A 56355-nucleotide genomic window follows, 5' to 3' on the forward strand; every position below is an offset into this window, starting at 1 on the left:
CCATCATCAGCTTGAAAGATTTGCCGCTCCCCGCTGCAATATAAGAGCCTAATGCAGCCCCACCAATCAGTAACAACTCAAATGGCTGGTAGAGGGCCCCAAGATGCCCACCCAGCGCCACATAGCTGCCGAATACTGAGAAAAAGACAATAAGATAGCCAAGCAGTATGAACACGGTACGCCTTTAAATTAGTGTATCCCTCTTATGATCGCCTTAATCCTCGCTAGGGAAAGCGCCTTTAAGACGGGTTTTTTATGGGCATTTCATCCATTCAGCACAGTAAACATTTCAAAAACCTGTACTTAGCCACGCAAAAAGCGCCTTCTCATGGCAATGAGAAAGCGCTTAGGTTCTGTCGCTTAGAGTGATGCTGTTTGTTTGGTGGCGCTTTTAGTCGCCGTTGTTTTACGAGCACGTTTCGCTTGTGTCTTGCCAGCGCGTGGTGGCGGTCTGCAAATCGCACACACAAAGCCTGCCGACGGGTCATGCGCATGCGCCACAAACTGTCCGGCACATTGCTCGCACGACGACAACTGCACCATGCCGCTTTCAAAAAAACGCAGCAGCATCCATGCTCGTGTAAAGCTCAGCACAGGTTCTTCGTCGGGATCTATGCCATCACGGCCTGCATTGGCCTGCTCAAGATAGATGCGATAGCTTTCTACTAAAGCCTGCGCCTTACGGGCAGGTGTTACCTCATCCATATAGCGGTAAACACTGTAAAACATACTGGAATGTATGTTCGGCAACCAGGTCATGAACCAGTCTACAGAGAACGGCAACATACCTTTGGGTGGAGAGCAACCCCGAACTTCCCGGTACAGCCTCGCCAAACGGTCGTAACTTAAGGAGGTTTCTGCCTGCAACACCTGCAGCCTAGCCCCCAACTTAATCATTTCTGTTGCTAGGCTGATGTCTTCAGCTTCTTTAGCAACACTACGCGTAGCCATACACCACTACCTGAAAAACGTTAGGCGCTAACCATTGTGCGCTGGGACAGCAAAATTGTGGAGTGCGCCTGCTGCAACACGCCACCCAATACATCTTGAGTCAGGGTAGACAACAACTCGTAGTCATTCAGTCTGAATGCACACAGCAATGTGTTGGAAGCAGACAGCTTGACCAGTTGAGCAGGAGACAAGCGCAGCACGGTTTCAGCCACATCAGCATCAAAACCCAATCTGTACATGCCCGCAGCAAAATTTTCACGCAAGAGGCGCTGTGCCAGCATGAGATAAGACAGATTTACTTCCTGAATATCGCTTAACAACGTGTTTTCCGTGACGGACATGGCGCCTTCCTTGCAAAAACCACAAATGACACATTTCTAACACAAAAATAACACATGTAGAAACGTAACAAAAATTCATAAACCGAAACAAAAACAATCAAAGCATACAGAAAATTGTATTTTTTCGGAATTTATACACAAAAGAATAATAATTGAGCTTTGTATTATGCGATTTACGTATAAGTCTTAACGAATATTAACAGAAGCCAAACAAAACTCCTACTTACGAGCCCCTGTAAAGCATGACAAAGATCAAACAATGTCAGTAAATTTACATTTTGATGTAATAAAAGCAACATAACATTACATGCAATCACTATAGAAACCATTGTTTTCGCATAATTTTGTTACATCTATTCATGTACTCCATGCATGAAGACACATCTCATATGCGTTTTTAGGCTGCCCTGCTCTATTTGTTGATCGCCCTCACCCGCCCTATACGCTCTCATGGCACAAAAACCAGAGCAGCCGTATGATAAAGACCCTTTTATCAAGAAGCGGCACCCTCTTGACCATGACTTATATACTGGCCCTTGATCAAGGCACCTCTAGCTCTCGTAGCCTTCTGTTTGATAGAGAGGGCCGTTGCATTGCCCAAGCTCAACAAGAGTTTGCCCAGCACTTTCCCCAATCAGGGTGGGTAGAGCACGATCCACACGACATTTGGGCATCACAGCTGGCCACCGCCACACAAGTCCTAAAAGAAAGTGGTATTGCGGCCTCACAACTGTCTGCCATAGGCATTGCCAACCAACGCGAAACCACCCTAGTGTGGGATAAACAAACCGGCGAACCTATACACCCTGCCATCGTGTGGCAAGACAGACGTACCCAGCCCTTATGCCAACAATTAATTGATGCCGGTCACGAAACCTTTGTCACCGCCAAAACTGGGTTGCGGTTAGACCCTTACTTCTCGGCAACCAAACTGCGCTGGATACTGGAGCACATACCAGGTGCATTACAACGCGCTCAGAAGGGAGAGCTGGCTTTTGGCACGGTAGATAGTTGGTTAATGTGGAAGCTGACTAGCGGCCAACAACACCTCTGTGATGTAAGCAATGCCTCTCGCACCCTGCTGTTTAATATCCATACCCAAGAATGGGACAGTGAGTTACTCACGCTGTTTGGCATTCCCCACGCCGTATTACCCACCGTACGCGCCTCGTGCGACGACTTTGGGCATACCACCCCTTCCTTATTTGGCGCAGCTATTCCTATACGTGGCGTAGCCGGTGACCAGCAGGCCGCTCTATTTGGCCAAGCTTGCTTTGACGAAGGAATGGTAAAAAACACCTACGGCACAGGTTGCTTTATGTTGATGCATACCGGCCACCACGCATTGAGCTCAGAGCACGGCTTGCTGTGTACCAGCGCCGCACAACCCACAGCCAAGTCCCCTCAATACGCCTTAGAAGGTAGCGTTTTTATAGGGGGAGCCGTCGTGCAATGGCTACGTGATGGGCTTAAAGCCATTTCTGCCAGCCACGAAGTGGAGGCCTTAGCGGCAACCGTATCAGATTCCGATGGTGTCATTCTTGTACCTGCCTTCACTGGCTTAGGTGCTCCCTACTGGGACCCCGATGCCCGTGGCAGTATCACAGGTTTAACACGTAATACATCGATGGCGCATATAGCCTATGCCGCACTAGAAAGCATTGCATTTCAAAGCACTGCCCTCTTACAAGCGATGCTTCACGATGCCCAAAAAAATGCTATTGTGCTAAAAGAATTGCGCGTAGATGGTGGCGCTTGCAGCAACAATATGTTGATGCAATTACAGGCTGACTTGCTAGGCATTGACGTGGTACGCCCCGCCATGATTGAAACCACAGCACTGGGTGCAGCCTACCTAGCAGGACTGGGCTGTGGCTTGTTTAGCTCACACGCAGAGCTAAGTCAGCACTGGCGTATAGACAGACGCTTCTCCCCCCGCACAACGGCAGATGAACGGGCTCAACGCTTTGAACACTGGGAACGCGCGGTACGACGTACACGCACCCTCTAACACATAGACAACTTATGCTTCAGAAAATCCTTGTAGCCATCGCCCTATTTCTACTGATCTTACTTGCACTAAGTTTTGGCGAAAGCATACTGGCCTCATTTTTTAGCTGGATCAGTTGGCTAACTGGTTCCTTAGTACAGAACATCAATGACCTGTATGTACTGACCGCCAACTATGTCAGCGCCCAACCCTTTAAAGTAGTACTGGCCGTCATCTTGACCGTACCAGCCTATTACTGGTTAAGCCGTCGCGACAAAGAAAAAGGCGAACAGCAGCCCTCACAACGCAAAACAGCTATTTTACTGGCCTTCTTTTTGGGCTGGCTAGGGGTACACCGTTTCTATCTCGGTAAATACGGTAGTGGGATACTGTATATATTGCTGTGTGCGATCTACCCACCGCTAGCGGTACTGCTGGGCTGGATGGATGCTATTCGCTACTTCAGCATGACGGATCAAGGCTTTGCATTACGCTACTCGCGACGTGTGTCGTAGGCTAGAGAGAGCAAGCCTACTGATCAACCATTAGTGACTGCAGCCTAAGGCTAGGCTCTCAACGGATGCAATGAGTTCAAAGCCCACATACTCATGACTGGGCTGCATGAGCCTAAGGCTGCGAAAGTGTTTTTTTATTTGAGACACCAAATAAAAAAACACTTCCATCCGCCTTTTGCTCGTCGCTTGCAGAGGTTTTTAGGCAGATGATTTCTGTAGGTGTGCATACTTCTGCACAGAAAGGGCTGTAAACCTTCCAATAGCTACATACTCAGGGGGGCGGAGAGAAAATTTTTTTGATTTGGTGTCTCAAATCACAAAAAATTCTTCTGCAGCTCCCCAGCGCGTGCGATGGATACAGCCGTTATCGTGAACCAGTATGACGAGTAAAAGCCCACTCATCGTTAACCCACATCACGAATAAAACCGTATGACGCTTAAGAAAGGGCGGTAAACCTAGAAATTGCGATACTTCGGAGGAGGCGGAGGAAAACTTTTTTGATTTGGTGTCTCAAATCACAAAAAGTTGTTCCGCAGTCCCTCAAGCATGTGCGATGAATACAACCTACAAACGTTAGCCAGCCGCAACCTCCCCGGCACTAGCCTTCTCTTTCTCCCGCAGCGTTTCATGAGCCGCCTGCAACGCCTGCTCTACCGTTTCAAACAGCAATTGCTGACGTACCTTACGCAGTAGCCCCGCCCTCGCCACCTGCCTACGTAAATGCGGATTAAGCTCTGACATCACCACCCTGCAATCAGCCTGCTGCAGATCAAGAATTGTTTTCTCTAGTACCTGCAACGCCGTGCCATCCATAAATGGCACGTAACGCATACGCAGCACCAACACCTTAGGTATTGGTTTTAAGTTTTCGATGCGTCGCTCAAATACATCCACGCCGGCATAGAAAAACGGCCCCTCTACCGACAACACTTTGATTTCTTCATCGCTGTCGTACAAAGAAAGAAACTCGGGCGCTACCAAACCATTCAAGCGTTTTTTCTCGATTTTCTCTACCGAAACGCTATCCGACATGCGCTTCAAGAAGTGCAGCATAGCCAATACCACACCAATATTTACCGCTACCACCAAGTTGGCAAATACCGTAATCAGCAGTGTCACCACCAAAATAAACACATCAGCCCAAGGCGCTTCGCGCACTATTGCGTACACTGTTTTAGGTTGGCTCATGTTCCACGCGACCATAAACAGAATCGCTGCCAAACTGGCTAAGGGGATATAAACCGCCAAAGGTGCCAATACTAGTAGCACTAAGACCAGCACCAGCACGTGCACAATACCCGCAATAGGACTAGTACCCCCGTTACGGATATTGGTGGCGGTACGCGCAATGGCGCCGGTTGCGGCAATACCGCCAAACAACGGCGCTAACACGTTTGCTATGCCTTGCCCCACCAGTTCTTGGTTAGAGTTATGTCGCGTATGGCTCATGTTGTCAGCCACGACAGCAGACAGCAGCGACTCAATCGCCCCCAGCATGGCAATCGCAAAGGCTGGCCCTACTAAATCCAACACTCTATTAAGAGTGATTTCGGGTAGTTGAAAACCGGGTAGTCCTCGCGGTATTTCACCAAATGCCGACCCGATGGTCGCCACCGATTCAAATTGAAAAATAGCTTGTATTAGGCTGGCTACAATCAGCGCTACCAATGGCCCTGGCACCCGCTCCATGCGTTTGATGCGCGGCGTGATAATAACCAAAAATAACGATAACAATGCCAACAGCGTTGTGGTGAGGCTTAGTGACGGCAGGCTTTGTAGTAAAAACCAAAGCTGCTCATGAAACATGGCGTTAGAGTCTGGCGTGGGCAAGCCAAAAAAGTCTTTCCATTGCCCTACCCAAATAATGATCCCTATACCCGCCGTAAACCCAACGATCACCGGGGCGGGGATAAATTTAATAACCGCCCCCATGCGCGTAAAGCCAAGTATCAACAGCATCACACCGGCCATTAAGGTGGCGATCTGCAAACCATCAATACCGTGTTGAGCCACCACCCCCGACAAGATCACGATAAATGCACCGGTGGGCCCCGCAATCTGTACACGGCTGCCGCCAAACAACGACACGGCTAAACCCGCAATGATAGCGGTATAAATGCCTTGCTCCGGCTTCACACCTGAAGCGATAGCAAATGCCATGGCTAATGGCAGTGCCACGATCCCCACAATGATCCCCGCCACGATGTTGGGCAACCAATGTTTACGTTCCAGCAAACCGGCCCGTTTGGCTTCTAAAATGGCAATCATGTATGAACCTCAGAACTAAGAATCAACGTGAGCATATGCATCGCTCTATCATAATATGCCATGCTCCAATACACAAAAAGCCGCTGTACCACAGGACCATCCTGCGATACAGCGGCTTTTTTATGCGGCTATGTTTACTTCTTTAAGATACGCAAGCTATTCATAATCACCAATAAACTTGCCCCTACGTCTGCTAACACAGCCATCCACATGGCGGCGCTACCAAACAAAGCCAAACACAAGAACACGGCTTTGATTAACAAGGCGGCACTAATGTTTTGCACCAACACCACATGCAGTTCTTGAGACAGCTTCCAGCTTGCTGGTAACTTCGCCAAGTCATCATTCAAGATGGCGATGTCCGCGGTTTCGATGGCGATATCAGAACCCATGGCCCCCATCGCAAAACCCACATCGGCCTTGGCCAACGCAGGGGCATCATTAATACCATCCCCCACCATGGCTGTAGGTGCGTGTTGCTGTAATTGCTGCAACCACTCCAGTTTTTGCTCGGGCAGCATTTCTGCTTTGTAGTCAGTGATCCCCAACGACTTAGCAACCGAACCTACTGCATAGGGGTTATCGCCCGAGGCAAGGTACACATTCACACCCAATTGGCGCAAGTCACTCAGTGCGGCTTTAGCCCCTTCTTTCACCGGGTCGCTGATCGCAAACGCTGCGACGATTTGTTTACCGTCAAACAAGAATACAAAACTTGCACCTTCAGACTGCCAACGCTGCTCCCACGTTTGTAACGCATCCGAGCTTTCGCTTGCACCCAACGCTTCAGCCCAGGCACGGCTACCCAAACTATAGGTAGTATCCACCAATGCCGCCTTCACTCCTTTACCCGGTATAGCCTCAAAACCTACCATGGCTACACGTTGATCCGACAACTTTGCTTCGGCCAACGCTTGCGATGCAGGGTGATCAGACAAACTCGCCAACGCATGCGCAACTGCCAAGGTGGTGCTGGGTTCGGCGTCTTCTCGAATAAAGTGGTCACGTAAGGCTGGTTTACCTTCGGTTAGCGTACCGGTTTTATCCACCATCAAGTTACGCACTTGACGCAGTTTTTCCAGATATGCGCCACCTTTCACCAACAGACCTTGTCGCGCGGCATGCGTTAACGCACTGACCACCGCTACAGGCGTAGAGATCACCAAGGCACACGGGCACGCAATCACCAACAGAACCAATGCACGGTATAACCAATCTGCCCATACTCCACCCATAAACAATGGCGGGATCACGGCAATAGCAAGCGCAAACAGCACCACTATAGGGGTGTAAATACGCGAGAATTTATCTACAAAACGCTGTACTGGCGCTTTGTTCTGCTGAGCATCCTGCACCGCATAGGTAATACGTGCGAGCAGACTTTGATCATAGGCAGAAGACACGCGATATTGCAGTTCACCCATACCATTTACCGTACCAGCAAACACACTATCGCCAGTACTTTTACTAACGGGCAAGCTTTCCCCTGTAATAGAGGCTTGATTCACCGCTGACTGACCGCTTTCTACTATACCGTCTAGCCCCAAGCGCCCACCTGGCACGACACGAACCAGCGTGTTCATGGCTACCTCTGCGGGGTGCGCAGACACCCAGCCTTTATCGTCATCCCATACTTCTACGGTTTCTGGCGCCAAGGCTAATAAGCTATCTACCGCTTGACGCGCTTTATCCAGCGACCGTGCCTCAATGAGTTCGGCCAAACTAAACAGCGACATTACCATCGCCGCCTCAGGCCATTCACCCAACAGCACTGCACCGGTAACAGCGATACTCATCAACGCATTAATGTTGAGATCTAGGTAGCGAATAGCGATCCAGCCCTTGCGATACACGCTTAGCCCTGACAGCAAGATCGCGCCAATGGACATTATCACTACCAACCAGAAAGGTGCGGATAACCACGCAGCAATTTCTGCTGCCAAGGCTAAGCCCACACCGGCGCTGATACGCCCCCATGCCGCCAACCACGTTTTTTTGGTGGATGCAGGTTTAGCCGATAAGGCTGCACCTTTGTTTTCCAGCAGCTCTGGGCTCATACCCAAGCGCGACACGATTTGAATCAACGCATCACGAAAACCAGTTTGATGCACAACGCTTAGTTGGCGCTGCATAAGGTTAAATTCCAACCCCACTACCTCACCACGCGGTGTTAGCGCTTTACGCAACAACGCCTCTTCGTTAGGGCAGTCCATTTGCTCAATACGCAAGATAGTCTGTTGCTGATTTTCACCAGCCCCTGCGAAGCGCTGTACAGCAGAAGCTGTTAAATCAGCAGGAGTGCAGCACGATGCGGGTTGCGCAGATGCGGTATCCTTATGATCATGGGTGTGCCCATCATCATGGCTATGGTCATGATCGTGGTTATGATCATGACTATGTTCATGCGTAGCGTTTGTCATACACAAAACCTCTTTATCACAGTGTTTTAGGTAGTACACACCTTGTAGTGGCTTTAAGGTCAAGCCCCCACGCATCGTTAGGATGAAAACTTCATGAAAATTGGTGAATTAGCACAATTGGCGCGTTGCGGCACCGAAACCATACGGTATTACGAACGTATAGGTTTACTGCCGCCACCTGTGCGCGGTGACAATAATTACAGACGCTATACAGAGCAGCATGTGGAGCAACTGCGCTTCATACGCAATTGCCGCAGCTTAGATATGACGCACGAAGAAATACGTGCTCTGTTGGATTACAGCTCGGCTGAACCCACCCCCGACTGCAGCCCCATCAATGACCTAATACAAGAACACTTGCAGCACGTCACTATACGTATACAAGAACTGCAATCATTGGAAAAACAGTTGCGCGATCTGTACCTGCAATGCCAGCACCCTGGGCATGTTAGTGATTGCGGTATTTTAGAAAATCTCAGCAAATTGCCACTAGAAGAGCGCAGCTCGCAAAGCCATTTAGGCTAATCGCCACAACGGCTTTGCATAGGCTGTGTAGACGTTATTTGCCAAATGCCTTATCGCTTACCCACATCCCTACCAGCATGGCTGGCACAAACCACCATGCAGTAGAGATCAACGCGCTGAACGACACCAAAGCAGGCCCAGGGCAATAACCTGCTAATCCCCAACCTATACCAAACAACGCCGCACCGCTAAGCAAGCGTGTATCCACTTTCTTGTTAGTAGGTAGCTCAAACGAGACAGCCCCCATGGGAGGCTGCGAGCTTCGTTTTGCCACCCTAAACGGCCACCATGCCACGGCAATAGCTCCCACCATCACGAATGCCAGTGAAGGGTCCCACTGCCCAAAGAAATCCAAGAAATTTTGTACTTTGGTAGGTTGCCCCATGCCGGACAGCATCAGCCCTAAACCAAACAACAAACCGGCTAATAACGCACTGACTGCCGCCATGATTACAGCCCTCCTACTACATGACGCAACACATAAACGGTTGCACCACCTGTCACAATAAAAAGTACGGTAGCCACTAGCGAGCGAGTAGACAGCCGCGCTAAGCCACACACACCATGGCCACTGGTACAGCCCGAACCTAAACGTGTACCTATACCCACCAGCAGACCGGCTATAACGATGCCCACAATGGACTGCTCAGATGGCTGAGGTACAGCACCACCCACCAAGGTATACAACCATGGAGAAATCACCACCCCTGCTACAAACCACCAGCGCCACGACATACGCGGTGCTTTACACAACCCTGCTAAAATCCCACTAACCCCTAAAATCCGTCCATTTACTAATAACAACAGACTAACGGCTAATCCTATTAGCAGCCCGCCTGCCAATGATGTCCAAGGGGTAAACGCATCCCAGTTAATTGTCATCACTCTTCCTTACTTGCACTGCCATGAAAGCAGTATCCACACGACTACGCCATACAACACTATATATAATTATATATTATATTTTTATATTTCAAAATCCGAACCATGTACAGTGGGCAGTAAGACTATAAGGGTTTGCTGCGCAAAGCGCTGACACGTGCCCTATACTGAGCCCACTTATTGCTTTTAAAACAGGACTTTCATGTATTTAGCCCTTAAACACTCTCATGTCACGGCTGCCGTACTCAGCATCTGTTTTTTTATGATTCGCGCATGGTGGTCGGTCACAGGCTCAGCCCTACTACAAAAGAAATTTGTACGCATTGCACCGCATGTCATTGATACTGTGCTTCTGGCCTGTGGGTTGGGCATGGCGGGTATGTTAGGAGCTGCCGCTGCTGCCCCATGGCTGTACACCAAAATCGTTTTGTTAGTGGCTTATATTATTGTGGGAACCTATGCCATTAAACGTGGCCGTACACCGCAAACCCGTGCCATTGCAGCGGTGATTGCGGTGCTAATCTTCATGTATATCGTTGGCGTAGCGCTATATCGCAGCCCAGCGTCATGGTTTATCTAAACGCGTACTTAGCGTTTTTTACCCAAGACCAAGGCACCACCCAATACAAATACTGTTCCTAAAATTTGCATCACGGTAATGGGCTCGTCTAAGAACCAGCTGGCCAAAAACAGCACGGAGACGGGCCCAACCAACCCCATCTGGGCACTCATGGGTGCACCAATACGCTCTACTGCCCACATGGTCATAAAGGTAGGTAGCACGGTGTGAAATACCGCATGCAATACCGATAGCCCATACACAGGCGCAGGCTGCACCAATACACTCCACCCCTGGGCTGCAATCAGATGAATCAGGGTGTACACCGCTGAAATACTCATGGCATAAGCCACCAAGCGCGTAGAGCCTATATTTTTGATTAGCTCACCAGATGCAATCAAATAAATAGAGTAAGACAGGGCCGATCCGAGTACAAACAACGAGCCCAACAGCACGTCATCCCCTGAAAAGGATAAGTCCTGCACAAACACTAGCCCTACCCCCAAGTACGACAAAGCCAATGCTAACCATTGCTTGGGCAGTATTTTTTTACGCAAAAACACCGCTGACAGTAATAAAACAAAGGTGGGGGACAAGAATAGGATGAGTCGTTCCAAGCTTGCTGAAATGCGCTCTAAGCCCATGAAATCCAGCAAACTTGCCAAGTAATAGCCCAGAAAACCCAAAATCAGCAGCTCAAACATTTGCTTTAACGTTAGGGGTTTAAGCTGCCCCGCTTTGACTTTGCGCATTTGCCAATAGGCAATCATCAAAAATACTGGCAACGCCAATAGCATCCTAAAGCCCAACACGGTCAATGCGTTAACGCCATACTGATACGTCAGCTTTGCCACAATGGCTTTGGCCGAAAACAAAATTGAACCCAAGCCTGCCAGTAACAGCCCGGTATACAGTGAGTTAGAGCGCAACGCGGCGCGAGCTTCAGTATGCATGAGGGGTTTGATGCTAAAGATGTAAAAAAGATTGCCTAGGCAGAAAAGTACACCATACAATGCATTCTTCACGCAATTTTTTGCTGGCTTTGCTACCTATACGCGACACCATGACAAAATCCTCTTTCTACAAAGAAGGAACGGATGTTCTGAAAACACAGGCCAATCTGGGGCTGCTCACCAAACATGTATTGGGTTCCATACATGCGGTGATTGCGTTGCGCATTGCGCACTTGGGACTCACTGCCATGCAATGGCGCCCTCTGGTTACCCTGCGCTATCACGAGCACATTAATACACCTGCAGGTCTTGCCAAAAAAATGGGTATGGACACAGGAGCGATGACGCGCACCCTAGACAGACTAGAAGCTAAAGGCCTGTTGTCGCGCCAACGCTGCGAACAAGATAGACGCGTGGTATTGCTGAGCCTTACCCCTGAAGGTCACGAGGTATCCGGCAAAATTTTGCCTGAAATTGCTGAAGCCCTGAATGTGCACTTAGCAGGGTTTAGCAACACTGAAATTTATCAATTGCTCTCTTTTCTGGATCGCTTACGCGAGAACGGTGAGGCGGCTTTGCTTTCCTATTCCTCCGAATCCTAAACCGCTACAATTTTTTTCCACAGATAACTGCCTAAGCAGTAAGCGCTTAGTCAGCATGTTTAAGCTAAATGTAAGAATGAAGCGAATTTATCCTCTGTTACTTGCTGCCCTTCTAAGTGGTTGCGCCGCGATAGATACGCAGCCCTTACCTCTCTCCCAAGTGGAAGGTGCTGCCCTTGGTCTACAATCCAGCCAGATAAGCTGGCCTGAAGATCAATGGTGGTTACGCTATCACGACCCGCAGCTCAATCAGGTAATAGAACAAGCGCTACAACAAAGCCCTAGCTTACAAATCGTCGAGGCTCGCTTACGCAAAGCCCAAGCCTTGGTGGGCAACGCCCGCGCGGTGCAGTTACCACAAGTGGATGCGAACTACAGCCTCACGCGCCAACGCTACTCTGAGCGCTACTCCACCCCTGCCCCCTACGCAGGCTCCATGTATACCGATAATTCACTACGGTTAAACGTAGGCTTTGATTTGGATATTTGGGGTAAAAATCGTGCGTTGTATGCCAGCGCGCTCTCACAGCAAGACGCTGCCTCGGCAGACATTCAGGTAGCACGTAATGCCTTAATTAGCGCCGTCACGCAAAGCTACTTCAATTTACAGAATGCCTTGGCGCAAGCCAGCATGCTGAAGACATTGGAGCAGCAGTATCAAGAAATCCTCACCATTACCGAGCAACGCATTAACGCTGGCTTGGATACCGAGGTAGAACTGCAGCAGGCTAGATCATCGCTGGCTAGCACCCGCGCCCAACAATTACAGGCTGAAGGCAATGCCCAACTCTTGCGTAACCAAATCGCAAGCCTAATGGGTTTTGGCCCTAGCGCTGGTGAGCAATTAACCGCTGTCAGTTTGGCCTTACCCGCCCAACTGCTGCCCACCCAGATTCCTATGGAACTCTTAGGCAGACGCCCTGACATTTTGGTTGCCAAGCTCGCAATTGAAGCCAGCCAGTCCAAGATTGATGCCGCCAAGGCGGACTTCTTTCCCAATATCAATCTAAACGCCTTTGCTGGATTTTTATCGTTAGGTGCCGACAACTTATTGCACGGTGACAGCGGCGTGTATGGCGTGGGCCCGGCGATCAGCCTACCCATTTTCCATGGCGGTGCGTTAAATGCCCAATTGCATGCACGCCAAGCGGAAACCGACGAAGCCATCGCCACCTATAACCAACGCGTCATCGATAGCGTGCGGGAAGTGGCTGACGCGATTAGCGCCATCCACACCCTACAAGCTAGACAGCAGCAACAGCAACAGGCCTACGATGCCATCGCGTTGGCCAGAGACATTGCTGTGGAACGCTATAAGTCTGGCTTAGGTGACTATGTGCAAGTACTGCTTGCCCAAAACACGGTTACTCAACAAGCGCTACTGACCACCGATCTTCGTGTGCAAGCCTTTAATCTGGATGCCCAACTAGCGACAGCGCTAGGTGGTGGTTTTCAAGCAGAGTAATTCCGCCCTATTCTCCACATACAAACAATCATGACTACACAATCTTCGCAACGTAAACGCTTGCTAACCGGCATCACCACGGTTTTTGTCCTGATAGGAATTGCTTATGCCGTGTGGGCACTCTTTCTGGCTGGTAATACCGAAACCACTGAAGACGCCTACGTACATGGCAACATGGTGCAAATATCCGCTAGACAGCCCGGAACAGTACAAGCCATTTTGGCCGACGATACGGATATGGTGGAACAAGGCGCTGCACTGATAGAGCTAGACCCTACTGACGTAAACATCGCCATGCAGCAAGCCGAAGCACAGTTGGCGCAAAGCGTACGTAAAACACGCACAGTATTTGCACAAAACGATGCCTTAGCTGCCGACGTACAAGTACAAGAGGCCGAAGCTCGCCAAGCAAAAGTCACGCTTGAAAAAGCGGAAAACGACTTAAAACGTCGCCAAAGCTTGCGCAAAATTGGTGGAGTAAGCGGGGAAGAAATCCTGCACGCTGAAGCTACCGTTAAAACAGCACGTAGCGCCTTAAACAAAGCAGAAGCAGCAGTACAAGCAGCCAAAGCCCGTTTAAACACCAACCTCGCGTTAACAGCGGGCACCACGGTAGAAAACCATCCTGACGTACAGTTAGCCGCCGACAACTTCCGCAACGCGTGGTTAGCCACTACCCGTACTCGTGTAGATGCTCCGGCTAGTGGCATGGTGGCACAACGCTCTGTACAAGTAGGCCAACATATAGCGGCTGGCACCACCTTAATGTCAGTCGTTCCGTTGGATCAGTTGTGGGTGGAAGCCAACTTCAAAGAGAACCAACTCAAAGACATGCGCGCTGGTCAGAAAGTGGTCTTGAACGCTGACTTCTACGGTTCTTCTGTGCAATATCACGGTGTGGTTGAAAACCTAGCCGCGGGTACGGGTAGCGCCTTCTCCTTACTACCTGCGCAAAATGCTAGCGGCAACTGGATTAAGGTTGTGCAACGCTTGCCAGTACGTATCCGCCTAGACCCTAAAGAGCTACAAGAACACCCGCTGCGCATTGGTTTATCCATGCACGTCACTGTTGACCTAGACAGCGAACCGCAAACCCTCAGTGCCGGTGCCCCCCACTTGAGCACCGATATTTACCAACAGGCTAACCAAGCCGTTGAGCAGCGCATCGCTGAGATCATTCAGGCCAATCTTGCATCATGAGTGACGCCACACTAGAGCAAAAACCGGCAGAAGGCCCCATCATCTACCCGCCACTGCAAGGCCGTGCGCGGGTAATGGGTACCATCGCCTTGTCTGCAGCCGTGTTCATGAACGTGCTGGACTCCTCTATCGCCAACGTGTCTATTCCGACCATCGCGGGCGATTTGGGGGTGAGTAGCACGCAAGGCACATGGGTCATTACCTCCTTCGCGGTGGCGAATGCTATTACCGTGCCACTGACCGGGTGGCTTACCCAGCGCTTTGGCCAAGTGCGCTTGTTCACCTTATCTGTGCTGCTGTTTGTACTAACCTCGTGGCTGTGCGGTTTTGCCTGGTCATTAGAATCGCTAGTATTGTTCAGGGTATTACAAGGCGCCGTCGCTGGCCCTATGATCCCGTTATCTCAAGCCTTGATGCTGGGGAGCTACCCCCGCGATAAGGCGGGTTTTGCCCTTGCCATGTGGTCGATGACCATTTTGGTGGGGCCTATTGCTGGCCCACTGCTTGGGGGCTGGATTTCCGATAACTACACATGGCCGTGGATTTTCTATATCAACGTTCCCATTGGCTTGTTAGCCGGCTGGGCGGCATGGCAAATCTACAATGAGCGCGAATCCAGACGCCGTGAACTGCCTATCGACACCATAGGCCTAGCCCTGCTAATTGTTTGGGTAGGTGCGCTACAGATCTTACTGGACAAAGGTAAAGAGCTAGATTGGTTTGCTAGCCCCTTTATTGTGATTTTAGCGGTGGTTACGGTTGTCGCCTTTGTGTACTTCCTGATTTGGGAGCTCACGGCCAAACACCCTATTGTGGATTTAACGCTGTTTAAAGAACGTAACTTCACAGCAGGCGTACTGTCGGTATCCATTGCCTACGGTGTATTTTTTGGTTCCGTCGTGCTGATGCCGCTATGGCTGCAAAGCACCATGGGCTATACCGCCACCTGGGCGGGGATCGCATTAGCACCAGTAGGGATTTTAGCCATCGTGCTTTCCCCTATTGTTGGCAAACTACTGGGTAAACACGATCCTAGGGTATTAGCCACCTTCGCTTTTCTGGTGTTCTCGCTGACCAGCTACATACGTTCACGCTTCAATACCGATGTGGATATCTTGTCCATCATGCTGCCCACCTTTATTCAAGGGGCTGCCATGGCGACATTCTTTATTCCACTCACCACCATTACCTTGTCAGGCTTAGCCCCAGAACGCGTACCAGGGGCTGCGGGCTTGTCTAACTTTGCGCGTTTATTGGCAGGTGCTTTTGGTACGTCTATTACCACCACCGCGTGGGATGACCGTGCCAGCATGCATCATGCCCACCTTACCGAAATAGCTAGACCAGGTGAACCTGCATTTGATTATGTGATGCAAACCGTGCGTAATCAGGGCTTTACACAGCAACAAGGGGCCGAAATGGTGAACCGCATTATTGAGCAACAAGCGCATACCATGTCGGTCACGGATATATTCTTAGCATCGTCCGTGATCTTCCTCTTACTCTTGGGCTTGGTCTGGATTGCGAAACCCATCAAACCTAGTGCCGATAGTCCCAAACCTCCAGCGGATGCACATTAAAAAACACTTGCATAATATCTGAAACAGATGCTATAGTTACTTTCTATTCCCTGATAGCTCAGTCGGTAGAGCGACGGACTGTTAATCCGCAGGTCGCAGGTTCGAGCCCTGCTCGGGGAGCCAAATTTAAAAAGCCCAACTATTTTTTAGTTGGGCTTTTTTCTTTTTAGCGTCCTACTACTCGCGCGGAAGTACGGTGAAAAATTCTACCGCGCCACGTTTGGGCAATAAACACCCCTAACAAAGCAATACCGCCACCCAGCAGGTGATAGGTTTTAAGCTGCTCATCCAGCAGCACAATCGCTAGCCCTGCGGTCATGACTGGCAATAAGTTCATAAACACACTGCAACGATTTGGCCCCAAATGCTCTATACCTTTAATCCAAAAGAAAGGCAGCACCACAGAGGCTAAGATACCGGCATACAAAATAAGCGGCACTGTGGAAGCATCTAATACGGCTTGCCCGGTAGGTACCCACAAAAACAGAGGAAGCATAAACACCAAGGCCGAGATAGCTTGCATATACGTAGACTGCCATGCCGGCACCGCTATTTTCCACTTACGTAATAACACGCTATAAAACGCATAGCTTAATGCGGCGGTTAGCATCAACACATCACCCAAACGGTAATTACCTTTAATCAGTTCCAACGGCGCACCACCACTAATTAAATACGCCGTTCCCCACAGCGCTATACCACCACCTAACACCATCCCTATCGTGGGATACTCCCTTAACACCAGCGAACTGACCAACATGGTTAACAACGGCGTTAAGGCCGTAATAATGGCCATATTGGTGGCAGTAGACGTGTCGGCCGCCCAGTACGACAAACACTGGTAAAACGCCATACTGAGAAAGCCCAGAAACATCAACTTAGGCCAATACTGCTTAATCACAGCACGATTTTTCCACGCGGGGGCCGCGATAAACACACTCATAATGCTGATCGCTAGCGCCAACCTATAGAAGGTAATCGCCAATGGCGAAATGGCCCCCGACGCCATTTTCGACACCACCACATTGCCCGCCCAAATCGCAATGGCTAAAAAGGGAAACAACAAAAATCGCATGCTCGTTCTCTGCACAGAAAAAAATCTTATAGTGCTGCAAGCCGCAAAGACTGTATTAAGATAATGAGGCATCCGTTATCGCAAAAAAGACATTGTGAGCGTAGACCCTTTAGTACACCTTCCCTCCGAAACGGCTGCTAGACCCATCACAGGTTTAGCCGTGGAATACCCGCACGCCCACGTTATTGCTGCGCATGCGCATACGCGGTCGCAATTTCTTTATGCTACTAAGGGCGTGATGGTGGTGGAAACCAGCGATGGCCGTTGGGTAGTACCACCTACGCGTGGCGTATGGTTACTGGCCGACGTAAAGCACTCTGTGCGCATGAGTGGTGCCGTTAGTATGCGCACCCTGTTTATAGACCCAGATGCCGCCCCTAATCTGCCGGATAAGGACTGCGTACTCAATGTCTCACCCCTACTTCGTGAGCTGATGCTAGAGGCGTCTCAGATCCCTCTTGATTACGATATAGACAGCCGTGATGGCCGCCTAATGCGCCTGATACTCGATGAGCTGCAAACCCTGCCCATTTTGCCCTTTTATCTACCGTGGCCTAATGACAAACGCCTAAAACGTGTCTGCGAGCATGTCGCCCAACAACCAGACTCCACCACCACCGCTGAACAATGGGCAGAGAAACTAGCCATGAGCACCAAAACCTTTCATCGCCACTTTAGGCATCACACTGGCATTACTTTTGGACAATGGCGTCAGTTAGCACGCCTACTGCTTTCACTGGAAAGCTTGGCAAAAGGCACACCTATTGTGCAAGTGGCGTTAGAGCACGGCTACAACAGCCAAAGCGCTTACACCGCCATGTTTAAACGGCACTTTGGAATAACCCCGTCGGCCTTCTACCAATAATGTTCGCGTACTGCGCCATGCAAAAAGCCCAGTTACGTTCACACGCACCGGGCTTTGCTACACCTGCATAGACCTACCTATGGCCTACGGTAAACTGGGTTTTCGTCCGTACGCGTCACGCAGCAAACGCTCAAAGGCTTCGTACATCATTTGCAGACGTTGGAACGTACCTGCATCACGGGTAATGGGGTCTGCACTGTTGGCGATTTCCACCAACAATAGCGACACCGTTTCTACGGGTGTATCTGCACACAACTCGCCGCGCGCCACCGCCTGATGCATGCCCGAAAACACCGAAGCCTGTAACTCTTTGGTGTAGCGCGTGACCGCCTCACGCGCCAACGGGGTAATTTGATCGCGTTCAGAACGCATACGCGCAATCAAACTCCACGGATGCGCCGTATTACCAGAAGGATTGAATATCAAATAGCGCGAACGATTAAATTGCATACTTTGCTGTATTTTTTCGCTTAAATCGTTCTCTGACAGCCAAATTTGATCAAAATGCCCTATCGTACGTTGGCAGTACTCTACCGTCACTTCCTCTATAAGTTGGTGTTTATGGCGATAGTGATAATGCACATTACCACGCGTGCAACCAAGCTCTTCGGCAATCTGCTGAAACCTAAAACCCGCACTTCCGTGCGCGATCAGCATACGCGTAGCCTCTTGTTTGATGCGCTCTTTCATGGAAAGCATTTCGTTCAAGTCTTTTTTCATGCCTATAAATTAACCAATCCCTATCAACATACATTACGCTGCAGTTAAACCACCGTCAGCCACCAATACCGACCCGATACTAAAGGACGAATCCGCTGACGCCAAAAACAAAATCGCCTTGGCAATTTCTTCGGGTTGTCCCAAACGCATCACCGGTTGCCTTGCAGAAAGCTGTTGCAACAAGGCTTGTGGATCATCTGCTTTGGCGAGCATATCAGTAAAGTACGGCGATTGTACTGTGCCTGGCGCCACACAATTAATCCGAATATTCTCTGCCGCATGATCCAATGCCATGGCACGCGTTAGCGCAATCACAGCACCTTTGGACGCACAATACGCCGCCCTATCTCGCAAGCCTACTAGCCCTGCCACCGAAGCGGTATTCACAATAACCCCGCCCCCTTGTTCACGCATTAGCGGGATAGCGTATTTACACCCGAAGAACACACCATCCACATTCACCCGCATGATCCGTGCCCAGTCTTCCTCTGAGGTGTGCTCTACGGTGCTTGCCAGCCCAAAACCTGCATTGTTCACCAACACATCCACACGCCCGAACTGCTCATGCGTGCTGTGCAGTAGCTGCTGCACAGAACTGGAGTCCGCCACGTCTACGGGCATCGCCACTGCATAGGATCCCGCACGAACAGGCAATGCTTGAGCCACTTGTTGTGCGGCGGCTTCGTCCTTATCGGCCACCACCACACTCGCCCCTTCAGCGGCGAAAAGCTGTGCAGTGGCAGCACCTATACCTGATGCCGCCCCAGTGATGACAGCGACTTTATGCTGCAATTTCATCGCCTACTCCTAGCGTACTTTCATCACAGAAAACTCACGCTGCACCACGCTGGCAATACTTTGCGCCACCACCCATGAGGACTTGGGATTAGAAGGCGAAGGAGTATTACTCAGCACCAAACGCATACTGCCAAACTGGCTAGTAATCTGTATCACGTGCTGATTTTGGGTAAGCGTAGGATCAACCACCACTTTGACTTTGGTTTTCTGCATTCCCACGCCTGCCAACGCCAAGGTTGCCGCAACGTTTAGGTTTTTGGGATAACGTTGCGCTGCCTCAGCCGCATTCCCCTCAAACAACAGCAAGTCTTCCGTAACCGTTTCCGCCGCTATGTTCAATTCGGCTAACTCTGGCAACCATGCCGCCACGGGCTTACGCGACTCATACACCACCTGTAAGTCGGGCGCATGGCGTACAGATTGAAATAACCAACCCGCCAATAGCACCAGAAGGCAGCAGTATTTGTGACCCGTGTAGCTCGGCTACATGAATTAGCTCGTCCACCAAGTCGGCATCGGTTAAGGCACCTATAGAGGTAATCACCACCGAAATACCTAAGGTCAAACACGTAGGTATATACGCGCTCACGGCCGCCTGCGCCGCCGCTTCGATGATCAACTGCGGCTTAAACGCCAGCAACTCATCTAGCGACGCACACTCAATGACGCCTTCAGGTAAATCCACCTGAAGCGGATCTGGTCGTCTAAGTACCAGCAACTTCGTTTGGTGTACGTTAAACAAAGGCTGCAATGTTTTAAAAACATCTTGGCCTATCGCACCGAAGCCGATAAACGCAACGCTATTTATCATGTGTAAACCTCGAGAACCAACTCAATAAAGTATCGTTATAACTATGTGACAAGGTGATAGGAAAAAAATGTCCGCCCCGTACCCACTGGGTTAAGACAGAACCTGCAAGTAGAGTCTTCAGCTCTTGTTGTAATGCATGCGGTACCACGGCATCGTCTTCGGCACTTAAAATCAAACTCGGTACAGACAAGGCCGCTGCTTGATCTCTGCCATCAAACTGCAATAGCGCTGCAATGCGTTCCTGCACGGTTTGAATATGCTGTGATTCCCACTTTTTCCCTGCTGCTACTAAGGCGTCGTGTTCCCATATCCATTCTGCGGGATACGATAAATACACGCCTTGCTGCTCGTAACACTGCGGGTCTAGACGCAATAGCTGCGCCCGTAGCGCAAACAACTGCTGCATATACGCATTAGGCCCAGCCCATGTCGCCCCCAATACCAGTGAGCGCACTTTTTCTGGCTGATCAAAGGCCAACTGCTGTGCAATGCAACCGCCGGTAGAGTGGCCCACTACATGCGCCCGCTCTACCCCGCAATGTTGTAATAACTGATGAAAATCGTCGGCTAACTGAGCAATGCTCACGGCAGCCGTACCACGCTCAGACTGACCAATACCCCGTTGATCCATGCGGATCACCTGATAGCCTTGGGCTGTCAGCGTAGCGCTGACGCCTTTCCAAAATGCCGCACTGCCACCTAAACCACTCATGAGCAGAACTGCTGTGCCTTCCCCCTCACGCTCAAACGCTAAGGTTGCACCATCCACATTCGACATAAAGTAAGACGTCATGGCTACCGTTCCTATTACTGCTGACGTGCTTCTTCGATCTGACGCAAGAACTCTTCACCACCGGGCGAGCCTTGCATAATGCGTGGCCAGCCAGCACGTGCTTTTTCTTTAAACGCCGCCAGGTCAGGGCGCGTAATCGTAATACCCTTCGCTTCCATCGTGGTAAATGCATCGGCCATTTTTTGGTCCTGATACTGCAGCGCTACTTCCATAGCAGACTGTGCCGACTCTTTAATGGCTTGCTGCACCTCTTCTGGGTAACCCGCATACTTCGCTTTGGACATAATGAACAAGCTAGGCAACTGGTGCACTTCTGTTACGGCGTAGTGCTTAATGGTTTCGGAAAAACCATCGCCCACAGTTTGATCAGGGCTTAACTCAGCAGCATCCACCACGCCGTTTTGCAATGCCAAGAACAGTTCAGCATAGGCTGTAGGTGTAGGCTGTGAACCCAACGATTTATAAGCTTCTACATAGCCGGGTGACTGAATCACACGTACTTTTAGGTGACCCATATCCTCTACTGTGTTGACAGGCTTCATCGACGCCATGCTACGCGCGTAAATAGCTCCCCAGCCCAGCCCCACCATGCCGTATTTATCCAGCTCTTGCAGCAAGTTATCCCCTACAGGTCCTTGCATAATGGTGTTGGCTTCTTCGTAGTTATTAAACAAGTACGGCAAGGACAAAATACGGTATTCACGCACGGTATTTTCTAATGATGGCTGCCCCATAATGGAGGCATCCACCACACCGGTACGCAACCCCTGTACCAGCTTTAGCTCTCCGCCCAAGGTGCCAGACGGGAAAATCTTTACCGTGACCTCACCATTGGTTTTCTCATTCATCAACTTGGCAAAGTGCTCGGCTGCCACCTGATAAGAGCTGTTTTCACTTAATGCATGGCCAATATTAATTTCTATAGGCTTTGCACTAACACCCAAAGCGGCCGCCAGCAGGGATACCCCAGCTACAAACTTAACGATTTTCTTCATGCTACAGTCTCCAAACTTTATTGTTAGTTGAACCATGCTTTTAATAACAAAGGTCCGTAAGTAATCAGCAGTAGATTAATAAACAAGACGCCAAGAAATACTGACAGTGGCCGCATCAATTTTTCCATTGATACCTTGGCAATTCCACAAACCAAGAACAAGTTCACGCCAACCGGTGGAGTCACCATCCCTACCGCCAAGTTCACGATCACAATCAAACCAAAATGCACTGGATCAATACCTAGGCTGACAGCAACAGGAGCCAACACAGGAGCCAGAATCAAAATGGCAGCAAAGGTTTCCATAAACAGGCCAATCACCAATAACGCAATGTTCACAATCAGCAAGAACACATAGGGGTTATCAGAAATAGCCAAAATGGATGACGCAATGTACTGAGGTACTTGATAAAGCGATAATGCATACGCAAACACCGCTGCAAACCCCACAATCAACATCACAATGGCGGATGTAATAGCGGATTCCCACAAAATGGCTGGCAACTCTTTTAGGCTAATTTCTTTGTAGATAAAGGTACCCACTACAAAGGCGTAAGCCACCGCCATCACAGCCGCTTCAGTCGCCGTAAACGCACCACCGTAGATTCCACCCAAAATAAGCACAGGCAGCATCAACGATAAAAACGCTGCACGTAAGGCCCGCATTACGCCGGTAAACCACTCACCAAACGACACACGCTGCGTATCACCGTATCCCTTAAGGGATGACCAAATAATGATGGTCAGCATCAGGGAAAAACCAATCATCAGCCCAGGAATAATCCCAGCGAAAAACATGTCCGCAACAGAGGTGCCCGTCAACATGGCGTACACAATCATGGGCACTGACGGTGGCAAAATCACCCCCAGCTCACCCGATGCTGCCACGACTGATGCCGAAAAAGGGCGTGGGTAACGATTGCGTTCCATTTCAGGAATCATCACACCACCAATAGCTGCGGTAGTAGCCGACGACGAACCGCTAATCGTGGAAAAGAACATCGTGGTGAGCACCGTTGCAGCCCCCAAACCTCCTTTCACCCAACCAATAAGCGCCATACCCAAATGAATCAAACGCTTTGCAATGCCACCGCTTTGCATCAAACGGCCTGCCAACACAAAGTAAGGAATGGCCATCAATGCAAATGAGTCCATCGCCTCGAAAATAGTTTGCGGCAACACAATCAGCGGCAAGCCTTTTTCCAATACAGCCGGAATGGGGGCAATACCCAAACTCAACGACACGGGGACGCTAAGCAAAAACAACGCCAACAGCAGAATAATTCCAAACCCCATCATGATCGTCCCCTACTCCACATTTTCGCCATTGGTAAACCGTATATCTTCACCACGACTAATGGTCTCGATAATGAGGGCTACGGTATTGAGAATCATGAGACTAAAACCCAAGGGCATTGCGGCGTACACCCACGTTTTGGACATAGACAGCACCGGGCTAGACTCAATCGCACCAAACTCTAAAAACTCCATGCCTAACTGCACCATCAGTACAAAAAAGGCTAAACACACCACTAACGAGACATAGCGCATAAACACACCAATCTTTCTGGGCAGGCTAAACACCACCACATCCAGTGAAATAAGCTGTGCTTTTCTACACGCTATAGATGCCCCCAGAAAAATGACCCAAATCATCAAGTAGCGAGCCACTTCTTCCGTCCAGGGTGCCGCGATATTCAAACTAAAGGTGCCCAGTAGAAAACGCACCGCCACCTGCCACAATGTGCACAGTGTCATGCCTAATAAGCATGCTGCTAACACCCATCGGATAGCGCCGTTCAAACCATCCACCAATTTCACTAGGCCCATCATGTGCGTTCCTCCATCCCTCTGAGTTGTAACTGCACTGCCGCAACGGCTTGATCTCGCCAGGCGCGCTTCGCATCCAGTTGCTCTAACTCCAACGATGCCCGCATGGCGTGATGCAATGTTTGAATCAATGGCGTATCTACCGGAGGACGTAGCCCTTTGGCTTGTGCCATCTCATTAAAAATATGCCCGTAACGCTCTAAGTACCCTTGAATCCCTGTGGGCGCATTTAAATCTATGCCTTCCAAAGGACCTACCACTGACCAACGCAACCCTAACCCTTGGCTAATGATCAAGTCGGCATCAGCGGGGCGAATCACTCCGTTTGCAATCAACTCGAACATTTCCATTAACAGCGCGCCTTGCAAACGGTTCAACACAAACCCCGGAACCTCTTGCTGCAGCACTACAGGTCTTTGTCCTAACTGCTCCATAAACGTGCAGGCTGTTTTGACCACCTCAGGGCTGGTCCACTCTGCCCCAACCACTTCCACAATAGGCATTAAATGCGGAGGGGTCATGGGGTGTACAACCAAACAACGCTCACGCTGCGCCAAATCACGTGTAAATAAACTCGCCCCATACGTAGAGGTAGAACTTGCAAAAATAGCTGTGCTTTTGGCGTGCGCGGCTACATCCGCAAACAACTTCTGCTTCAACTCTAGGTTTTCTGATGCTGCCTCTTGTATATAGTCAGCATCGTGCACCGCTTCTGCCAAACTATTGCTGATGGTGATTCGCGCTACCACATCGTCAACACTATCGCCTTCAGTCAGCAATGCGATAGAGTTTTGTACGCTCTCTCTGATGTTGGCGCTGATGCGTGCCGCACTCTCTACATCATGATCGTACAAACTGGTTTGCAACCCTGAACGCGCAAACACCACCGCCCATGAGCTACCAATAATTCCACCACCTATAACAGCTACTTTCTTCATGCTACTCACCACTAGCCTATAGGCGAAAACGAAACAGGCTTCAAAATACGCGTCTGCTGCGTATCAATTAAATCAATCACTTTGCTTAAATAGGCTTGCCATCTCTCGTCGGCCAACATTTGGCTGCGCGCTCTATCACGCTCATCCAAGCTGTCATACGACCACAATGCCACCACATGATTAAGCTCACCGATTTCAGAGATGAAATACCCCAAAAACTTGCCTAAATACTGTTTTTGCAAAGCCAAGCCATGCTCTTCATACGTACGCACAAACTGTGGCACCAAACCAGGTTTAATACGGTAATCACGTTCTTCTATATACACTTTTCTCCCCTTCTACGACTTAGTCCAACCAAATACTGTGTTGGCCTCTATTTCTTCAATGTTCTCTGGGCGAGGAAACGGTGCAGGTGGGGTATCACCAGCTTGACGCTCTCTACCTATTTGTTTAAAAAAATCATCTAAACCACCCGGCATTAGCATCCAAAAGAACGACAGCGGGCCAGTACCTGTATTCACAAACTTATGCGTACTGTGCGGAGCCAAATACAGCGAGGCCCCCGGTGCTAACACATGCTCTACACCATCTAGCACCACCACACCTTCGCCTTCATAAATGTAGATAACTTCCTCGTGCGTATCGTGCATGTGTTCACGCACATAACTGCCCGGATCAATGGTTTGCGTACCCGCAGAGAAAGCCGCCTTCGCCTCTAATGCCTTGCTGTTAAACAGACAACGAACAAAACCATTGGCTGGCACAGGCTGCCAGTAACTCTCACTACCCGTGGGTTGCACTAGACACGATCCAGATTCAAAAACCTGCTTTCCCATTAACCCCTCCAATTAACTTACATGTTTGTCAGTTTTGTTAGGAGTAAGTATCTGGATTTTTGTTTGTACAGTGAATTAGGGAAAGCACTAGATTTAAAACAATGCAGACAAAAACTAACAAACATGTAAGTTAGCAAGAAAAACACACTGCATTCCTAATAGCCACACCCTACTGCCATCATCGCTTTATGCTGAATTTCACAATAAGCTGCTCTAGGGGCTTGTATTTCGTTTTAGGTCTATGCTATAGTTCTTTCTTTACCGATTCCCCGATAGCTCAGTCGGTAGAGCGACGGACTGTTAATCCGCAGGTCGCAGGTTCGAGCCCTGCTCGGGGAGCCAAATTCAAAAAAGCGCTTATGTTCACTCATAAGCGCTTTTTGCTTTTCTAGCCCCACAGAAAAAAACGCCACCCTTAGGTGACGTTTTTGCGTGTCCGCTGCTTGCTTAAGGATTCGCGTTATAACTGCTGTAGCCCATCATCTCGGACAGCTCTTTGGCATACCCATCCACAATCTCTTTTAACTCGTCTACCGAGGGCTGCACGCCCAGATCTACGCGCTCTAAATACGGCACATTCAAACAAGCCACCACCGTTTGATTCGGCCCAAACACCGGGTAGGCAATATTCACAATACCCTTCACTTGCTGGCTAGGCGTTTCCGCATAACCACTGACACGCACCTGTTTTAATACCTTATCCAACTGCGATTTGGTCAACGTACTTTCGCCATCCACCGGGCCATGCTGTGCCAAAATGCGCTCGCGCTCAGCCTCTTCACGATAGGCCAGCAACACGTGCCCTGATGCGGTATCACGCAACCCCACCAACGCCCCAACCTTCAAACCAAAAGACCAGCGCTCAGGGCTATCAATTTGCGCAATCACCACCACCTTGGCATCTTGCAACACCGTTAAGTGGCACGACTGCCTTGCTCGGTTTACTAGCTTTCGCATTAAGGGCGTGGCAATACTGACCAACGACCGCAAAGGCCTATGTTGATGCGCCAACTTAAACATGCGTAATGTCAGACTGTATCGGCCATTTTCATCCACCTGCACCCAGTCGCACCGCTCTAGTGTCATCACCATTCGGAAAATCTCATTCATGCTGCGATCCAGCTTTTTAGAGATTTCGTTCAAGGTGTAGCCCTCGTAGGAATCGGATAACACCTCGAGAATGTTTAAGCCCTTCTCAAGCGCAGGAGCTGCATAGCGCGGTGTTGTTGTTGTATCGGCTGTTTTTTTCGCAGTAACCATTCAGGACGCTTTGCTTCGTGTTCGTACACAATCATAAAAATGGGCAACGCCAACATACTGCCGACGTGCCCACCACTTTATGCTGATCACGTTAGTAATAACGAGATTGCAGGTACGTATGTTACCAAAGCCAAAGCGACTAACAAGGCCAATAACAACGCTACCGACTCTTTAAGGAACTCGTTCATGGTCACGCGCGTGATATTGCAGACCAATAGCATCACTGTTCCTACAGGGGGAGTCAGTGTGCCAATGGACAAATTTAAAATCATGATCAAACCAAAATGTATGGGGTCTATACCCATTTGCATCATGACTGGTTTTAGCAACGGTACCAGCACGATGATCAACGCTGTACCTTCAATAAACATACCCAGCAGCAACAGCAAAATATTCACTGCCGCTAAAAACACATATTTATTATCGGTTAAGCTGCTAATCCAACTCGCCATTGCAACACCAGCATGCTCTAACGAAAAGATCCATGCCAAGGCCGAGCTGGCCATAATGACCAACATAATCGAGGCCGTCGATTTAGCTGTCGTGGTAAGCGCGTGACCCACATGGCCTAGCGTCATTTTTTTATAGATCACAAAACCTATAAACGCCACGATCACCACACCCGCAGCACCCGCTTCTGTAGGCGTAAAAATATTGGCACGTATACCGCCTACCACCCCAACCAATACCAATAATGCTGGCCATGCATTAAAAGTGGCTTGCCCTAGCTCGCGCGGTTTAGGCCACTCTTTAAGCATAGGCTTATAACCACGCTTCACCGAGACCAACCACACCGCCACCATCAACAACAACGCACACAGCAAGCCTGGCAAAATACCCGCCATGAACATACGACCAATGGAAACGTCGGCCACCATGCCGTAAATAATCAGCGCAATACCTGGCGGAATAATAGGCGTTACCAATGAGCCCGATGCCGTCACCGCCGCCGCAAAGGCACGGCTATAGCCCTGACGCTCCATTTCAGGCACCATCATCTTGGACAGCATGGCAGCATCGGCCAAGTTAGAGGCACTTACCCCACCCATTAAGGTGCTCATGGTGATGTTTGCCATCGCCATGCCACCCCTAAATTTCCCCACCAGCAAATTGGCCAAATGCAAAATGCGCTCGGCTACACCTGTGTGAGACAACAATGTGCCCAACAAAATAAAAAACGGAATCGCCAACAACGTACTGTTTTGCGCGGGGGCCACCAAACGCTGAACAGCCACCCCAAAAGGCAGACTATTAAAGAACAAGAAGTAAACGACAATCGCCGTAAACATGGCCAGATAGATGCGCATGTTCAGCAACATCAATCCAAACATTATGGGTAATATCCACATCCAGCTCATGCTTCGTCTCCACTATCGTTTGCCACAGGCTCCGGCAAGAAAAGGCGCCTACACATCAGCACGGCTGTAGCGGCAAAACCAATCGTTACGGGCACATAAATCCAAAACAACGAAATCCCTAAAATACGTGTCATACGTGCTTGTACAGCACCGGCCAAATTCCAGCTCCACCATGCGGCAATCACTAGCACCGCAACGGACAACACCCCTATCACTACAGACACAATCTGACGTAACCGCGGACGCATAGCATCCGTCAAAAAGCTAATAGTGAGGTTTTCATGATCGCGCTCAGCAAAAAAAACGCCCATGAAAATAATCCACACCATTAACAAGCCCGACATTTCCTCAACCCAATGCCACGGCGTGTGCATCACGTAGCGCATAAACACACCGCCCACCGTAATGCATACCAGCACCCCTAACAGCAGGCCCAGCAGGGCATTCCCCCACTTGTTTGCTACTTGTCTCATCATCATTCACCCTCGGCCATAACGCTCATCACCCTTGCGCTTACCGTGGCACAGACACCCACCGCAACGCACAACAGTGATGAGCAGCAACACACTACAACCCGTCTTATTTCAGCTGGTCTTGCAGGGTTTGGTACAAGTTAGGCGACCACTCTGGAAACTGCTCATACACCTTCAGAGCTTTGGCTTTAAAGACCTCACGGTCAGGCTCAATAACCTCTACCCCTTCGGCACGCATCAGCTCTAACACCTTGGCATCACTTTCTTTGGCCAGTTGCTGACTGTACAAACCTGCCTCGCGTCCTGTTTCGTGAATCAACGCTAACTGCTCTTCAGGCAACGTGCTGAAGAAGGCTTCGCCACCCACCCACACCGCTGCGGTGGTTAAGTAATTCACCAGTGACAAATACTTGGCAGGTTCATGCAGCTTTTGCCCGTACAGCACACTAAGTGGGTTTTCTGCACCATCAATCACCCCTTGCGTCAGCGCTGGGTACACATCCGCCAATGGCATAGGAGTAGGCGTGGCTCCCATGGCTTCAAAGGTTTTGATTTGGATGACGTTATTGGGCACACGAATTTTCATCCCCGCCAAATCTTCAGGTGTGCGAATAGGTTTTTTCGCGATGATGTGACGATCACCATAGTTATAGTTAGTAATCACCAAGTGCACACCTTGTTCACGCAAGGATTTGTTTTTCTCAGCAAACCACGGACTATCGTAGAGCTCAAAAAGCTTTTCTGTGTTTTCCGTCAAAAAGGGGCCATACAGCGCAGCCAAGTCTGGCTCATAATCGGCCATGAAACCCACATCACTAATCGTCACCACGTTCATCCCCATCAGCGCCTGATCCATCACATCGCTTTTAGAGCCCAACTGTGAACTAGGGTATAGCTCTAGCAGAATTTCACCGTTACTGCGTTCCTTCAGCAAATCAGCCCAATAATTCATTACCAAATCGGCCGGCTCACCAGGGTGATTTTCATAGGCTACTTTGATGGTAGTGGGAGCCGCCAAAACCGCCATAGGCGCTGCTAATGCAAAGGTTGATAACGCTGCTACGGCATAAGATTTTAGTGTTTTCATTGTTGTCTCCAGAATAACTAATGATGGTTGCCACATGCTGCTTGAAACATCACCGCACACCTGTTCTTGTTGTCGCCGAACGATGTAACGGTGCGCGGCCATGTAGTCGTGTTTAACCCCTAAACTCGTACTGATCTATAGAGGCCCGTTTCATTTCAATGGAATAGCCCGGCATGGAAGGTGCTACGTAGGCGGCATTTTTAATGCGGCAAGGGTCTACAAAGTGTTCATGCAAATGATCCACAAACTCGATCACACACCCATCTTTAGTACCTGCAATACACACGTAGTCGATCATGGACAAGTGCTGCACGTACTCGCACAACCCTACCCCGCCAGCATGAGGACATACTTTCAAGTTGTACTTAGCAGCCATCAGCATTACAGCTAACACCTCATTAACACCGCCCAAACGGCAGGCATCAATTTGCACCACATCAATCGCGCCTTCCATAATCAACTGCTTGAACATAATGCGGTTCTGGCACATTTCACCGGTAGCCACCTGCATTTTGCCTTTCATGGCTTCGCGGATTTTTCGGTGGCCTGCAATATCATCTGGGCTAGTAGGCTCTTCAATAAACCACGGTTTAGCAAAGGCCAACTGATCCAACCACTCAATGGCTTGGTTCACTTCCCAGACCTGATTGGCATCAATCATGAGGTTGCGTTCACCCAGCACTTCACGCGCAATACGTAGACGACGTTTATCGTCTTCCAAATCGCGGCCTACTTTTAATTTCACGTAATCAAAACCAGCGTCTACTGCCTCTTGCGCTAAACGGCGCAGTTTCTCGTCGTCATAGCCCAACCATCCCGCTGAGGTCGTATAGCAGGGGTAGCCGTTTTGCTCTAAATCGGCGATACGCTCAGCCTTACCCTGACCACGGCTACGCAAAAGTGCTAGCGCTTCTTCTGGTGTGATGCAGTCAGTGATGTAGCGGAAGTCTATAAGTTTGACGATTTCTTCGGGGCTCATATCGGCCACTAAGCGCCACACCGGTTTGCCTTCGGATTTCGCCCATAGATCCCACATGGCATTAACCACGGCACCAGTCGCCAAATGAATCGCTCCCTTATCTGGACCAATCCAACGCAATTGGCTGTCGCTGGTGATATGACGCCAAAAACGCCCCATATCTGCTGCCACCCATGCCAAATCCAGCCCCACTACCAAGTGCTCCATCGCCCGGATTGCGGCACAACAAATATCGTTACCGCGGCCAATAGTAAAGGTCAGCCCATGCCCCTCTAGCCCTGCCGTATCGGTATGTAGCACCACATAAGCCGCCGAGTAATCGGGGTCCAAGTTCATGGCATCCGAGCCATCCAGATTGTCCGACGTAGGGAAGCGAATGTCCCGCACTTCCATTGAGGTAATTTTTGTCATTACTTACTTCATCCTGAGGATTAATACGAACCACCACTTAGAGCCTCTAAGCACACCGTAAATTTCATTTACCTCTAAACAAAGATTTATAAATGAAAGTTACTTTTTTATATGAAAGCATACGGTTAAAAAAAATTCCAGCGATTGTCAGCGCTGAAATTCAAATACAAGGGCAAACCCCTACTTCAAGCTGTAGTGGCGATGCACGCCACCACATGCGGCTAGCTCGCCACAGTTCTGCATTTTTTCTTCGTCTTTTTAACCTTCGTCCACAGTAGAGGCCTTCTATTTCGGCCTTATGCCCCCTCGTCAAACCCTCTTGCATCACCTATCATATTATTTATTGATATAAGTTTATTTCTTTTAGAAATTTAGATATTTGCATATGTGGGCAGTTAGCTTAGGTCTCATCATTGGTCTTTCTTTGGGTTTAACAGGCGCGGGCGGCGGTATCTTAGCGGTACCCGCCCTCATGTTCGGTCTGGGATTAACGCTCCCCCAAGCCGCACCTATAGCCTTAATTGCCGTAGGCGCTGCAGCATTGGTAGGTGTATTACAAGCCTTGCGCGACGGCAAAGTACGCTATAAGGCGGCGGCTGTCATGGCTGTGGCAGGTGGTATTACCTCCCCTCTTGGGCTTTGGGCCACCCACTTTGCTGACCCTTATTGGCTAAACATCTGCTTTGCTGTTGTGCTCTTTCTGGTGGCTTTGCGCATGTGGCATCAGACTAGAAAACAGCAATCCTTACCCATGAATGACACGAGTCCACTACCTGCCAAGGTATGCGTGCTCTCGCCCACAAGTGGCAAATTTATCTGGACTCTCGCCACCGCCATCACACTGGCAGGCATAGGTGCAGTAGCAGGTTTTTTTACCGGTCTATTAGGCATAGGGGGCGGATTTATTATTGTGCCGGCCTTGGCTTATTTCAGTAATGCAAAAATGGACAACATCGTACCCACTTCCCTAATGGTGATTGCGCTAGTCTCGGCTACGACAGTGGTCTCGGCCTTTTCACACGGGCTGGCCATTACAGCCCCACAGTGGCTCTTTATCTCCTGCACCATGTTGGGCATGGTTGGCGGGCGCTTAATAGCACCACGTATTCCCGCCCCCCTATGGCAGCGACTTTTTGCTGTGGTGTGCACAATTGTGGCTGTCGTGCTTCTTGCACGCTAAGCAGGCTTTTGTATTTGGCCTTAAGCCCCCTACAATAGCCTCACCATAATAAAATCCTCAGGCTACTTTAGGCATGACCGCGTCAGCCGCTTTTCCCATGAACGAACCCCTAGACTCCTCAGACGATCGTACATCCCGCTCAGAACTGGCTTATCAAAAAATTCTGGACGGTATACGTGAAGGTGCACTAAAACCAGGACACCGTATTACCGAGGTAGAAATTGCCACGTGGCTAAAGATGAGCCGCACCCCTGTTCGAGAGGCTTTACGTCGCTTAGAGACCGCTGGTTTACTTACTAGCGCACCATACAGTGGCATGCAGATTACCCGCCTAGGGTACCAAGAGGTCATGGAGCTTTACGATATGCGTGTAGTGCTAGAAAGCACAGCTGCCGGTTTAGCCGCTAAGCACGCCAGTGACGCCGAGATCTATTCACTAAACGAAATCATGAAGCGCTACGAAGCAGCCAGCACTCCCGTAGAGCAAGCGCGTCATAACCGTGTGTTTCATCACGCGTTGGCCTACGCTGCCCATAATCGCTATCTATTGAAATCCTTGAATTCCATTCGCGATTCTATGATTTTGTTGGGCAAAACTACCTTTGAAGTGGCTGGGCGCGCTCAACAAGTGATTCAAGAGCACCGAAACATTATCAACGCCATCATTGCTCGTGACAGCCAAGCTGCCAGCGATGCTGCTGCCTTGCACATACGCGAAGCTCAAAAAGCACGCATCGCCCTGCTAGGTGAGGAAATAGACGGCGACTAAACGCCTAGATATTGCTCTACCAGCAACCTGTTATCTTGCAGCGCCTGACTACTGCCAGACCACACCACATGCCCTTTTTCCAGCACTACGTGTTGGTTCGCTAACTGCAATAAGGGCTTCAGGTTTTTATCCACAATAATCATGGCTAAGCCGGTCGCGCGCAGCTCGCCTAAAACCCGCCAAATTTCGGCGCGCACTAAGGGCGCCAAGCCTTCGGTGGCCTCATCCAAAATCAACAACCGAGGGTTGGTCATTAAGGCTCGGCCTATGGCTAGCATTTGCTGCTCGCCACCTGACAATTGATTTCCCATATTGCTGCGACGTTCATGCAACCTAGGAAAAAAAGCATAAATACGCTGTAAATCAAATGCAGGGCTGACACCATGCCGGTTTGCTGCTGTGGCCAACAGGTTTTCTTCCACATTTAAGGTAGGAAATATCTGCCTGCCTTCTGGCACGTAACCTATGCCCAAGCGCGCCACTTCAAATGCAGCCAGTTTCTGAGTCGCTTTACCCGAAAAACCAATGCTGCCACGACGCACCGGCAACAACCCCATGATGCATTTCAGCAAGGTGCTTTTACCCATGCCATTACGCCCTAGAAGGGTTAAGACCTCTCCCTCGTTTAGCGTCAGGTTCACGCCATGTAAGGCCTGACTTCTGCCGTAACTGGCGTGTACATCTTGTACCGTTAGCAAGGTAGACATAGCTTACTCCTCATCCCCCAAGTAGGCTCGGTTCACCGCGTCGTTTTGACGTATAGCCTGTGGGGTATCGCACGCAATAATGCGCCCATATACCAGCACCGAAATTCTATCGGCCAACTGAAATACGGCCTCCATATCGTGCTCTACCATCAGAATGCTGTATTGGTTTTTTAGCTCTTGCAGCAAAGCGATCATTTGCTGCGACTCCGAACGACTCATACCCGCCAACGGCTCATCTAACAGCAGCAACGTGGGCTTCATGGCTAAGGCCATGGCTAATTCCAACTGCCTGTGTTCGCCATGCGCCAACGCCATGACGTCATCGTGCGCTCGGTGCGCAAGACCTACCTGCTGCAATGCAGCGATAGCTTCATCACTCACAGCCTGATTGCTACGCACCGGTTTCCATACCTGCCATGCCGAACCCGTACGCGCCAGAATCATCATCATGACGTTTTCCAGCACGCTAAAGCCTTTCAGCAATTGCGTGATTTGGTACGACCTCGCAATGCCCCGCAACGACCGCTGATGGGCAGGTAAAGCGCTGATGTTTTTACCCTGAAAATAGATAGCTCCTGCGTCGGGAGCTAGCTCGCCCACCAACAAGCCCATCAACGTGGTTTTACCCGCGCCGTTAGGGCCTATTAAGGCGTGGCACTCACCAGGTAACACGTCCAACGACACATCATCCGTCGCCACTAAGCCACCAAAGCGTTTTTGTAATCCCTGCACCGACAAGAGCGCGCTCATGATTGGGCCTCCTTGCTAGAGCGACCTATCAACGCTCCCCACAGCCCTTTTCTGGAAAACAACGCAATTAAGAAGATAAACAAACCAATGATGGCCATCCAATGCTGCGTCATACCCGACAAGGCTTCTTCTAGCAGTAAGAATACAGCGGTGCCCAACAACGGCCCCATGACTGTGCCCATGCCACCCAACACAATCATCAACACATAGTCACCAGAAGCCTGCCATGACAAATAGGAGGGTGACGCAAACAAGGTTAGGTTAGCGAGCAACACACCCGCTATCGCGCAAATAACAGCAGAGGCCACATAGGCTGATAACTGATAGCGCAAGCGCGGGAACCCCGCTGCCACCATACGTTGTTCGTTGGCTTTAAAGCCTCGTAGCACATAGCCAAAACGACTATGCACCACCCGCCATATCACGCCCATCACCAACAGCAATACCGCCACCGATACGTAATACAACGTCACTTTATTGTTTAAGTCGGGGAGAAAAGCAAACTGGCTACGCTGTGGGATCAATAACCCATCATCACCACCATATTGCTTTAGGCTGACAAACAAAAAGTAGAACATTTGCCCAAACGCCAAGGTGATCATGATGAACCCTATGCCTCGCGTACGTAAGGACACCAACCCTGTTAGCAATGACACCGCTATGGTGATCACGATTGCTATACCTACCTGCATCCAGCCATCATAAAACCCATGGAAACTGCTAATGCCCACCACATAAGCACCCAGCCCCACGAACATGGCGTGGCCCATACTGACTAAGCCACCAAAGCCTAAAATCAAGTTCAGCCCACTGGCGACTATCGCAAAAATCACGATACGCGTGGCTAAGGTGAGATAAAAACTTTGCCCCAACCACTGCGACAACACCGGTATGGCTAACAGCAAGCCTATCAATACAATAGCGGCTATAGTCCGCACCGAACACCAACGTATGGGCTCAGGGAAGCACAGCGGGAGAGCAGTAGTACGGTGGCAGTTTTTGCCTTGCGATGAAGACGTCATACCTGAAACCCTCAGCGCTTAACCGGAAACAGACCATGCGGCTTAAACGCCAGCACAATAGCCATAAACAAATAAATCAACATAGACGCCAACGCTGGTCCCGCTGCATCTGCCACACTACGCTCTAAAAACCCACGCAGTATCTGTGCCATATACGCACGACCAAGGGTGTCGACAATACCAATCAACAGGGCCGCATAAAAAGCCCCGCGTATAGAACCTATGCCGCCAATCACAATCACGACCAAGGCCAAAATCAATACGTTATCGCCCATACCGGACTGCACCGACACAATGGGCCCCACCAACCAACCTGCTAATGCCGCAAGGCCCGCCCCCACACTAAATAACAGTGTATTAAGCAACCTAGCATTGACCCCCAAGGCCGACACGATATCCACATGCGTAGAGCTTGCACGCACCAGCATACCCACACGGGTGCGGTGTATAAGCCAATAGATCAGCACGGCGACTGCCAACCCCATCGCAATGATCAGCAATCTATACAAGGGATAAAACATACCAAAGATGCTGACTGCACCGTTGGCCCAGTCAGGCACGCTGGCAAACAAGGGCTGCGCGCCCCAGATCATGCGCGCTGTTTCATTGAAAAATAAGATTAACCCTAGCGTTGCCAACACTTGATCCAAGTGGTCACGCGCATACAGGCGCCGTAAGGCGACGAACTCCAAGGCCATCGCCAACAACATGGTGCCACCTACGCCCGCTACCCCCGCCAACACGAAGGAGTCAGTGTGCGTAAAGGTAACGGCCGAAAAGTAGGCCCCCATCATGTAGAAAGACCCGTGGCTGAGGTTCACGAAATTCATGATCCCCAATACCAGCGTTAGCCCAGCGGCAAACAGAAACAGCAACATGCCCAACTGAACCCCGTTGAGCAGTTGCGAGAAAAAGAGATTCCAAAACATCACTGCATCGGGCACGCCTGGTAATAACTATCCTTGGCATCCGTCAAGGTTTTGGTCACCGTCTTCAAGGTAGTTTCCCCACCATCTTGGTTCACCACCTCAAACACGTAAAAGTCTTGTATGGGGTAGTTATTGGTGTTGAATCTGAAGTTGCCACGTACCGACTCAAACTCAGCGGCTTTAATCGCGGCTTGCAACGCGGCAGTATCGTCTACATTACCTTCTACTTTTTTCAACGCAGAATCCAGCAATCTGGCGGCATCGTAAGACTGCGCAGCATACTCAGAGGGAATACGGCCGTATTTCTGCGTGAAATCTTGCACAAACTGTTGGTTGGCGCTGTTGTCTAGGTCTGGCCCCCAGTCTGACGCACTCAATACCCCTACTGCAGAGCCTTTAAGAGCCGGCAAGGTAGTACCGTCCACCGTCGATACACTCATCAACGGAATGCGGCCCATCAATCCAGACTGCTGATACGCACGCACAAAGCTCACGCCCAAGCCACCGGGGTAAAACACATACACGGCATCGGGCTGCTCAGCCATAATGCGCGAAATTTCTGTGGAAAAATCCAACTGATTCAGCGGTGTGTAGATTTCATCTTGCAGTTCTGTTTCGTAGGCTACTTTAAAGCCTCGCACAAAATCTTTACCCGCCTGATAGTTTGGTGCCAGCGTAATCACACGCTCGTAGCCTTGATTCTTGGCATACACACCCATCGTTTCCGCAAACTGATCGTTTTGTTTGCTCATGACAAACACATGGGGATCGCACTGCTCACCCGCCAGTGGCGCAGGGCCAGCACTCGCACTCATGACAATGACATTAGCATCCGCAAACTTCTTGGCCACCGCCATCATGATGTTGGTGAAGGAAAAGCCTGTGACGATAGCCACTTTTTCTTTTTCAATCAGCTCGTCAGCTATTTGACTAGCCACCTCAGGCTTTAGCTGTGTATCACGCTTGATGACCTCTACCGGCACACCGCCCAAGGTGCCGCCGTTTTGCTCTACGACCATCATGAACGCATCAAGCTTATCTTGACCCAATGCCGCTTGCGGGCCGGACAACTCACTCATAAAACCGATTTTGGCAGCCTCTTCAGCTTGCACGCCTGAGCAGGCCATCATCAAACCGATCATCAGTGAAACTGTTCTCATTTTCATCATCATTCCTTTTTAGGCATACCCCAGCATTATAAGCAGTCTTTAGAGACAAGAATGATACGCATTAAGAATTTTTTTACACTTCACAACACCTGCACTACTGACTAGTAGTCATTACCATTCTCAATTAAGAACTACAGGAGTTACCTATGCTTAAAAACGATCTCTCTCATTGGCCGCTTATTACTACCGTCGCCTCGGGCCCCGCTACCATAGAGGAATACGACGGTTTTTTTGAACAATGGGCGCAATGGCTGCAACAAGACCAACCTTTTGCTACCTTGCGTATTTTCATGGATGGTGACTCCCTCACTCATCCTGCGGGTTCAGCCCAGCAATCTAAACTATGGCTACAGCAATGGGGAGCCAACATCCGTGAAAAAGTAACGGGCATGGCTACCGTGGTACCCGCAGACCTTTACCCTAAAGTCAGCAAAATGAATGCTGAAAAACTATTTGGCGTACCAGCACAAACCTTTGACACTATCCCTGCCGCCCTGCAGTGGTTAGAAGAGCAGATTTTCAAGCAGCCTTTGCCAAACTCTGACACACTAGAACATACCATCACTGCCCTGCAAACTGCTGTACGTTCATGACCCCCTCCCCCTCTACACCATTACGCCCTAGGCGTCGCGCCCCTAAAGAACGACGTCTAGAGCTAATGAATGCTGCACAACAGCTGTTCTTAGAAAAAGGCATACAGCACACTAGCGTGGATGACATCGTCATGGCAGCAGGCGTCGCCAAAGGGACCTTCTACGTACACTTTGGCTCTAAAGACATCTTGATGATGGCGCTGCAACAGCGCTTTATTGATGACTTTTGTGTGCGTACTCACCAGGCGTTCCACCAGCCCTATGCCAGTTGGCACCAACGTCTACAGCATTGGTTTGAGGCTGCTCTATCTAGCCTGACGCAACAAGAATTACTGCATGACATGCTGTTTCACGACATACACCCTGCCAGTCGTTCCCTGATGCAGCAGAACCCTGTCATCACACAATTAATTCAGTTCATACAAGAAGGCCTAACGGCTGGTGTATGGCACTGCGAACACCCACACGAAATGGCCATCATGATGTTTCAAAGCATGCACGGTTTGGCCGACACCATGATCTCTAACCACACCCCACAACAGCTTCCTGCATTGGCCTCATTGCTTGCCAATACCTTTGCAGCAGCCCTCTCGCATTAACGCTGTGATTCCCCCATGAGTACTACTGCCTCACCTTCGTTTAACTTTAAACCGCTGTTAGTCGCCAACATGATTTGTAGCATGACCATGATGGCCTTTATTTCGGTGCTAGGCCCCATTGCCCGAGTGCTAGGATTAGCGCCATGGCAAGCCGGTGCTATTGCCACCGCAGGCGGAATTTTCATGATGCTGTCGTCTAGACTGTGGGGACAACGCAGTGACCACATAGGTAGGCGCTCTGTACTACTGCAAGGCGTAGGTGGGTTTTTGCTGAGCAATATTGCCATGTGCATACTGCTCATTGTGGCACTGCAATTCTCGCTGTATGGCATTTTGGTGTTTGCAGGTATGCTGCTCGCCCGTAGTGCAACCGGCCTGTTTTACGCAGCCATTCCCACTTCTGGGCAAGCCTTAGTCGCCGATAATGTCCCACCCGAACAGCGCACTGCCACCATGGCCGCTTTGGGTGCTGCCAACGCGGCAGGTTTGGTGCTTGGACCTGCGCTGGCGGCCAGCCTGTCTAGCCACAGCCTCGCCACTCCGCTTTACCTGATCACGCTCTTACCCTTGGTCGCCCTCTTCATGTTGTGGCGCTACCTGCCTACCCAAGCTCCAAAGGCGCACACCGCCACGGCCGCCGTAGCCTTACACGATCCACGATTACGCAAGCCCATGGCGGTAGCCTTCGTTGCCATGATGTGTGTCGCCATCGCCCAAATCACCATTGGTTTCTTTGCCATTGATCAATTACGACTCTCGCCTGAAGCCGCCGCCCAAGCCTCTGGCACATCGCTGACCTTAGTGGGTATAGGGCTTATTCTCACGCAGCTCGCAGTGCGTCAGTTACAGTGGCCAGCCCAGCGCTTGATACGCGTGGGCGCACTGATTGCTTTAATGGGCTTCGCCACAGCGGCTATAGCCTTATCGACGATGATGCTGGCCACCAGTTTCTTGGTCGTGGCGATTGGTATGGGCTGCATTTTTCCTGCATTTGCTGCGCTGGCATCTAATTCGGTAGAAGCTCACGAACAGGGGGCCGCCGCCGGTTCCATTGGTGCTGCGCAGGGTTTAGGCATGGTGGTAGGCCCCTTAGCCGGAACCTTACTGTATGGGATCACCCCTGGCGTACCTTTCTTTTTTGCCGCCCTACTCTTGGGTGGGATTGCCCTCTTCCGCCTGTAAACATACGCGCGGCTTTTCGATAACAGGGCGCTCCAAGATGTGAGCGCCCGGCCCCAACTTACCCAACTCATCGTACGGGTTGCGCAATGGGCAACTCTCTAACGATAAGCAGCCGCACCCAATACAACTATCCAACTCATCACGTAACCGCGTTAAGCGAGCAATACGCTCGTCCAACCCTTCACGCCACTGCATAGACAACTGATGCCATTCCTCGGCTTTCATGTTGCTGCCATACGCGAAACGCCCAAAAGCCTGCGTAATTTCCTCTAGCGACAAGCCCGCTCGCTGCGCCACTTTAATAATGGCCACGTAGCGCAACGTCACGGCTGGAAAGCAACGGTGGTTATTCGCGCCACGCTTACTTTGTATCAGCCCTTTGCTTTCATAAAAATGAATGGCCGATACCGCTACACCACTACGCTTTGCTACCTCGCCCACGGATAACAATCGCTCGCTAGCCTGTTGCTTTTCCTGCTGGTTCGCTGTTTTCATCGCTTGACCTAAAGTTAACTTGAGGTTTTATAGTAGCGCCAATTAGAACGAGTACACAAGCCGGTATGCGCTTGTGATCTTTTATTGGAGTACAGCATGTCTAACAAAGTAGTCTTTCCGTTTGCCGGCGTTACTGTGCTAGCGCTCGCTGCGCTGGGCTATTACTACCTTCCCGGCGCATCAGCAAAGGCAGGTTACGAATACCCACCCACACCCGTAGCAGTCGCCTCTGTTACGGTGAAGCCTGCCTATCTGGATATTGTGAGCACCGGCGAACTAGAAGCCGCCCAGCAAGTGACCTTAACTGCCGAGGCAGAAGGCCGTATTACAAAACTGCTGATGGAATCGGGCAGCACGGTTCAAGCCGACCAACCCTTAGTGCAATTAAATGACGCCAGCGAACAAGCTGAACGCCAGCGCTTACAAGCCCAACTGACACAAGCAAGGCAACACTACCAACGCACTCGCACCCTACACCGCCAAGGTGTCGCGACGGCCGAGCAACTGGAACAAGCTCAAGCAGCATTGGATATGAGCACTGGCGAATTACGTTTAGTTGAATCGCAAATCGCCAAAAAACAAATCAAAGCCCCTTTCCCGGGCGTATTGGGTGTGCGCCAAGTACACACAGGGCAATACCTGCATACCGGTGACAGCATCGTATCGCTGGTAAATAACGACACGGTCTATGTGAATTTTCAAATTGATGAAAAAAGCGCTGCCCATTTACGCGTAGGCCAACCCCTCACTGTGCAAAGTGATGCCCACCCCGAACAACACTTCGATGCCACCATCACCGCCATTGACCCACTCACCAACCGCTCCCGTAACGTGAGCATACAGGCTCAGCTTAACAACGTAGACGACACACCACGTGCCGGTAGCTCTGCCACCATTCAAGTCAGGATCCCCCAAGCAGGCAACAGCTACTGGGTACCTGAAACGGCGATTAACTATGCCAGCTACGGCAATACCTTATTCACCGTACAAACTACCGAATCAGGCAGCACCTTAGCTAAACGCACCTCGGTAGATGTAGGCCGTCGTGACCAAGGCTTAGCTGAAATTTTGCAAGGACTGCAACCCGACGACCACGTCGTGGTTTCCGGTCAAATCAAACTGCAAGACCAAGCCCCCATTCACGTTAAAGAACACAACAGCTTGGCTTTAGCCAGTAACGAAGGCTAGAACCATGACTTTTACTGATCTGTTTATCCGTCGCCCTGTACTGGCGATTGTCGTGAGTGCATTGATTTGCTTATTAGGTTTACAAGCGTTGGGCAAACTGCCCATACGCCAGTACCCCTTGCTGGAAAACGCCTCTATTACCGTCAGTACCCAATACCCTGGCGCCCCCTCTGATGTGGTGCAAGGCTACATTACCCAACCCATTACCCAAGCCGTCTCTTCGGTAGAGGGCATTGATTACGTGCAGTCCACCTCGGTTCAAGGCCAAAGCCGTGTCACCATTCGCTTGAATCTTAATCAAGACTCCAACAAAGCGCTTACCGAGGTGATGGCACGGGTGAGCCAAATACGCTATAAGCTGCCTAAACAAGCGTATGACCCAGTCATTGAGCGCTCATCGGGGGATTCCACCGCCGTTGCCTACGTAGGCTTCGCGAGCAACACCCTACCTATACCCGAACTTACCGACTACTTATCGCGCGTCGTCGAACCCTTATTTGCCACCATTGATGGGGTGTCCAATGTAGAGGTCTACGGTGGTCAAACACTGGCGATGCGCTTATGGCTAGATACCCAAAAACTCGCCACGCGTGACCTTACCGCCAACGACGTAGCCCAAGCCGTACGCGACAATCATTACATTGCAGCCCCCGGACAAGTCAAAGGGCAATACGTACTGTCTAACATTCAGGTCAATACCGATATTGGTAGCGTGGCTGAGTTTCAAGAACTGGTCATCCGTCACGATAGCGATGGCCCTATTCGCATACGCGATATAGGTACCGTAGAGTTAGCGGCCAACGCCACTGATAGTAGCGGTTTAATGAACGGTGAACCGGCGGTGTATCTGGGTTTATTTTCCACCCCCACCGGCAACCCTCTGGTGATTGTGGATGGCATACGCCAACTGCTGCCTAGCATCCACAGCACCTTGCCACCAGGCGTCAACGTAGAACTGGCCTTTGAAACAGCACGCTTTATCCAAGCTTCTATAGACGAAGTCATGAGCACCCTGCTTGAAGCCATGCTCATCGTGATTGTGGTCATTTACTTGTGCTTGGGCTCATTACGTACTGTACTCGTCCCCTTGGCGACCATCCCACTGTCTATCTTGGGGGCGGCCTCCATTATGCTGGCCTTTGGTTTCAGCATTAACTTGCTTACCTTACTTGCCATCGTGTTAGCCGTAGGGTTGGTGGTGGACGATGCTATTGTGGTCGTTGAAAACGTGCACCGACACATACTAGAGGGTAAAACTCCGGTAGTCGCCGCTTTACTGGGCACACGTGAAGTGGCCGGCCCCGTGATTGCGATGACCCTTACCTTGGCCGCTGTCTACGCACCTATAGGACTGATGGATGGCCTGACCGGAGCCTTGTTCCGCGAGTTCGCCCTTACTCTAGCAGGTGCCGTATTGGTGTCTGGGATCGTCGCCTTAACGCTGTCACCGGTGATGAGCTCGTATCTCTTAAATAGCCAACAGCAAGACGGCAAACTGGCTCAATGGGCTGAGCACTTCTTTAGCACGCTAGGGCAACACTACCACCGCCTGCTGGAAGGCTTGCTACGTCATCACAAAAAAGTACTGGCCGTGGCTGTGCTGATTTTCTTGAGCCTGCCCCTACTGTATAAAATGCCACAGCAAGAGTTGGCTCCGCCAGAAGATCAAGCCCACCTACTCAGTGCCGTGAAGTCCCCACAGTACAGTAACTTGAATTACGCCGAACACTTCTCGCGTCAGCTCACTGAGGTCTTTAATGACATACCTGAAGGTAGAGGCTCGTGGATCATCAACGGCACCGATGGCCCCGCGGCTAGCTTTGGTGGCCTAGAGCTGAGCTCATGGGGCGATAGAGAACGCCCTGCCGTCGAGATTCAACAAGAGCTACAAGGCAAGGTAAGCGATGTAGAAGGCAGCAGTATCTTCATTTTTCAACTGCCACCACTGCCCGGCTCCACCGGCGGCCTACCGGTGCAGCTGGTGCTCAAAAGTACACTGGACTACCCACAACTTTTTGAGGCCATGGAGCAAATCAAGGCTGACGCCTGGAAAAGTGGCTTGTTCGTCGTGGTAGATAGCGACCTAGACTACAACAACCCTGTTACGCGCTTACGCATTGATAGAGCCAAAGCCAATAGTTTAGGCATCAGCATGCAAGCCATTGGTGAGTCGCTGTCCTTATTAATGGGCGAAGACTATATTGCGCGTTTCACCATGCAAGGACGTGCTTATGACGTGATTCCTCAAGGCACGCACTCAGAACGCCTTAGCCCAGATAGCCTGAAACAGCATCGTATACGTACCGCTGCGGGAGACACCATTGCACTCTCTACGATTGTGTCATTAGAAACGGGCGTCACGGCCAACTCGTTAACGCAGTTTGACCAGCAAAATGCTGCCATCTTCCAAGCGATTTTGGCTCCAGGCGTTGCCATGGGAGATGCCGTTAACTTCTTAGAAGACAGCCTAAGCACCTTACCTGCCGACTTTACCCATGACTGGTTGGCCGACTCTAGGCAATTCAAGCAGGAAGGCAACACCTTGGTCTTTGCCTTTATGGGCGCGCTAATTGTGATCTACCTTGTGTTGGCAGCGCAGTACGGGAGTTTTGTTGATCCCTTAATTATTTTGGTCACCGTACCATTGTCCTTATGCGGCGCACTCTTGCCGCTGGCCTTGGGCTTAGGATCACTGAACATCTACACCCAAATTGGACTGGTCACGTTAATTGGGTTGATCAGCAAACACGGCATTTTGATGGTGGAGTTCGCTAATGAACTGCAACACAAATCACAGCTCACTAAGCGCCAAGCCATTTTGCGTGCGGCTGAAATACGCTTACGCCCCGTTTTAATGACTACCGTTGCCATGGTGTTTGGTCTGTTGCCCCTGCTATTTGCCAGCGGCGCAGGCGCAAATAGCCGCTTTGGCCTAGGTGCCGTACTCATTACTGGCATGGCGTTGGGTACCTTATTCACTCTTTTTATCCTGCCCTCTTTCTATTTATTACTCGCCAGAGACCACAGCCAACACAGCCGCACCACACGTCAGCAACAGCTGGAACAATTTGATCTGGAAGCAGGAGTCGAAAAATCATGATCATGCGCCCCCCTTTTCTACTATCGTTGATCGCCAGTAGCGTTTTACTGGTAGGGTGCGCCGTAGGGCCAGATTACGAGCGCCCCATGACACACCAGCTTGCTGAGTCCGCCCTACCGTATCACGACTTTTCTGACGTGCTACCACGCACCCACTGGTGGAGCTGGTTTGCTGATCCTCAGTTAGATCAGCTCATACAACGCGCCTTAGCCTCTAACCACGACATACTCAAAGCAGAGGCCAGGCTCAACAGAGCGCGCGCCTTGCTAGATCAGCAAGACAGCGAGCGCTGGCCGCAAATCACCGGTAGTGCCAGCCAAACCCGCCAAAGCCAGCAAGTGAGCATAGACCCAAACCGTAGAGAGGTAGGCGAACCTCGGCAAGTGGGCATGCAGGTGCAATGGGAAATTGATTTATTTGGTCGGTTAAAACGCTTAAGTGAAGCCGCTACTGCCAACGCACAAGCCTCTAAGGCAGACATCGCTCAAATGCAGCAGCTCATCGCGGCTTGCGTTGCCGACGCGTATTTTTCGTATAGACACCTACAAAAGCAGCTATCCCTTAAAGAGCAGCATATAAAAAGCTGGTCTGAAACCGTCGCCCAACTTCAGGCGGAGTACCGCGCCGGTGCCGGCCTACCAGAAGACAGTGAAGACGCTCAGGCCAGACTGCAGCGCCAGTATCAAGAGCATGAGGCTTTAACCCTAAGCTTGAAACAACAACTGCTCACACTAAAAACCTTGTTGGGGCTAGCCCCTGACGAGGTGTTAGCACTGCACGCAGAGCAAGGCACCACACCCGAAGTGAAAACGCTACCGCTTGCTCACGTCAACGAGTGGATACAGCAGCGTCCCGACGTACGCCGCGCCGAGGCCCAGTTACAAGCCTCTACCGCCCATATAGGTGCTGCCACAGCAAATCTGTACCCACGCCTAAGCTTAAGTAGCTTTTTGGGCTTTTTCTCGCTGGGCACACAAGGATTAAACGCAGCCACACAAGCCTACTCTGCCCAAGGAGTGTTGCAATGGCCGGCCATCAACCTCGCATCCGCCAGAGCACAGTTACGCGCCGCAGAAGCCGATGGTGACTATGCGTTAGTAGACTATCAACAGCGCATACTCACCGCTCAGCAAGAAGTGCAAAGTGCCGTATTGAATATCACCGAGCACCAAAAGCAACTGTACCGATTACTGCAAGCCAGCCAGCACATGCAGCGGGCGGCCGACATTGCACAAGCACGACACCGTGCAGGGGCAGGCAGTTATTTATATGTGTTGGAAACCCAGCGTGCGTTGTTTGATATAGAGCAACAATTACGCCAAGAAGAGTTTACGGCCCAACGTTATGTGGTTCAGCTCTACAAAAGCTTAGGCTGGTGGGGGGCCAATGACGGATAACTGATACAGATAATTTAAACGCAGACACCAGGATTCAGGTTATCGTTAGCACACTTCACGGATTTCTCTTTGCGTATACCTTTCCATGAAAATTGAAACAGCCCTCTATTTCCGCAGCTTCCTGGTGCTGCTTGCGGCGGTCAGCCTGATATTTATCTGGCTGCTACTCCCCTTTTACGGGGCCGTATTTTGGGGAGTGGTCCTAGCCATTATCTTCGCCCCACTGCAACGCCGTATTCTGACGGCCATGAACGGCCGAAAAACACTCGCTGCATTAGCTTCGCTTGTGTTTATTATTCTGATCGTGATTATTCCCGTCATTTTAATTGCGGGCGCGTTAGTACAAGAGATGGTTACTCTCTATAAGCTCATGGAAGGTGGTGAGCTGAATCTAGGGAACTACTTAGATCAGATTCTACGCAGCATGCCCGAAAGCGTACGCAATCTCGCCGATCGCTTACTGGGCGGTGACCTGAATAAAGTACGCGAACAGTTCTCTGACTTTGCGGTAAGTGCTGGTCAATTCCTGACCAAACAAGCCCTAAGCATTGGTAGCAACACGTTCCAATTCTTAGTCAGCTTGGGCATCATGCTCTACCTGCTGTTTTTCTTGCTGCGCGATGGCACGATGTTGGGTAGACACTGCCGTAACCTGATTCCCTTAAGTGAAGAGCAAAAAAGCCACCTGCTACGTAAACTCACCATTGTGGTGCGCGCCACCATCAAAGGGAACTTAGCCGTGGCTGCCACGCAAGGTGCCTTAGGTGGGCTGATCTTCTTTATTTTAGGCATTCAAGCATCGCTGTTCTGGGGCGTACTCATGGCTGTACTGTCCTTGCTGCCCGCCGTAGGGGCGTCACTGATCTGGGGGCCAGTAGCCATTTATTTCTTCGCCACAGGCCAAGTATTTGAAGGTACAGTTTTGACCGCCTTTGGCCTCTTTGTGATCGGTTTAGTCGATAACGTACTTCGCCCATTGCTGGTAGGTAAAGACACAAAAATCCCCGATTACATCATTCTAATTTCCACACTGGGTGGCTTATCGCTGTTTGGCTTAAACGGCTTTGTGATTGGCCCACTGATTGCTGCCCTCTTTATGGCTTGCTGGGACTTATTTCCTGCAGCGCTTGAACAGCGCAATCGCAGTTTGGAAGAAGAGCGCAATCAGCGCCACTAGCCAACCATTCCCTATACGCACAAACAACAGCGGCAGGCTTTTTAGCCTGCCGCTGTTGTTTGTATATGTAAAACGTCTGCGTTAAGCGACTGCAGCCGTACGGCCATAACGCAAGAAGCGCCCAGAAAACCCTTTAGGATTTGCCTCCGTAGGCTCTTCTTTCAGCTCGGTATTTTCTAAAAGCTCAAAACCGTGCTCTTTTAATGCTTTTCCAAAGCGCCCCGCATAACCTCTATTTGGGTCTACTAACCAAAACTCGGCGGTGGGCTCACTATGCTGATCAATGAACTCAGCCAACTCATCTGGCATATCAGGCTCATACAAGACGTCACTTGCAATCACCAGATCAAAACGACTTTCCAACACCTCAAGCCCATAGATTTTGGCTTGCTGGTTGAAGTTTTTACCCCAGCGACCATACTTATAGCGCAGTGGTAAAAGTTTGTTCAAATGTACATTCCTACGCAAAAACTCGCCACCTAAGGGGTGGGTATCACTTGCTGTAATCTGTAGGCCGCGCTGGTGCGCCACCAAACTAGCCAACCCTAAACCGCAACCTATTTCCAATATGCGGCATTTTTTATCTAGCTCACGCGTGGCCACTTTATTCGCCAAATGAATGCTAGATGGCCAAAGCTGACCAAACACTGGCCACATCGCTGATGAAACGCCCAAACGTGCGGCCATACCCTTGTAATCATGGAATTGCTGAGTGTCGGCCAATGTACGCAGACGCATATTGCCAGCCTCTCGTACATTCACAGTTTGTATACGTGTTTCATACGCATGCATACTACTCTCCCTAAAACCCATAACACTCTATAGCATGGACCATTATGGAGAACAATGCAAATTTCGCCGATTTTATAGAAATTTAACGAAAGATAAAAGTAAAATAAAAACTTTTAGAAACAAGAAAAATCCTCAGCCGCTACGTTAACCCACCATTTTCAATGCCACGATAGAAGCAATAATCAACAACAAGTAGAAAAACTTGCGGGCCCCACCTTTATCGCCCCATAAAATGATGCCCGACACCACCGTACCTATCACCCCTATTCCTGTGTAGGCGGTATAGGCAATAGATACATCAATAGTACGCATAGACAGATATAAGAAATACAACGAGCTAGATAAGCCCAAGCCATACACCACGGCTCCGCGCCTATACCGCTTACACACCATATCCCTAATACCCGCCACCACAAAAATTTCCAGAAGCCCCGCTAACACCAAAAACAACCAACTCATGCTAGGCCTCGTTCTGCTTAAGCTTAATCACAGAGAACAAGATCACCGCAATAGCCACTACCGCCGCCCACTTCAGTTCTTTTCCAAAATACAGCACATCCAACATGTAAGTGCCTACTGTCCCAAAGGTCACAAACACCACATACGCAAAAGCCGCCCCCATGCGTTGAGCCGCCAGCACCATAAAGATAAAACTGCCCACGATGCACACTACCGTCGCCACCCACTCCAACGGGCTCACTGCGTACTTCAGACCTGCCGCCCACAGCACCTCCAGTGCACTGGAAATCACTAGAAAAACCCAACTCAACATGAAATAACACCAACTTATGTAGGATGTTTACGTTGCCTGCCTGCCCATCAAGCCCGCAATATCATTAAATGTGTCTTGCCACGCTTGGTCACTCAAATCTGCCAACCCAAAATAGCGCAACACAAATGCCCCTTCGGTAGCAAAATACGCAATACGCGCGTTTCTTCCCTCTGGGGTGGTGGTATCTAACTCGGCCAACCGCTCATAATGCCAACGCTTGATCCACTCTCGTAACTCTTTAGCCTCTAACAACACACTGAGATGACAGGCTGCTCGCGCAATCAACGCCTGCTCATCTGCCGTGATGTGTATGTGGTGGCTAATCTTATCAATACTAGATAAGTCGTCGAGTGAAACGCCTGCGGCCTTTTCTAGACACGCATCGTAGCGATGCCCCCATCGCTCTAGCATGGCATTGACTAAGCCTTGTTTAGTGCCAAAGCACGATTGCACGCCACCTTTACTAATGCCTATAGCCTTGGCTACAGCATCAATAGTGAGCGCGGCAGCCCCGCTTTTATCCACAATTTCCTCTGCGGCATCCAGCACCTTGTCTCTGTCTATACTGCGGGGTTTACTCATTTCACCACCATTGAATACATACGTATGTATTGTATTGGATCAGTAAAAAATCCAGCAATCTATTTTGTCGTAATCCTAGATGGCAAACTTGGCCCTCCCCATCCCTAGAAAACCCATCATACGAGATACAATTGCCATACCTATTCGCCTTTACTAAATCCCTCTTAGTTGGTAACTAAACATTTCTTCTAAGCAAAACTCTTTTTATCAAAATAGGTAGAGTTTTGCTTCCGCCCTTATTTGCTTAGCTTGTACTATTTTTATCCGTGTAATGACTTTCTACCTCAGCTCTGTAGAAAATAACATATCGTTACTTTTGGTGGGTTATATCGCCGCCTAGCGGCCTGCCTTCCCCCTAGATCCAACACAAGAAAATAGCGCATCTTTAGGCTCAAGCATGTCACAATGCCACGAAGCAATCATGATCGTTTATGCTGCATAAGCGTGAGCGCTATACCCCCCAACCTAGGGATTACACATGAAGTCATCACCCCGGATTCTCGTCATTATGGGCAGTGTACGTCTGCAACGGATTAGCCCTTTGCTGGCCGACTGGGTAGCCAATGTGGGAAGACTATGTTTACCAGAGGCTATCTTTGAACTGGTGGACTTGCGCAACTGGCCTCTACCTATGATGGATGAACCCGCCATCCCTGCGCATGCAGCGGATTACAGCACGCCCCATGCACAAGCATGGAGCCAAAAAATCGCTAGTGCTGATGCCTTTGTGTTTGTGACGCCCCAATATAACTGGGGGTACCCTGCCGCGTTGAAAAATGCGTTGGATCACCTCTACCATGAGTGGCAACATAAACCGGCATTAATTGTGAGCTATGGCGCCCATGGTGGTGACAAGTGCGCCGCTCAACTGCGGCAAGTACTTACAGCACTTAGCTTGCACGTTACTGAACAACACGTAGCGTTAACACTAAGCTCTGAACAAATTTTGCGTAACGATGGGTATATCGCTTTACCAGAAGCCGTACAAAGCCAAGGCGCAGCATTACAAACTGGGCTAATGGAATTACGCCAACTGCTGCGTTAAATTCTTTTCTAATTTCGCATTACTAAGCTGTGTCAGGATTATGGCAATGCTCTGTCTTGCGTTCGCCAAAACAAGAGTAAACATTGCCATTCACCATAAAAACCAATGTCTTAAAACATTCAAAAAAAACTAAAAATATAATCATTGGCTATATAAGAACCATTTTTTCTGCATGATGTTTTTATCAATATGCTATTTTTCTGCTATTTATCATCAGAAAACAGAAATCTTTGGTAATAAAATACAATATTTGTTACTTATGTTTCTTTAAAATCCCTTCTAGAATCTCCACATCATTAGAGATTTTGCAGCACAGAAACTAAAACAATAATTTTCTAGCCATCAAAACGTACAAAAGAAGTTGTTTCAAGCCTAACTCGGCCCAACCCTTTTCTTTCCATGAGGTTATAGAAATGGCTCTGCACTCAAAAGATGACATTCGCGATCGCATGTTTGATGACGTGTACGCATCCACCGACCTATCGGTAGTCATGCCTAAGTACAAAATGCCTGAAAATGAGCATGATCCCCGTCACGCCTATCAAGTCGTGCACGATGAACTCATGATGGATGGTAACTCGCGCCAAAACTTGGCCACTTTTTGCCAAACCTGGGTAGACGATGAAGCCCGCCGTCTTATGGATGAATCCATAGACAAAAACATGATTGATAAAGACGAGTACCCACAAACAGCCGAAATCGAGTCACGCTGCGTGCACATGATTGCAGATTTGTGGAATTCGCCTGACGCGGCCAACACGATGGGTTGCTCTACCACCGGCTCATCTGAAGCGGCTATGTTAGGTGGCTTGGCCTTAAAGTGGAGCTGGCGCAAAAAAATGCAAGCTGCTGGCAAACCCACCGATAAACCCAACCTCATTTGTGGCCCCGTACAAATTTGCTGGCATAAGTTTGCTCGCTACTTTGATGTAGAGCTGCGTGAAATCCCATTAGAGGGCGACCGCCTCATTATGTCGCCTGAAGAAGTACTAAAGCGTGTAGACGAAAACACCATAGGCGTAGTGCCTACGATGGGTGTTACCTTTACCTGCGACTACGAGCCCGTCAAAGCCGTTAGCGATGCCCTAGACAAGCTGCAAAAAGATACAGGTTTGGATATTCCTATACACGTGGATGGTGCGAGCGGCGGCTTCTTAGCCCCCTTTTGTGCCCCTGAAATTGAGTGGGACTTCCGCCTACCTCGCGTAAAATCCATTAACTCCTCTGGCCACAAATTTGGTTTAGCGCCACTTGGAGTAGGTTGGGTAGTCTGGCGTGATGCAGCAAGCCTGCCTGAAGAACTCATCTTTAACGTCAACTACTTAGGTGGCAACATGCCCACCTTTGCACTGAACTTTTCACGCCCTGGTGGTCAGATCGTCGCGCAATACTACAACTTCCTGCGCTTGGGTAAAGAAGGCTATAGACGCATTCAAACCGCATGCTATGACACGGCCAAATACTTGTCCCGCGAAATAGAAAAATTTGGCCCCTTCAAAATCATCTTTGACGGTGACATGAAAAAAGGCATCCCTGCCCTGTCATGGACTATTAAAGAGGAATACAAAGGCAAAGTGAACTTCAGCCTTTACGACTTTGCTGACCGCTTACGCAGCCGTGGCTGGCAAGTACCCGCGTATTCGATGCCAGCCAACCGCGAGGATTTGGTGGTACAGCGCATTTTAGTGCGCCATGGCGTAAGCCGTGATTTGGCCGATTTGCTGCTGGCCGACTTCCAACGCACATTAGATTACTTTGCCAAACGGCCTGTCTCTCAGCCGTTGGATGAGCAAGAGGCCGGCGGCTTCCATCACTAACGCATAGCCCCCAGAAAGAGGTCATTCATCAATGGCCTCTTTCTATATCCCCTGCCTGTTCCTGTTTTCCCTACCTTACTAAAGAGGGTAACGATGAGCACGACAACACAAAACCAACCCGCAGCGAAGATGTCTATCGCTACCATTGCCATCATGAACATCACGGCCGTGGTCAGCCTGCGCTTCTTGCCATCTGAAGCGGAGTATGGCTTAGGCTCTATATTCTTCTTCGCCTTTGCTGCACTCGTTTTCCTTATTCCCATGGCATTAGTCGCAGCCGAACTCGCTACTACCTACCCTGAAAAAGGGGGCGTTTTCCGCTGGGTAAGTGAAGCATTTGGCCCTAGATTAGGCTTCTTAGCCATGGCCATGGTGTGGATTGAAGTGATTCCCTACTTCCCCACTGTACTAACCTTTGGCGCCGTATCTATCGCCTTTATTGATCCTACCGTCAGTATGGCCGAATCCATTTCTGCCAACAAATGGTATATCACCAGTTTCGTCCTAATCGTGTATTGGATTTCAGTGGCCATTGCCTTACGCGGCGTAGGTATCTTTGCCAGTGTTTCTAAATGGTGCGGTATTGTAGGTACCATTATTCCTGCGGGTATTGTCACCCTTTTAGGCTTTGCCTATTTACTGTTCAGCGGCAACAAGCCATTGGTAGAGCTATCGTGGGGCGCGCTGATGCCTGACTTCAGCAACTTCAGTACAGTGGTATTGGCCGCCAGTATTTTCCTTGCCTATGCGGGGATGGAAATGAACGCCGTACACGTGAAGGACATGGACAACCCCACTAAGAAATACCCCATCGCTATCACCATAGCATCCTTAGGTACTGTAGCGATTTTCTTGCTCAGCACACTAGGTATTGCCTTCATCGTGCCCGCTCAAGATATCAACCTAACCCAAAGCTTGCTCTTAGCCTACGACCTGCTGTTCAAATGGCTAGGTGTTCCATGGCTAGGTTCTATTGTGGCAGTTATGTTGGCCTTTGGCGTGTTGGGTGGTGTGGTGACATGGATTGCCGGCCCCAATACCGGGGTACTGGCCGTAGCCAAGGCCGGCTATCTACCCCGCTGGTTTCAAAAAACCAATAAACACGGCATGGGTGTGAACCTTATGCTGGTACAGGCCGTGATTGTGTCCATTTTGTCTATCACCTTCGTAGTCATGCCATCGGTGCAAGCTGCCTTCCAAATTCTGTCGCAGCTTACGGTGATCCTGTACTTGGTGATGTATTTGCTGATGTTCGCAGCTGGCATCCGCCTACGCCGTACTCAACCAGATAGACCTCGTCCCTACCGTGCCCCAGCCATGTACCTATGGGCCTCACTGGGTTTCTTAGGTTCGCTCATCGCTTTTGCACTAAGCTTTGTACCACCCAGCCAAATCGCTGTAGGTAGCCCCACGTCGTACTTCCTGTACTTGGTTGTTTTGGTGGCGATCTTTGTGGCGATACCGTTAATTATCTATGCGCAGCGCAAACCCAGTTGGCGCGACCCTAACTCTGACTTTGAACCCTTTACATGGGAAGCTAACGCCACCACAGCACCTAACGGCACTCCAACGGCGAGCAACGCCCACACAGGAGCAGGCACGTGTTAGATCTCTCTACCCTACACTCTGTCGTAGAGCAGTCATATCGCGAGTTTGGCCAGGCCCCTGGTGGGGCCAATGCTGATTACATCCCTTTTCTCGCGAACATCCCAAGTGACCTCTCGGCTCTGGCGGTGGTCACTGCCAATGGTGATGTTATTTCTGCAGGCGATATACACTACCGCTTTGCCATAGAGTCTATTTCCAAGGTATGCACACTGGCTTTGGCCTTAGAGGACTGGGGAGCACAAACCGTGCAGCAGAAAATAGGTGCTGATGCCACTGGCATGCCTTTTAATTCTGTCATGGCCTTAGAACTGCACGGTGGTAAACCCTTATCGCCTCTGGTGAATGCCGGTGCTATTGCTAGCGCTAGCCTCATCAAAGCCGAAAACACGGAGGATCGCTGGAACCGCATTCTGGGCATGCAGCGTAAATTGGGATCACCACAAATCAAGCTATCCAGTCCACTGAATGAGTCCGAGCAAAGCACCAACTTTCATAATCGTGCTATTGCTTGGTTGCTGTACTCATCGGGCTACTTATACTGCGACCCCATGGAAGCTTGCGATGTGTACACCCGTCAATGCTCTACCCTACTCACCACCGTAGAACTCGCCACTATGGGAGCCACACTTGCCACGGGCGGCATTAATCCCCTTAGTAAAGAGCGCGTACTTAGTCCAGACAACACCCCTCGCATTCTGGCAGACATGACAATGGAAGGCTTGTATGACACCTCGGGAGATTGGGCCTACACCGTAGGTCTACCCGGAAAAAGCGGTGTGGGTGGCGGCATCCTTGCCGTGGTGCCTGGCGTGATGGGAATTGCCGCTTTCTCCCCCCCGCTGGATGACATAGGCAATAGCGTACGGGGCCAGAAAATGGTTGCGTCTGTCGCCAACACACTGGGCTACAACCTGTATAAAAGCTAACCCAACTTCGCACACCCCCAACAAAAAGGCCCTGCATCACTAAACTGCAGGGCCTTTTATTGGCTCATACCACTTAATCTTCTGTTCCATCTAACGGCGGGGTAGACATACCTTTACCCAGCACACCGGCCACCGTAAATAAAAACGCCAATCCACGTCTTACCTCGGGATCTCGCGCCAAACGCCATAAGCCCATGATAGAAGGCGGCTCTTTCATGTCTGCCACCTGCGCGTGTGCCATACGTGCCGCATTACCGGCTGTCCACACAGCACCCGTCACATCATCAAACGCCTTGGCTATTTTTTCTACCATATAGGCATCTGTCATATCCACAACATCGGCCGTAACAGAAGCCAAATCCACCAGCCTGTTTAACCTGCCTCCCGCCAACAATGGTGCAACTTTGGTCATTAGTTCTTCTAAGCCTTGCAGTGCTGCCTCATTACCCAGCACCGCATCAAAAGGCGTGGTCTCTGCTTTTTCTGGGGTGATGTTTAGGGTGTTGTGTCCCGTGTTTTCAATATTCGTCATCGTAATCTCCTTGGTCTCGTTCAGTGCTTAGGCTTACACCAACCCACGGGCTACAGCCCAATACGCGCCACGGTTAAACCCCTTGCGCATCAACCCACCCAATTTAGTCGGCGGCGTAGGTTTCACATCAACGTTGTAGTCGTACCAAAGCGGCATACCGTCCTCTAACCCCATCTGCGCAATTGCCACAACTTTACCGTCGTACGCATCGCAAATACGGCCATGCCTAATTTCGGATGCCACGTTATTCACCACTACCGGAGACTGGCTATGGCACGAACCACCCGCCTTACTCACCGGCAAATCGACGGTATCACCCAAGACATATACGTTTTCCAAGCCCAGCACTTTCATACTTTGATGATCAGTAGGCAGCCACCCTTCGTTATCAGCCGCTTGGGAAACCCCCGCTTTTCTAACGGCCTCTACGGCATGAATAGGTGGTGTGGCCATTAAGATATCGAAGTTTTCTTCTTGCCCTTCTGCCGAGTAAGCAATGTTTCTAGAAGGGTCCACACGGTCTAACGTAAAGCCACGCTGGTGC

Annotated in this window: 59 protein-coding genes and 2 tRNA genes (2 of these 61 cut by a window edge); 24 read left to right on the forward strand and 37 right to left on the reverse strand. The window is 50.1% G+C overall.

Annotated features, from left to right (window positions below; translation table 11 throughout):
• The 3 genes from motA to flhD form a co-directional block, all read right to left on the reverse strand.
• Positions 1-175, reverse strand: the 5' end (the start) of a protein-coding gene (gene motA / locus GY634_RS09715; RefSeq protein ID WP_166408340.1) for a flagellar motor stator protein MotA. 701 nt of this gene lie to the left of the window's left edge; 175 of the gene's 876 nt are visible here — the first part of the coding sequence; it begins with the start codon at positions 173-175; its stop codon lies off the left edge, out of view.
• A 185-nt stretch (positions 176-360) separates the two neighbouring features.
• Positions 361-951, reverse strand: coding sequence for a flagellar transcriptional regulator FlhC (flhC, locus tag GY634_RS09720; RefSeq protein WP_166408341.1), 591 nt, complete (start codon positions 949-951; stop codon positions 361-363).
• Between the two features lie 20 nt (positions 952-971).
• Positions 972-1292, reverse strand: coding sequence for a flagellar transcriptional regulator FlhD (gene flhD / locus GY634_RS09725; RefSeq protein WP_166408342.1), 321 nt, complete (start codon positions 1290-1292; stop codon positions 972-974).
• Positions 1293-1809: 517 nt separating this feature from the next.
• On the opposite strand from flhD, the gene glpK reads away from it, so the two are divergent.
• On the forward strand, positions 1810-3303 hold the full coding sequence (glpK, locus tag GY634_RS09730) for a glycerol kinase GlpK (protein ID WP_166408343.1): 1494 nt from the start codon (positions 1810-1812) through the stop codon (positions 3301-3303).
• Positions 3304-3317: 14 nt separating this feature from the next.
• Positions 3318-3797 carry a TM2 domain-containing protein gene (locus tag GY634_RS09735; RefSeq protein WP_166408344.1) on the forward strand — a complete coding sequence of 160 codons (480 nt, stop codon included), beginning with the start codon at positions 3318-3320 and terminating at the stop codon, positions 3795-3797.
• 574 nt (positions 3798-4371) lie between these two features.
• Here GY634_RS09735 and GY634_RS09740 read toward each other — a convergent pair.
• Together GY634_RS09740 and GY634_RS09745 are read right to left on the reverse strand one after the other, a co-directional pair.
• The gene (locus tag GY634_RS09740; protein ID WP_166408345.1) at positions 4372-6066 is read right to left on the reverse strand and encodes a SulP family inorganic anion transporter; all 1695 of its coding nucleotides are present in this window, start codon (positions 6064-6066) and stop codon (positions 4372-4374) included.
• Positions 6067-6200: 134 nt separating this feature from the next.
• Positions 6201-8486, reverse strand: a complete 2286-nt coding sequence (locus tag GY634_RS09745; protein WP_166408346.1) for a heavy metal translocating P-type ATPase — start codon at positions 8484-8486, stop codon at positions 6201-6203.
• A 93-nt stretch (positions 8487-8579) separates the two neighbouring features.
• Between GY634_RS09745 and cadR the strand changes: the two genes are divergently transcribed.
• Entirely contained in the window at positions 8580-9011 is a 432-nt protein-coding gene (cadR, locus tag GY634_RS09750) for a Cd(II)/Pb(II)-responsive transcriptional regulator (protein WP_166408347.1), read from the forward strand.
• A gap of 34 nt (positions 9012-9045) precedes the next feature.
• On the opposite strand, the gene GY634_RS09755 is transcribed toward cadR, so the two are convergent.
• Together GY634_RS09755 and GY634_RS09760 are read right to left on the reverse strand one after the other, a co-directional pair.
• On the reverse strand, positions 9046-9459 hold the full coding sequence (locus tag GY634_RS09755; protein ID WP_242683669.1) for a DUF6691 family protein: 414 nt from the start codon (positions 9457-9459) through the stop codon (positions 9046-9048).
• Between the two features lie 2 nt (positions 9460-9461).
• On the reverse strand, positions 9462-9893 hold the full coding sequence (locus tag GY634_RS09760) for a YeeE/YedE family protein (RefSeq protein WP_166408348.1): 432 nt from the start codon (positions 9891-9893) through the stop codon (positions 9462-9464).
• Positions 9894-10095: 202 nt separating this feature from the next.
• Here GY634_RS09760 and GY634_RS09765 point away from each other — a divergent pair, with 202 nt between their 5' ends.
• The gene (locus tag GY634_RS09765) at positions 10096-10473 is read left to right on the forward strand and encodes a SirB2 family protein (protein WP_166408349.1); all 378 of its coding nucleotides are present in this window, start codon (positions 10096-10098) and stop codon (positions 10471-10473) included.
• Between the two features lie 8 nt (positions 10474-10481).
• Here GY634_RS09765 and GY634_RS09770 read toward each other — a convergent pair whose 3' ends face one another.
• Positions 10482-11405, reverse strand: a complete 924-nt coding sequence (locus GY634_RS09770; RefSeq protein ID WP_166408350.1) for a DMT family transporter — start codon at positions 11403-11405, stop codon at positions 10482-10484.
• A gap of 110 nt (positions 11406-11515) precedes the next feature.
• Here GY634_RS09770 and GY634_RS09775 point away from each other — a divergent pair, with 110 nt between their 5' ends.
• The 5 genes from GY634_RS09775 to GY634_RS09795 all read left to right on the forward strand — a co-directional run bounded on the left by GY634_RS09775 (position 11516) and on the right by GY634_RS09795 (position 16375).
• A complete protein-coding gene (locus GY634_RS09775; RefSeq protein WP_166408351.1) occupies positions 11516-12007 on the forward strand; it encodes a MarR family winged helix-turn-helix transcriptional regulator in 492 nt (163 codons plus the stop codon).
• Between the two features lie 76 nt (positions 12008-12083).
• The gene (locus GY634_RS09780; protein ID WP_166408352.1) at positions 12084-13472 is read left to right on the forward strand and encodes an efflux transporter outer membrane subunit; all 1389 of its coding nucleotides are present in this window, start codon (positions 12084-12086) and stop codon (positions 13470-13472) included.
• A gap of 30 nt (positions 13473-13502) precedes the next feature.
• A complete protein-coding gene (locus GY634_RS09785; protein WP_166408353.1) occupies positions 13503-14672 on the forward strand; it encodes an HlyD/EmrA/EmrK family protein in 1170 nt (389 codons plus the stop codon).
• Positions 14669-16252 carry a DHA2 family efflux MFS transporter permease subunit gene (locus GY634_RS09790; protein ID WP_166408354.1) on the forward strand — a complete coding sequence of 528 codons (1584 nt, stop codon included), beginning with the start codon at positions 14669-14671 and terminating at the stop codon, positions 16250-16252. The genes GY634_RS09785 and GY634_RS09790 overlap by 4 nt, the downstream gene beginning before the upstream one ends.
• Before the next feature lie 47 nt (positions 16253-16299).
• Positions 16300-16375 (forward strand) — tRNA-Asn (locus GY634_RS09795).
• 43 nt (positions 16376-16418) lie between these two features.
• On the opposite strand, the gene GY634_RS09800 is transcribed toward GY634_RS09795, so the two are convergent.
• Positions 16419-17327: a DMT family transporter gene (locus GY634_RS09800; RefSeq protein WP_166408355.1), complete on the reverse strand. Its 909-nt coding sequence runs from the start codon at positions 17325-17327 to the stop codon at positions 16419-16421.
• Positions 17328-17421: 94 nt separating this feature from the next.
• Between GY634_RS09800 and GY634_RS09805 the strand changes: the two genes are divergently transcribed.
• The gene (locus tag GY634_RS09805) at positions 17422-18192 is read left to right on the forward strand and encodes an AraC family transcriptional regulator (protein ID WP_242683671.1); all 771 of its coding nucleotides are present in this window, start codon (positions 17422-17424) and stop codon (positions 18190-18192) included.
• An 84-nt stretch (positions 18193-18276) separates the two neighbouring features.
• Here GY634_RS09805 and GY634_RS09810 read toward each other — a convergent pair whose 3' ends face one another.
• Genes GY634_RS09810 through GY634_RS09855 form a run of 11 tightly spaced genes read right to left on the reverse strand, consistent with a single transcriptional unit; the run spans position 18277 to position 25912 of the window.
• On the reverse strand, positions 18277-18912 hold the full coding sequence (locus GY634_RS09810; RefSeq protein WP_242683672.1) for a TetR/AcrR family transcriptional regulator: 636 nt from the start codon (positions 18910-18912) through the stop codon (positions 18277-18279).
• Positions 18913-18945: 33 nt separating this feature from the next.
• Positions 18946-19710 carry an SDR family oxidoreductase gene (locus GY634_RS09815; protein WP_166408356.1) on the reverse strand — a complete coding sequence of 255 codons (765 nt, stop codon included), beginning with the start codon at positions 19708-19710 and terminating at the stop codon, positions 18946-18948.
• A 9-nt stretch (positions 19711-19719) separates the two neighbouring features.
• Entirely contained in the window at positions 19720-20151 is a 432-nt protein-coding gene (locus tag GY634_RS17250) for an aspartate dehydrogenase domain-containing protein (protein ID WP_242683673.1), read from the reverse strand.
• A complete protein-coding gene (locus GY634_RS17255; protein ID WP_242683674.1) occupies positions 20093-20521 on the reverse strand; it encodes a hypothetical protein in 429 nt (142 codons plus the stop codon). Before GY634_RS17255 ends, GY634_RS17250 begins: the two co-directional genes overlap by 59 nt.
• Positions 20511-21314, reverse strand: a complete 804-nt coding sequence (locus GY634_RS09825; RefSeq protein ID WP_166408357.1) for an alpha/beta fold hydrolase — start codon at positions 21312-21314, stop codon at positions 20511-20513. The genes GY634_RS17255 and GY634_RS09825 overlap by 11 nt, the downstream gene beginning before the upstream one ends.
• Before the next feature lie 14 nt (positions 21315-21328).
• Positions 21329-22309, reverse strand: coding sequence for a TRAP transporter substrate-binding protein (locus GY634_RS09830; RefSeq protein ID WP_166408358.1), 981 nt, complete (start codon positions 22307-22309; stop codon positions 21329-21331).
• A 23-nt stretch (positions 22310-22332) separates the two neighbouring features.
• Positions 22333-23604, reverse strand: coding sequence for a TRAP transporter large permease subunit (locus tag GY634_RS09835; protein WP_166408424.1), 1272 nt, complete (start codon positions 23602-23604; stop codon positions 22333-22335).
• 12 nt (positions 23605-23616) lie between these two features.
• Complete coding sequence (locus GY634_RS09840) at positions 23617-24141, reverse strand: TRAP transporter small permease (RefSeq protein WP_242683676.1); 525 nt, start codon at positions 24139-24141, stop codon at positions 23617-23619.
• On the reverse strand, positions 24138-25076 hold the full coding sequence (locus GY634_RS09845; protein ID WP_166408359.1) for a 3-hydroxyacyl-CoA dehydrogenase: 939 nt from the start codon (positions 25074-25076) through the stop codon (positions 24138-24140). Before GY634_RS09845 ends, GY634_RS09840 begins: the two co-directional genes overlap by 4 nt.
• An 11-nt stretch (positions 25077-25087) precedes the next feature.
• The gene (locus GY634_RS09850; RefSeq protein WP_166408360.1) at positions 25088-25402 is read right to left on the reverse strand and encodes an NIPSNAP family protein; all 315 of its coding nucleotides are present in this window, start codon (positions 25400-25402) and stop codon (positions 25088-25090) included.
• Between the two features lie 12 nt (positions 25403-25414).
• Complete coding sequence (locus GY634_RS09855) at positions 25415-25912, reverse strand: cupin domain-containing protein (protein WP_166408361.1); 498 nt, start codon at positions 25910-25912, stop codon at positions 25415-25417.
• 266 nt (positions 25913-26178) lie between these two features.
• On the opposite strand from GY634_RS09855, the gene GY634_RS09860 reads away from it, so the two are divergent.
• Positions 26179-26254, forward strand: a tRNA-Asn gene (locus GY634_RS09860).
• Positions 26255-26359: 105 nt separating this feature from the next.
• Here the strand turns inward: GY634_RS09860 and GY634_RS09865 are convergent.
• From GY634_RS09865 to GY634_RS09885, 5 genes are all read right to left on the reverse strand, one after another.
• Entirely contained in the window at positions 26360-27172 is an 813-nt protein-coding gene (locus GY634_RS09865; protein ID WP_166408362.1) for an IclR family transcriptional regulator, read from the reverse strand.
• Between the two features lie 86 nt (positions 27173-27258).
• Positions 27259-28530, reverse strand: a complete 1272-nt coding sequence (locus GY634_RS09870) for a TRAP transporter large permease (RefSeq protein WP_166408363.1) — start codon at positions 28528-28530, stop codon at positions 27259-27261.
• Positions 28527-29009 (reverse strand): TRAP transporter small permease, encoded by a 483-nt coding sequence (locus tag GY634_RS09875; protein WP_166408364.1) that lies wholly within the window; start codon positions 29007-29009, stop codon positions 28527-28529. Before GY634_RS09875 ends, GY634_RS09870 begins: the two co-directional genes overlap by 4 nt.
• 100 nt (positions 29010-29109) lie before the next feature.
• Positions 29110-30090: a C4-dicarboxylate TRAP transporter substrate-binding protein gene (locus GY634_RS09880; RefSeq protein ID WP_166408365.1), complete on the reverse strand. Its 981-nt coding sequence runs from the start codon at positions 30088-30090 to the stop codon at positions 29110-29112.
• Between the two features lie 112 nt (positions 30091-30202).
• Positions 30203-31480, reverse strand: coding sequence for an L-fuconate dehydratase (locus GY634_RS09885; RefSeq protein WP_166408366.1), 1278 nt, complete (start codon positions 31478-31480; stop codon positions 30203-30205).
• Positions 31481-31865: 385 nt separating this feature from the next.
• Between GY634_RS09885 and GY634_RS09890 the strand changes: the two genes are divergently transcribed.
• Both GY634_RS09890 and GY634_RS09895 read left to right on the forward strand, forming a co-directional pair.
• Positions 31866-32660, forward strand: coding sequence for a sulfite exporter TauE/SafE family protein (locus GY634_RS09890; RefSeq protein WP_166408367.1), 795 nt, complete (start codon positions 31866-31868; stop codon positions 32658-32660).
• A gap of 73 nt (positions 32661-32733) precedes the next feature.
• A complete protein-coding gene (locus GY634_RS09895) occupies positions 32734-33429 on the forward strand; it encodes a GntR family transcriptional regulator (protein WP_242683677.1) in 696 nt (231 codons plus the stop codon).
• Here the strand turns inward: GY634_RS09895 and GY634_RS09900 are convergent.
• The 5 genes from GY634_RS09900 to GY634_RS09920 are packed head-to-tail and all read right to left on the reverse strand — an operon-like array spanning position 33426 to position 37997.
• Complete coding sequence (locus GY634_RS09900; RefSeq protein WP_166408368.1) at positions 33426-34136, reverse strand: ABC transporter ATP-binding protein; 711 nt, start codon at positions 34134-34136, stop codon at positions 33426-33428. The genes GY634_RS09895 and GY634_RS09900 overlap by 4 nt on opposite strands.
• Positions 34137-34139: 3 nt before the next feature.
• Positions 34140-34886 carry an ABC transporter ATP-binding protein gene (locus GY634_RS09905; protein ID WP_207625570.1) on the reverse strand — a complete coding sequence of 249 codons (747 nt, stop codon included), beginning with the start codon at positions 34884-34886 and terminating at the stop codon, positions 34140-34142.
• Positions 34883-35908 (reverse strand): branched-chain amino acid ABC transporter permease, encoded by a 1026-nt coding sequence (locus tag GY634_RS09910; protein ID WP_166408369.1) that lies wholly within the window; start codon positions 35906-35908, stop codon positions 34883-34885. Before GY634_RS09910 ends, GY634_RS09905 begins: the two co-directional genes overlap by 4 nt.
• An 11-nt stretch (positions 35909-35919) precedes the next feature.
• Entirely contained in the window at positions 35920-36837 is a 918-nt protein-coding gene (locus GY634_RS09915) for a branched-chain amino acid ABC transporter permease (protein ID WP_166408370.1), read from the reverse strand.
• On the reverse strand, positions 36837-37997 hold the full coding sequence (locus GY634_RS09920) for an ABC transporter substrate-binding protein (protein WP_242683678.1): 1161 nt from the start codon (positions 37995-37997) through the stop codon (positions 36837-36839). The genes GY634_RS09915 and GY634_RS09920 overlap by 1 nt, the downstream gene beginning before the upstream one ends.
• 155 nt (positions 37998-38152) lie before the next feature.
• On the opposite strand from GY634_RS09920, the gene GY634_RS09925 reads away from it, so the two are divergent.
• From GY634_RS09925 to GY634_RS09935, 3 genes are read left to right on the forward strand one after another with little or no spacing between them, the layout of a single operon-like run.
• The gene (locus GY634_RS09925) at positions 38153-38599 is read left to right on the forward strand and encodes a hypothetical protein (RefSeq protein ID WP_166408372.1); all 447 of its coding nucleotides are present in this window, start codon (positions 38153-38155) and stop codon (positions 38597-38599) included.
• On the forward strand, positions 38596-39198 hold the full coding sequence (locus GY634_RS09930) for a TetR/AcrR family transcriptional regulator (RefSeq protein WP_166408373.1): 603 nt from the start codon (positions 38596-38598) through the stop codon (positions 39196-39198). The genes GY634_RS09925 and GY634_RS09930 overlap by 4 nt, the downstream gene beginning before the upstream one ends.
• Before the next feature lie 15 nt (positions 39199-39213).
• On the forward strand, positions 39214-40380 hold the full coding sequence (locus GY634_RS09935; RefSeq protein WP_166408374.1) for an MFS transporter: 1167 nt from the start codon (positions 39214-39216) through the stop codon (positions 40378-40380).
• On the opposite strand, the gene soxR is transcribed toward GY634_RS09935, so the two are convergent.
• On the reverse strand, positions 40345-40875 hold the full coding sequence (soxR, locus tag GY634_RS09940; RefSeq protein ID WP_166408375.1) for a redox-sensitive transcriptional activator SoxR: 531 nt from the start codon (positions 40873-40875) through the stop codon (positions 40345-40347). The two genes, GY634_RS09935 and soxR, sit on opposite strands and share 36 nt — an antisense overlap.
• 96 nt (positions 40876-40971) lie before the next feature.
• Here soxR and GY634_RS09945 point away from each other — a divergent pair, with 96 nt between their 5' ends.
• From GY634_RS09945 to GY634_RS09960, 4 genes are all read left to right on the forward strand, one after another.
• Entirely contained in the window at positions 40972-42063 is a 1092-nt protein-coding gene (locus tag GY634_RS09945) for an efflux RND transporter periplasmic adaptor subunit (RefSeq protein WP_166408376.1), read from the forward strand.
• Between the two features lie 4 nt (positions 42064-42067).
• On the forward strand, positions 42068-45163 hold the full coding sequence (locus GY634_RS09950) for a MexW/MexI family multidrug efflux RND transporter permease subunit (protein WP_166408377.1): 3096 nt from the start codon (positions 42068-42070) through the stop codon (positions 45161-45163).
• Positions 45160-46560 (forward strand): efflux transporter outer membrane subunit, encoded by a 1401-nt coding sequence (locus tag GY634_RS09955; protein ID WP_166408378.1) that lies wholly within the window; start codon positions 45160-45162, stop codon positions 46558-46560. The genes GY634_RS09950 and GY634_RS09955 overlap by 4 nt, the downstream gene beginning before the upstream one ends.
• Before the next feature lie 85 nt (positions 46561-46645).
• Positions 46646-47737 (forward strand): AI-2E family transporter, encoded by a 1092-nt coding sequence (locus GY634_RS09960; RefSeq protein ID WP_166408379.1) that lies wholly within the window; start codon positions 46646-46648, stop codon positions 47735-47737.
• A gap of 81 nt (positions 47738-47818) precedes the next feature.
• Here the strand turns inward: GY634_RS09960 and GY634_RS09965 are convergent, their stop codons facing one another.
• The 4 genes from GY634_RS09965 to GY634_RS09980 all read right to left on the reverse strand — a co-directional run bounded on the left by GY634_RS09965 (position 47819) and on the right by GY634_RS09980 (position 49883).
• Positions 47819-48529 (reverse strand): class I SAM-dependent methyltransferase, encoded by a 711-nt coding sequence (locus tag GY634_RS09965; protein WP_166408380.1) that lies wholly within the window; start codon positions 48527-48529, stop codon positions 47819-47821.
• Between the two features lie 144 nt (positions 48530-48673).
• A complete protein-coding gene (locus GY634_RS09970) occupies positions 48674-48988 on the reverse strand; it encodes a DMT family transporter (RefSeq protein ID WP_166408381.1) in 315 nt (104 codons plus the stop codon).
• Between the two features lies 1 nt (position 48989).
• Positions 48990-49301: a DMT family transporter gene (locus GY634_RS09975; protein WP_166408382.1), complete on the reverse strand. Its 312-nt coding sequence runs from the start codon at positions 49299-49301 to the stop codon at positions 48990-48992.
• Between the two features lie 27 nt (positions 49302-49328).
• Positions 49329-49883, reverse strand: a complete 555-nt coding sequence (locus tag GY634_RS09980; protein ID WP_166408383.1) for a TetR/AcrR family transcriptional regulator — start codon at positions 49881-49883, stop codon at positions 49329-49331.
• A gap of 478 nt (positions 49884-50361) precedes the next feature.
• Here GY634_RS09980 and GY634_RS09985 point away from each other — a divergent pair, with 478 nt between their 5' ends.
• The 4 genes from GY634_RS09985 (at position 50362) to glsA (ending at position 55279) form a co-directional block, all read left to right on the forward strand.
• Positions 50362-50928 carry an NADPH-dependent FMN reductase gene (locus GY634_RS09985; protein ID WP_166408384.1) on the forward strand — a complete coding sequence of 189 codons (567 nt, stop codon included), beginning with the start codon at positions 50362-50364 and terminating at the stop codon, positions 50926-50928.
• Positions 50929-51341: 413 nt separating this feature from the next.
• A complete protein-coding gene (gene gad / locus GY634_RS09990; RefSeq protein ID WP_166408385.1) occupies positions 51342-52745 on the forward strand; it encodes a glutamate decarboxylase in 1404 nt (467 codons plus the stop codon).
• A gap of 93 nt (positions 52746-52838) precedes the next feature.
• The gene (gene gadC / locus GY634_RS09995) at positions 52839-54353 is read left to right on the forward strand and encodes a glutamine/gamma-aminobutyrate antiporter GadC (protein ID WP_166408386.1); all 1515 of its coding nucleotides are present in this window, start codon (positions 52839-52841) and stop codon (positions 54351-54353) included.
• Positions 54347-55279 carry a glutaminase A gene (gene glsA / locus GY634_RS10000; protein WP_166408387.1) on the forward strand — a complete coding sequence of 311 codons (933 nt, stop codon included), beginning with the start codon at positions 54347-54349 and terminating at the stop codon, positions 55277-55279. Before gadC ends, glsA begins: the two co-directional genes overlap by 7 nt.
• Positions 55280-55352: 73 nt before the next feature.
• Here the strand turns inward: glsA and GY634_RS10005 are convergent, their stop codons facing one another.
• A complete protein-coding gene (locus GY634_RS10005) occupies positions 55353-55811 on the reverse strand; it encodes a DUF1641 domain-containing protein (protein ID WP_166408388.1) in 459 nt (152 codons plus the stop codon).
• Between the two features lie 33 nt (positions 55812-55844).
• A protein-coding gene (locus GY634_RS10010) for an NAD(P)/FAD-dependent oxidoreductase (protein WP_166408389.1) crosses the window boundary here: on the reverse strand, positions 55845-56355 show its end. The gene runs 680 nt beyond the window's last position; the window shows 511 of its 1191 coding nt (coding positions 681-1191); its start codon lies off the right edge, out of view; its stop codon occupies positions 55845-55847.

Source organism: Paenalcaligenes suwonensis (genome assembly GCF_011290505.1).
GTDB lineage: Bacteria > Pseudomonadota > Gammaproteobacteria > Burkholderiales > Burkholderiaceae_B > Paenalcaligenes > Paenalcaligenes suwonensis.

What these genes read in the sequence shown, in the direction of transcription:
- GY634_RS09980 (WP_166408383.1), bottom strand. Translation starts at nt 49,883, where the DNA reads ATGAGTAAACCCCGCAGTATAGACAGAGACAAGGTGCTGGATGCCGCA.
- GY634_RS09790 (WP_166408354.1), top strand. Translation starts at nt 14,669, where the DNA reads ATGAGTGACGCCACACTAGAGCAAAAACCGGCAGAAGGCCCCATCATC.
- GY634_RS09890 (WP_166408367.1), top strand. Translation starts at nt 31,866, where the DNA reads ATGTGGGCAGTTAGCTTAGGTCTCATCATTGGTCTTTCTTTGGGTTTA.
- flhD (WP_166408342.1), bottom strand. Translation starts at nt 1,292, where the DNA reads ATGTCCGTCACGGAAAACACGTTGTTAAGCGATATTCAGGAAGTAAAT.
- GY634_RS09920 (WP_242683678.1), bottom strand. Translation starts at nt 37,997, where the DNA reads ATGAGAACAGTTTCACTGATGATCGGTTTGATGATGGCCTGCTCAGGC.
- flhC (WP_166408341.1), bottom strand. Translation starts at nt 951, where the DNA reads ATGGCTACGCGTAGTGTTGCTAAAGAAGCTGAAGACATCAGCCTAGCA.
- gadC (WP_166408386.1), top strand. Translation starts at nt 52,839, where the DNA reads ATGAGCACGACAACACAAAACCAACCCGCAGCGAAGATGTCTATCGCT.
- GY634_RS09935 (WP_166408374.1), top strand. Translation starts at nt 39,214, where the DNA reads ATGAGTACTACTGCCTCACCTTCGTTTAACTTTAAACCGCTGTTAGTC.
- GY634_RS09760 (WP_166408348.1), bottom strand. Translation starts at nt 9,893, where the DNA reads ATGACAATTAACTGGGATGCGTTTACCCCTTGGACATCATTGGCAGGC.
- GY634_RS09775 (WP_166408351.1), top strand. Translation starts at nt 11,516, where the DNA reads ATGACAAAATCCTCTTTCTACAAAGAAGGAACGGATGTTCTGAAAACA.
- GY634_RS09985 (WP_166408384.1), top strand. Translation starts at nt 50,362, where the DNA reads ATGAAGTCATCACCCCGGATTCTCGTCATTATGGGCAGTGTACGTCTG.
- GY634_RS09865 (WP_166408362.1), bottom strand. Translation starts at nt 27,172, where the DNA reads ATGGTTACTGCGAAAAAAACAGCCGATACAACAACAACACCGCGCTAT.
- GY634_RS09855 (WP_166408361.1), bottom strand. Translation starts at nt 25,912, where the DNA reads ATGGGAAAGCAGGTTTTTGAATCTGGATCGTGTCTAGTGCAACCCACG.
- GY634_RS17255 (WP_242683674.1), bottom strand. Translation starts at nt 20,521, where the DNA reads ATGATAAATAGCGTTGCGTTTATCGGCTTCGGTGCGATAGGCCAAGAT.
- GY634_RS09945 (WP_166408376.1), top strand. Translation starts at nt 40,972, where the DNA reads ATGTCTAACAAAGTAGTCTTTCCGTTTGCCGGCGTTACTGTGCTAGCG.
- GY634_RS09745 (WP_166408346.1), bottom strand. Translation starts at nt 8,486, where the DNA reads ATGACAAACGCTACGCATGAACATAGTCATGATCATAACCACGATCAT.
- GY634_RS09875 (WP_166408364.1), bottom strand. Translation starts at nt 29,009, where the DNA reads ATGATGATGAGACAAGTAGCAAACAAGTGGGGGAATGCCCTGCTGGGC.
- GY634_RS09885 (WP_166408366.1), bottom strand. Translation starts at nt 31,480, where the DNA reads ATGACAAAAATTACCTCAATGGAAGTGCGGGACATTCGCTTCCCTACG.
- GY634_RS09965 (WP_166408380.1), bottom strand. Translation starts at nt 48,529, where the DNA reads ATGCATGCGTATGAAACACGTATACAAACTGTGAATGTACGAGAGGCT.
- GY634_RS09800 (WP_166408355.1), bottom strand. Translation starts at nt 17,327, where the DNA reads ATGCGATTTTTGTTGTTTCCCTTTTTAGCCATTGCGATTTGGGCGGGC.
- GY634_RS09815 (WP_166408356.1), bottom strand. Translation starts at nt 19,710, where the DNA reads ATGAAATTGCAGCATAAAGTCGCTGTCATCACTGGGGCGGCATCAGGT.
- GY634_RS09845 (WP_166408359.1), bottom strand. Translation starts at nt 25,076, where the DNA reads ATGAAGAAAGTAGCTGTTATAGGTGGTGGAATTATTGGTAGCTCATGG.
- glpK (WP_166408343.1), top strand. Translation starts at nt 1,810, where the DNA reads ATGACTTATATACTGGCCCTTGATCAAGGCACCTCTAGCTCTCGTAGC.
- GY634_RS10005 (WP_166408388.1), bottom strand. Translation starts at nt 55,811, where the DNA reads ATGACGAATATTGAAAACACGGGACACAACACCCTAAACATCACCCCA.
- GY634_RS09915 (WP_166408370.1), bottom strand. Translation starts at nt 36,837, where the DNA reads ATGTTTTGGAATCTCTTTTTCTCGCAACTGCTCAACGGGGTTCAGTTG.
- GY634_RS09780 (WP_166408352.1), top strand. Translation starts at nt 12,084, where the DNA reads ATGAAGCGAATTTATCCTCTGTTACTTGCTGCCCTTCTAAGTGGTTGC.
- GY634_RS09975 (WP_166408382.1), bottom strand. Translation starts at nt 49,301, where the DNA reads ATGTTGAGTTGGGTTTTTCTAGTGATTTCCAGTGCACTGGAGGTGCTG.
- gad (WP_166408385.1), top strand. Translation starts at nt 51,342, where the DNA reads ATGGCTCTGCACTCAAAAGATGACATTCGCGATCGCATGTTTGATGAC.
- GY634_RS09900 (WP_166408368.1), bottom strand. Translation starts at nt 34,136, where the DNA reads ATGTCTACCTTGCTAACGGTACAAGATGTACACGCCAGTTACGGCAGA.
- GY634_RS09970 (WP_166408381.1), bottom strand. Translation starts at nt 48,988, where the DNA reads ATGAGTTGGTTGTTTTTGGTGTTAGCGGGGCTTCTGGAAATTTTTGTG.
- GY634_RS09930 (WP_166408373.1), top strand. Translation starts at nt 38,596, where the DNA reads ATGACCCCCTCCCCCTCTACACCATTACGCCCTAGGCGTCGCGCCCCT.
- GY634_RS09740 (WP_166408345.1), bottom strand. Translation starts at nt 6,066, where the DNA reads ATGATTGCCATTTTAGAAGCCAAACGGGCCGGTTTGCTGGAACGTAAA.
- GY634_RS09765 (WP_166408349.1), top strand. Translation starts at nt 10,096, where the DNA reads ATGTATTTAGCCCTTAAACACTCTCATGTCACGGCTGCCGTACTCAGC.
- GY634_RS09840 (WP_242683676.1), bottom strand. Translation starts at nt 24,141, where the DNA reads ATGATGGGCCTAGTGAAATTGGTGGATGGTTTGAACGGCGCTATCCGA.
- GY634_RS09895 (WP_242683677.1), top strand. Translation starts at nt 32,734, where the DNA reads ATGACCGCGTCAGCCGCTTTTCCCATGAACGAACCCCTAGACTCCTCA.
- GY634_RS09810 (WP_242683672.1), bottom strand. Translation starts at nt 18,912, where the DNA reads ATGAAAAAAGACTTGAACGAAATGCTTTCCATGAAAGAGCGCATCAAA.
- GY634_RS09755 (WP_242683669.1), bottom strand. Translation starts at nt 9,459, where the DNA reads ATGGCGGCAGTCAGTGCGTTATTAGCCGGTTTGTTGTTTGGTTTAGGG.
- GY634_RS09950 (WP_166408377.1), top strand. Translation starts at nt 42,068, where the DNA reads ATGACTTTTACTGATCTGTTTATCCGTCGCCCTGTACTGGCGATTGTC.
- GY634_RS09830 (WP_166408358.1), bottom strand. Translation starts at nt 22,309, where the DNA reads ATGAAGAAAATCGTTAAGTTTGTAGCTGGGGTATCCCTGCTGGCGGCC.
- GY634_RS09880 (WP_166408365.1), bottom strand. Translation starts at nt 30,090, where the DNA reads ATGAAAACACTAAAATCTTATGCCGTAGCAGCGTTATCAACCTTTGCA.
- cadR (WP_166408347.1), top strand. Translation starts at nt 8,580, where the DNA reads ATGAAAATTGGTGAATTAGCACAATTGGCGCGTTGCGGCACCGAAACC.
- GY634_RS09925 (WP_166408372.1), top strand. Translation starts at nt 38,153, where the DNA reads ATGCTTAAAAACGATCTCTCTCATTGGCCGCTTATTACTACCGTCGCC.
- GY634_RS09960 (WP_166408379.1), top strand. Translation starts at nt 46,646, where the DNA reads ATGAAAATTGAAACAGCCCTCTATTTCCGCAGCTTCCTGGTGCTGCTT.
- GY634_RS09835 (WP_166408424.1), bottom strand. Translation starts at nt 23,604, where the DNA reads ATGGGGTTTGGAATTATTCTGCTGTTGGCGTTGTTTTTGCTTAGCGTC.
- GY634_RS09785 (WP_166408353.1), top strand. Translation starts at nt 13,503, where the DNA reads ATGACTACACAATCTTCGCAACGTAAACGCTTGCTAACCGGCATCACC.
- GY634_RS09905 (WP_207625570.1), bottom strand. Translation starts at nt 34,886, where the DNA reads ATGAGCGCGCTCTTGTCGGTGCAGGGATTACAAAAACGCTTTGGTGGC.
- GY634_RS09825 (WP_166408357.1), bottom strand. Translation starts at nt 21,314, where the DNA reads ATGACGTCTTACTTTATGTCGAATGTGGATGGTGCAACCTTAGCGTTT.
- soxR (WP_166408375.1), bottom strand. Translation starts at nt 40,875, where the DNA reads ATGAAAACAGCGAACCAGCAGGAAAAGCAACAGGCTAGCGAGCGATTG.
- GY634_RS09870 (WP_166408363.1), bottom strand. Translation starts at nt 28,530, where the DNA reads ATGAGCTGGATGTGGATATTACCCATAATGTTTGGATTGATGTTGCTG.
- GY634_RS09735 (WP_166408344.1), top strand. Translation starts at nt 3,318, where the DNA reads ATGCTTCAGAAAATCCTTGTAGCCATCGCCCTATTTCTACTGATCTTA.
- GY634_RS09955 (WP_166408378.1), top strand. Translation starts at nt 45,160, where the DNA reads ATGATCATGCGCCCCCCTTTTCTACTATCGTTGATCGCCAGTAGCGTT.
- GY634_RS09770 (WP_166408350.1), bottom strand. Translation starts at nt 11,405, where the DNA reads ATGCATACTGAAGCTCGCGCCGCGTTGCGCTCTAACTCACTGTATACC.
- GY634_RS09910 (WP_166408369.1), bottom strand. Translation starts at nt 35,908, where the DNA reads ATGACGTCTTCATCGCAAGGCAAAAACTGCCACCGTACTACTGCTCTC.